The sequence below is a fragment of the Noviherbaspirillum sp. genome, from assembly GCF_035254685.1.
Lineage (GTDB): Bacteria > Pseudomonadota > Gammaproteobacteria > Burkholderiales > Burkholderiaceae_D > Noviherbaspirillum.
The window spans coordinates 114,429-172,099 of sequence record NZ_DATFAI010000017.1 but is presented as its reverse complement, the minus strand read 5'-3'; the positions used below and the strand labels follow the sequence as shown (position 1 = coordinate 172,099).

Below are 57,671 nucleotides of genomic sequence, written 5' to 3'. Positions count from 1 at the left end.
ACGGTGACCGGCTTGCTGGCGTCACGTATCACACCGCGCTCAATGCAATACAATGAGCCTGACGGATTATCTCGCGGGTCGTAGAGTGTTCCGACCCATAAGCGGCCGGCAGCGTCGCATCGTCCATCGTTGAAGCGGGTGCTTGCGCTATCGTAAGGAGCATCCGCGATATGAGTCAGCATGCCGCTGCGCGTATCCAGTATGCCCACGCCTGCGCGCATCGCCACAACAAGACCTCCGGTTGCACAAAGCGCGATGCAGCCGGGTTCAGAAGGCAGGCGCCATGAACGGTGTGATCGTGTCCGACACTCGAAACAATGCACCTCGAGGGCGGGAATGTCGATCCAGTACAAGGCCGATTCTTCCGGGTGCCATAGAGGGCATTCACCTAACAACATCGGCCTATCGAATAGCACATCTATCTTGCTCGTCGACATGGAAGTTGTTTTTTTGAGATGATGATGCACCATTATGCATTGATTTCGATTTTTATGAGGAGAGGACATTGAGTGTCTCCAAATCGCTGCCGACTATCGCTTTCCTGGGCATCGGCCTGATGGGAAAACCGATGGCTGGTCGCTTGCTGCAGGCGGGCTACAAGTTGACCGTTTGGAATCGCACGCCCACCAAGGCGCAGGCCCTTACGCCGCTCGGCGCACGCGTTGCGGACACGCCAGCCGAAGCGGTTGCAGGCGCAGACATCATTATCACAATGCTTGAGGCAGGTCCCGTGGTGAGACAGGTGATCGAGGCAGCATTACCTGGCTTGCGCCAAGGCGCCCTCGTTATCGATATGAGCTCGACGCGCCAATCCGAAGCGCAGGACCTGACCCGAATGCTGGCGAACCGCGGCGTCGGATTCGTGGACGCGCCGGTCTCGGGCGGTGTGGTGGGAGCAGAAGCGGGGACGCTTGCCATCATGGCAGGAGGAAGCGTAGCTGATTTTGCCAGAGCGGAACCGATCCTGGCCGTCATGGGGCGTCCGGTCCATGTTGGGCCGGCGGGGTGCGGGCAGGTGGCCAAGCTTTGTAATCAGATGATTGTCGGCGGCACGCTCAGCATCATCGCGGAAGCCTTGTTGCTGGCGCAGGCGGGTGGGGCGGATCCCGTTGCGGTTCGCATGGCGATTCGTGGCGGTTTTGCGGAAAGCCGTATTCTCGAAGTGCATGGACAGCGCATGCTGGATCGAAATTTTCTGCCGGGTGGACAGGTGAAGAGCCAGACCAAGGATCTGGAAAATGTCCTGATTGCCGCAAATGCCGCCGGTGTGCAGTTACCGGTGACCGAGCTCGTCACGCAGATCTATCGCAGCATTGTCGACATCGTGCCCAATGCTGACCAGTCCGCCGCATTGCTCGCCCTGGAACGGCTCAATTCTGGCAAACGCCTCGGCGACGCGCCGGACAAGCTGCCGTAGCAACGCAGGACAACAAATCCGCCCTCAAACATGATCTCGCCGGCAATTCACGCCGGCTTCTCATCATTCGCACTGTATCGCTGTAACTCCCTATGATCGTCAAGCAACCTGAACGCACCGATTGGCGCCTCGTCTGGAACCTGATCAAGCCCTATTGGGTTTCCGAGGAGCGATGGAAAGCGCGCGCACTGCTAGCCGCAGTCGTGGCGCTGGCGCTTGGGATGGTCTATCTCGACGTACAGTTCAACGCGTGGAATCGTGATTTCTACAATGCGTTGGAGAACAAGGACTTTCAGGTTTTCAGGGCGCAGCTCTGGCGGTTTTCCTATCTGGCGTTCATTTACATCACTGTAGCGATCTATCAGGTGTATCTCACGCAATCGCTGGAGATGCGGTGGCGGGCGTGGATGACCCGGCAATATCTCGATGAGTGGATGGACAACCAGGTGTATTACCGCATCGAACAGGCGCGCTCAGCGGACAACCCTGACCAGCGTATCGCCGAAGATCTCAGCTTCCTCACCAGCGGCTCTTTGTCGCTCTCGATCGGCTTGTTGTCGAGCGTAGTGAAGCTGGTGTCCTTCATCGGGATTCTGTGGGGCGTCAGCGGCCCGATTTCATTCATGCTTGGTGCGCAGTCCATCACAATCCCGGGTTATATGGTCTGGTTTGCCATTGCCTATGCGGGCATAGGTTCAGCGCTCGTATGGTGGATTGGCAAACCGCTGGTGGTGCAGAATTTTCTCCAGCAGCGGTACGAGGCGGATTTTCGTTTTGGCCTGGTGCGCATGCGTGAGCATGCCGAATCCGTGGCGCTGTATCGCGGCGAACAACAGGAGCGTTCGCAACTGGCCGGGCGGTTCGAATGGATCCGGCACAACTGGTGGTCCATCATGCGCACCACCAAACGGTTGAACATGGCGTCGAATTTCTATGCGCAATTTGCCATCATCTTTCCCTTTCTCGTCGGTGCGCCGCGCTACTTCAGCGGGGCAATTACGCTGGGTGGGTTGATGCAGATCAGCTCGGCGTTCGGCCAGGTCCAGGAGTCACTGTCGTGGTTCATCAACGCGTTTACTTCGCTCGCCAGTTGGAAGGCGAGCGTCAACCGGCTTGCCGGTTTTCACGCGGCAGTGACGGCTGCACGCGTGCAGCCGCGGGGCATCAGCGTGGAGCGCAATAACGTCGGGGCGATACTGCTGGACGATGTGGAACTGCGATTGCCGGCGGGATCGTCCCTCACTGCCCCGTTGTCGGCGAACATTTTTGCTGGTCAGCGCATCCTGATTGCCGGGCCGTCGGGCTGCGGAAAATCCACGCTGTTTCGCGCGATTGCCGGTATCTGGCCCCATGGCGCGGGAACCATCGAAATTCCGAGCGAGGCGAAACTGCTTTTCCTGCCGCAGAAGAGTTATCTGCCGATCGGCAGCCTGCGTGCAGCCATTGCATATCCGGCAGCTGAAGAGGCTTACAAGGACTTGGCTATCCGGCATTACCTTGCCTTGTGCAGCCTGTCCCATCTTTCAGACAAGCTCGACGAGTCTGACAACTGGAGCCAGCGTCTGTCGCCGGGTGAGCAGCAGCGTCTGGCGTTCGTCCGTGTGCTTCTGACGCGGCCGCAGATCCTTTTTCTCGACGAGGCAACCAGTGCGCTCGATCCCGAGACCGAAGCTCGCGTATACGACCTCGTGCTGCAAGAGTTGCCGGCCGCTGCAGTGATCAGCATTGCGCATCGCGAGGTTGTTGCAAAATATCATCAGGTCCGTTGGCAGTTTGTCCACGAAACGGCTGGGGAAAATCAAATTCACCCGGCGTCCGCCCCGGTACGCTATACAATCCAGTCAACTCACATCAACCGGTCGCAAACACCGCAGTTTTTAGAGTCCTAGTGCCCTTGTTCGTTGGTGGAATGACGGTGCGCAGGTGGCCGTGCGGGGTAGCATCGCAATCCATCTTTCTGCCATGACGCATCGCCTTGTCTCGCTTGTCCTCCCATTCCTGATTGCCGGATGCGCCTCCTATCAGGGCGACAATGGACAGGCTTCGATTGCAAGGCCGGTGACTCCCGATACCACGGTTCCACTTTTCTCCAGTCGCGCGCCTCACGGTCTGCCCGAAGGCTGGAAGCCACTGATCATTCTGCGCACCAAGAAACCCACGCAGTATCAGCTGGTGAGCAAGGAGGGCAAGACAGTGCTGCATGCGCGTGCCGACAGCGCGTCATCGGCACTGATGCATGATCTCGACGTGGATCCAGCCCGCCGCCCCTGGCTGCAATGGCAATGGCAGATTCCCGCGCTGCTGAAGACTGCTGACAACACGAAGCGTACGACGGAGGATTCACCGGTGCGCATCGTTCTCGGCTTCGACGGTGACAAGGATAGCCTGCCGTTCACGGACCAGGTGCTGTTCGAGACAGCGAAGGTGGTCACCGGACATGATTTTCCTTATGCCACGCTGATGTACATCTGGGAGAACAACCTGCCTGTCGGCACGATCATCAGGAGCACCTACAGCAGCCGCATCAAGATGATGGTCGCCGAGAGCGGTTCGACGGGCCTCGGCGAATGGCGGGTGTTTTCGCGCAATATCATCGAGGATTACGAAAAGGCGTTCGGAGAAAAACCGGGAAGGCTGATCGGAATCGGCGTGCTCACCGATACCGACAACACCGGCGAGTCGGCGGAAGCGTGGTATGGGGATATCCGCCTGTCGCGCACCCCGGTTCTCGCGACGGCCATCGACAGGCCGGTGAACGCCTCGCTGCCGCTGTTCCCCTCTCCGTAACGGCGCGAGCCCCGTCAGGTATTGGGCAGGTATGCCTCCACCAGGCGCACCCAGTAGGTCGCCCCGATGGGCAGTAACTGATCGTTGAAATCATAGCTCGGGTTGTGCAGATTGCACGGGCCAATGCCATGCCCGCAATCGCGATGGCCGCCTTCGCCATTTCCGAGGAAGACATAACACCCGGGCTTCTCCTGCAGCATAAATGCAAAATCCTCCGCGCCCATGGTCGGCTCGACATGCGTGTTCACCATGTTTTCGCCGACGATCGATTTCATCACCTCGATGGCGAACGCCGTTTCTTTCGCATGATTGACGAGAGGCGGATAGTTGCGCGTGAAGCGGAAATCGACCTGTGCATCGAACGCCTGCGCGGTATGCTCGGCGATCGTCCTCATGCGCTGTTCGACCAGGTCGAGTACATCGGTCGTGAACGTACGGACCGTGCCGATCAGGCAGGCTTCATCGGGAATGACATTGGTCGCACTGCCTGCGTGGATCTGGGTAATCGACAGGACTGCGGAATCAATCGGGCTCTTGCTGCGCGTCACGATGGTCTGCCAGCTCTGCGCTATCTGGATGGCAACCATGATCGGATCGATACCTTTGTGCGGCTGCGCGGCGTGGGCTCCCTTGCCGCGGACGACGACTTCGAATTCATTGGACGATGCCATCATCGGACCTGCAGTGGCGCCGAAGGTACCCGTCGCAATCCCGGGCCAGTTGTGCATGCCGAATACGGCATCCATCGGGCATTGCGAAAACAGGCCGTCGTCCATCATCTTTTTCGCGCCGCCGCCGCCTTCTTCCGCAGGCTGGAAGATCAGGTACACGGTACCATCGAAATTGCGATGCTTCGACAAGTAGCGCGCAGCACCGAGAAGCATGGCGACATGCCCGTCATGTCCGCAAGCATGCATCTTTCCGGCGTGTTTCGACGCGTGGGGGAAGCTGTTGATTTCCTGGACAGGCAGGGCATCCATGTCGGCGCGCAGGCCAATCCCGCGCGTGCCGGCGCCGTTGCTGATCATGCCGACAACACCGGTAATACCCATGCCTCGAATGATGGGAATTCCCCATTCGGTCAACTTTTGTGCGACAACATTTGCCGTGCGCTGCTCTTCAAAGCACAGTTCCGGATGGGCGTGGATGTCGCGACGGATCTGCTGCAGCTCGGATTGAAATTCGGTAATCGGGTCAAGCAACTTCATCGATCTCTCCAGATGGCCGCGCCATGTTGCCGGCGGGCATGCGGATGTTCCGCAATATCGGTATATTAAGCCCAGACGGGTATAGCATATTTTAACTACTGCAAACGCATGAAAGATGTTCCGCCGGATTGCCGGCCTACTTCGGAAAGATTTATGACCACGTCAATTGTTCGCGCCACCTGCCCCCACGATTGCCCTGACACCTGCGCGCTGCTCGTCACCGTGAAGGATGGCGTTGCCGTCGATGTGCGCGGCGATCCCGAACACCCGACCACCGCGGGCGTACTCTGCACCAAGGTGTCGCGCTACACCGACCGGACCTACCACAAGGACCGCCTGCTTTATCCGATGAAACGCATCGGAAAAAAGGGTGAAGGGAAGTTCGTTCGTATCAGCTGGGACGAAGCGCTCGACACCATTGCTGCGCGACTCAAGGAGATCGCCTCACACGATCCGCAAGCCATCCTGCCATACAGTTATTGCGGCACGATGGGCCTGGTTCAGGGCGAATCGATGGCGATGCGCTTCTTCCACAAGCTCAACGCGTCATTGCTCGAACGGACCATCTGCTCCACGGCGGGCGGCGCCGGCTACCGGTACACCATTGGGGCGCGCATTGGCACCGACGTGGAGCAGTTCCAGGACGCAAAGCTGATCCTGATCTGGGGCGGCAATCCGATCGCATCGAACCTGCATTTCTGGATGCGCGCGCAGGAAGCAAAGCGGCGCGGCGCGAAGCTGATTGCGATCGATCCCTATCGTTCATTGACCGCCGAGAAATGCCATCAGCATATCGCGCCGATGCCTGGTACGGACGGTGCGCTTGCACTAGGCATGATGCACGTACTGATCGCGGAAAACCTGATTGATGAAGACTACATTGCCCGGCATACGCTCGGCTTCGAGCAATTGAAGGAGCGCGTGCGCGAGTGGACGCCGCAACGCACGGCAGAGGCATGCGGTATCGCGGTGCATGAAGTTGAGCAATTGGCACGCGAATACGGAACGGCTGCGGCACGCGGTGAGCCGGTTGCGATCCGGGTCAACTACGGCGTGCAGCGCACACATGGCGGCGGCATGGCGGTGCGCAATATTGCCTGCCTGCCGGCGCTGGTCGGCGCCTGGCGTCACCCCGCCGGCGGCATCCAGCTCTCGACGTCGGACGCGTTCGCGAAGAACAGCCATGCGCTGCAGCGACCGGACCTTCTCACGCGGCAGCCGCGCACGATTAACATGGTGCAGATCGGAGATGCCTTGTTGCGTGACGCCTCGCCGACATTCGGCCCCAAGATCCAGGCGCTGGTTGTCTACAATTCAAATCCGGTCGCCGTCGCACCGGAATCGTCGAAAGTGGCGCAAGGGTTTGCGCGCGAGGATTTGTTCACGGTGGTGCTGGAACATTTTCAAACTGACACCGCCGACTATGCTGACATCCTGCTGCCGGCCACTACGCAGTTGGAGCATGTCGACATCCATACGACCTACGGTCACATGTACATGATGGCCAACAATCCCGCGATTGCTCCGCTCGGCAAGTCGAAGCCGAACACCGAGATTTTTCGACTGCTCGCTGCGCGCATGGGTTTCGATGATCCTTGCTTTCAGGAGAGCGATGAGCAGATCGCGGCGCAGGCGTTCAACAAGAATGACCCGCGCGCTGCGCACTTCGACTGGGAGTCCCTCAAGCGAAAGGGATGGCAAAAGGTGAACATGCCGGATGCACCTTTTGCCAACGGCGGTTTTCCGACGCCGTCGGGCAAGTGCGAGTTTTATTCCGAGCGCATGAGGGCCGACGGACTCGACCCCTTGCCCACCTATGTTCCGCCACATGAGTCGCTGACGAGCAGCCCGGAGTTGGGAAAAGACTATCCGCTCGCCATGATTTCTCCGCCCGCCCGGAACTTTCTCAACAGCACCTTCGTCAATGTGGAGAGCCTGCGCAATACGGAAGGCGAGCCGCATCTCGACATCCATCCGTCCGACGCCGCGCAGCGCGGCATTGAGAACGACGACCGGGTGCGTATCTTCAATGCGCGAGGCTCGTTTGTTGCGAAGGCGCGCGTGACCGACAAGGCACGGCAGGGTCTGGTTGTCGGTCTGTCGATCTGGTGGAAGAAGTTTGCTTCCGATGGCAAGAACGCCAATGAAGTCACCAGCCAGCGCCTGACCGATATTGGCAACGGGCCGACGTTCTATGACGTGCTGGTCCAGGTGGAGAAGGTGTAAGCAGGATATGAAGATGAAGTGGCGGGCGTTGGTTTTTTGCGGCATCGCGACTCTGGTCGGCGGTTGCGCACAGGTCGGGTATTTCGTGCAGGCGGCGCAGGGGCAGTTTGCCTTGCTGTCGGACGCACGGCCGATTGATGACTGGCTGGCCAATCCCGAGACAGGCGTCAAGCTGAAAGACAAGCTGACCCGCGTCAAGTCGATCCGCGCCTTCGCCGCCCGTGACCTCGGTCTGCCGGACAATGACACCTTCACCACGTATGCCGACCTGAAGCGTCCCTTCGTCATGTGGAACGTCGTGGCCACACCGGAGCTGTCGCTCAAGCCGCTGGAATGGTGTTTCCCAGTCGCGGGATGCGTGAATTACCGCGGTTATTACAGCAAGTCCGATGCGCAGGCTTATGCGTCCGAGTTGCGCGCCGAGAAATACGATGTTGAAGTGTCCGGCGTGCCCGCCTATTCGACGCTGGGCTGGTTCAAGGATCCGGTGCTGTCGACCTTCATCCGTTACCCCGATGGCGAGGTGGCGCGCATGGTCTTCCATGAATTGGCGCACCAGGTAGTGTATGTGCCAGGGGATTCGCGTTTCAATGAATCATTCGCGGTCTCTGTCGAAGAGGCCGGCGTGGAACGCTGGCTTGCGAAGTATGGCGATGACAAGACGCGCGCCGACTACGCCGCCTACGAAGCGCGCAAACAGGATTTCCTCAGCATGCTTCTCAAGTATCGCAAGGAGTTGCAGGCCAATTATGACCGTCCGGTGAGCGACAACGAAAAGCGGAAAGAAAAGGCAGCGATCTTCCAGGCGCTGAAAGATGAATATCAGGTCCTGAAGAAGAGCTGGGGGGGCTACACCGGCTACGATCGCTGGTTCGCCGAGCCGCTGTCGAACGCGCATCTGTCCGCCATCGCAACCTATCACGATTTCGTGCCGGGGTTCCGTGCGCTGATGGCGCAGACCGGGACCATGTCCAGGTTCTATGAGGCGGTGCGCGCCTTGGCAGCACTGGACAAGGAGGAGCGCCATCGCGAGCTTGCTGCCCTCGGCAATACACCTTTGAATGCCGGAAGCCTGCACGCCGCCGCAGAGCACTAGGCTCATCTGCAGGACAAACGCAAAGCGACCTTCGAGGTCGCTTTGTCATATCTGGGAGCAGATAATACTGCCCTGTTGTTGCGGTGCAGCATCGTGCCGTGCCTAGAAGAATTCTTCTTATCGTCTTTCCATTCCCTGAAAAGACTTGCATGCGGCTGCAGCCACCGATAGCATCTATGCTAGAAAAAAAGAACCGATCGTTCGATTATTTTGACGATCCAATACCTTCCCACCAAAATAAGATCAGAGGCAGACATGGAAAAAATTTGGCAGAAGTCGTACCCGCAGGGCGTACCGACGGAAATCGACGTCACCCAGTATCGTTCGCTGGTACACCTCCTGGAGGAGTCCTTCCGCAAATTTGCATCGCGCAATGCGTATGTATGCATGGACAAGTTCCTGACCTATGCGGAGGTCGACCAGCTGTCCAGGAATCTCGGCGCGTGGCTGCAGGGCCGCGGCCTGCAGAAGGGCGCACGCGTGGCCATCATGATGCCGAACGTGCTGCAGTACCCGATCGCCATCGCCGGCATACTGCGCGCGGGTTACACGGTGGTCAACGTCAATCCGCTGTACACGCCGCGCGAGCTGGAGCACCAGCTCAATGACTCCGGCGCCGAAGCCATCATTATCCTCGAGAACTTTGCCACCACGCTCGAGCATGTCCTTGCGAAGACCAAGGTCAAGCACATCCTGGTCGCCAGCATGGGCGAAATGCTGGGCGGGCTGAAGGGCATGATCGTCAACTTCGTCGTGCGCAATGTGAAGAAGATGGTGCCGGCGTTCTCCCTGCCGAATGCCACCCGCTTCAAGCAAGCCCTTTCCCAGGGCGCGCGCATGTCGCTCAAGCCGGTCAACCTCACGCAGGACGATGTCGCATTCCTGCAGTACACCGGCGGCACGACGGGTGTGTCGAAGGGGGCGACGCTACTGCATCGCAACATCATCGCCAACGTACTGCAGAACGATGCATGGGCGCAGCCGGCGCTTCAGCACGAACCCAAGATTGATCCCCTGACGATGGTCTGCGCACTGCCGCTGTACCATATCTTTGCGCTCACCGCCTGCTGTCTGATGGGCACCCGCTGGGGCGCGATGAACATCCTGATCCCGAACCCGCGCGACATTCCCGGCTTCGTGAAGGAGTTGTCGAAGTACAAGTTCAACCTGCTGCCCGCGGTGAATACCTTGTACAACGGCCTGCTGAACAACCCCGATTTCGCCAAGCTGGATTTTTCCGGGCTCAAGATCTGCAACGGCGGCGGCATGGCGGTGCAGAAGGCAGTCAACGACAAGTGGCTGAAGGTGACCGGTTGCCCGATCGTCGAAGGCTACGGACTGTCCGAGACTTCGCCGTCCGCCACCATCAATCCTGCCGATGCCACCGAATTCTCCGGCTCGATCGGCCTGCCGATTCCATCCACCGAGATCGCCATCCTGGACGACGACGGCAAGCCGGTGCCGCTCGGCCAGCCGGGCGAGATTGCCATTCGCGGTCCGCAGGTCATGGTCGGGTACTGGAACCGCCCGGACGAAACCGCCAAGGTCATGACGCCGGATGGATTCTTCAAGTCGGGAGATATCGGCGTGATGGATGAGCGCGGCTTCATTACGATCGTCGACCGCAAGAAGGACATGATCCTGGTGTCCGGATTCAACGTTTATCCCAACGAGGTCGAAGGCGTGGTCGCTGCCCATCCGGGTGTGCTGGAATGCGCCTGTATCGGCGTGCCGGATGCCAATTCCGGCGAGGCCGTAAAGCTGTTCGTGGTGCGCAAGGATCCTTCGCTGACGGTGGATGAACTGATGAACTACTGCAAGGAACAGCTCACCGGCTACAAGAAACCGAAATACATCGAGTTCCGCGACGAGTTGCCGAAGACGAACGTCGGCAAGATCCTGCGTCGTGAATTGCGCGATGAGAAGAAGGCCGCATAAGATAACAAGCCTGGGACGATGAGAAAAACCGCCTGCTGGTCAGGCGGTTTTTTATTGAACGCCAGCTGCCTTTGGCCGGGGAGGGATTCAGTCGTCCCGGACGATGCCTGGCCGCCCATCCTCGACGACAAATCGTGCGATGGTGGACACATCTGAATCCGCCTTGTGCACGTCCTCCAGCGCCTGGAACTTCACTTTGGCTCGGCCCGGCGTCACCTCCATCATCACATAGCCGCGGCGGTCGCTGCGCCCGAATTTGATATGCGGATTCTGCGCGACGTATTGATCGGTACACGACTGCGGCCGCGAACTGGAGGTGACTGAAGTTCCGCAGAACTCGGTGGCGATCACCGGGTTGGCGGGAGAAACGGGGTGATTGAACTCGCGCTTCAGGTCCGACGCGTAAAACGTATGAACGTCACCCGACAACACCATCGGATTGGCAGGGCGATGCCTGGTGATATTGTCGAACAGTCGCTGCCGTGCCGCAGGGTAGCCGTCCCAGCCGTCGGTCCAGAACCGGCCATCGTCCGCGTTCGAGACAGGTACTTGCGATGCCTGTGCCATCAGCGTCTGCTGGGCGACGAAATTCCATTGCGCGCGTGACGACGCGAAGCCGTTGTACAGCCAGCTTTCCTGTTCGAAGCCAAGCAGTGTGCGCGCCGGGTCGAGGCGTTCCGCGCAACGCGATGTGACCGATGTCGAGCCGCCGCGCCCTGGTTGCTGACAGGCGTGGTACGAGCGGTACTGCCGGTCATCGAGCATATTGAAGCGTGCAAGCCTGCCCCAGTCATAGCGATCGTAGATCTGCATGTGCGCAAAGCGTTGCGGTCCATCCGGCAGCGCCAGCAGGCGCACCGGCATGTGTTCATAGAACGCCTGGTAAGCGCCGGCGCGGCGCGCGAGGAAATTCGAGTCAAGCAGTTCGTCGCGGTCATTGCCATAATCGTTTGCAACTTCGTGATCGTCCCAGGTGACAATCCACGGTGCGGCGCGATGCGATGCCTGTAGATGCGGATCGGATTTGTATTGCGCGTAGCGGGCGCGGTAATCCGCGAGCGTCATGCAAACATTCATCCGGCGTCGCGGCGTCGCGGGATGGCTCAGATCGTACGGTCCCCACTCGTAGATGTAATCGCCGAGGAAGGCAACCAGATCTGGCGCTTCCACAGCGATATGCCGATGCGCGCCATACTCGCCGAATTCCCAATGCTGGCACGAGGCAAAGGCAAGGCGCAGCGATGCCGGCATCGCATCCTGCGCCGGGGCGGTGCGAGTACGCCCGACCGGGCTGACCGCATCGCCGAGCAGGAAGCGATACCAGTACCAGCGGTCCGGACGCAGGCCGGCCACGTCGACATGAACGCTGTGCGCCAGTTCCGGCAGGGCGGTCGCACTGCCTTTGGCGGCAATGCGCGTGAATGCTTCGTCCTCCGCCATTTCCCATTGCACGGCATAGGCTTGCGCTCCGGCGGAGAAGGCATCCAGCGGATCGGGGAGGATGCGCGTCCAGATGACAACGCGGTCGGCACGTGGCGAGCCGGAGGCAATACCCAGGCTGAACGGATAGGCAGCGGTCCGGCTCAATGCCCGACCGGGAAAAGCTGAGGAGAGCGCGGCCAGTGTCAGCAGTCGTGCCGACAAGGCAAGAAAATTTCTGCGGTGGTGTGACATGAGCGTTGTTGAATGCACAAGGCGTGCAATGGAGGGCGACTGCATCGTCGCCAATGCGAAATGGCAATACCCGCGACGGGTCGGCCTGTTACTCCATCAGTGGCGGCACCAGGCGCGGCTTGCGGTCCGCGCCGGTGGCAACATAGGTCAACGTGGCCTCCGTGACCTTGACTGTCTCCGTCTGAAGACGATTTCGTTCTGCGTAGACTTCGACATTGACGGTGATCGAAGTCTTGCCCACCTTGACGATGTCGGCATAGAAGGAAAGGAGATCGCCGACGAAGACCGGGTGCTTGAAAAGGAAGGAATTTACAGCGACGGTCGCCACGCGACCGTTGGCGCGCCGCACCGCCGGCAATGCGCCCGCGATGTCCACCTGCGACATGATCCAGCCGCCGAATACATCGCCATGCACGTTCGCATCGGCCGGCATTGGCATGACACGCAATTGCGGGACTTTCCCTTCGGGAAGCCTGGTATGGTGGTTCTCTTGCATTGTCATTCTCCTCAATGTGCGCGGATCCGGGCGGGCCTTCCGATGCATTATCCGGGCGTGGGCTACAATCATTCTGACCCGAAGCATAAACTATTCTGACTGCAATTTTCATGCGCCGCCATTCCGTTTCCTATCCCGAGCCTCCTGCCAACCAGGGCACCCGCAACGACTGGGCAACGCTCAAGACGCTGCTTCCGTACCTCTGGACCTACAAGTGGCGCATGCTGCTTGCACTGGCTTTCCTGGTCGGCGCCAAACTTGCCAATGTCGGCGTGCCGCTCGTGTTGAAGGCACTCATCGACCACATGACGATCAAGCCCGGGCAGCCGCAGGCGATGCTTGTCCTGCCGGTCGGCATCCTCATCGCGTATGGCGTCTTGCGCCTGTGCACGACCATGTTCACCGAGCTGCGCGAATTTGTGTTCGCCAAGGTGACGCAAAGCGCGGTGCGCACGATTGCATTGAAAGTGTTCCAGCATCTGCATTCACTGTCCTTGCGCTTCCATCTGAACCGGCAGACCGGCGGCATGACGCGCGACATCGAACGCGGCACGCGCGGCATTTCTTCGCTAGTGTCCTACACGCTCTACAGCATCCTGCCGACGCTGGTCGAGATCACGCTCGTGATCGGCTACCTGGTGCTGCATTACGACATCTGGTTTGCGGGGATCACCTTCGTCGCGCTCGTCGTCTATATCGGCTACACCGTCGCCGTCACCGAATGGCGCACCAACTTCCGGCGCACGATGAACGAGCTCGATTCGAAAGCCAACACGCGTGCAATCGACTCGCTCATTAATTACGAAACGGTGAAATATTTCGGCAACGAAGAATATGAAGCGCGTCGCTATGACAAGAGCATGCAGAAATGGGAGACGGCCGCGATCAAGTCGCAGACCTCGCTCTCCATTCTCAATACCGGCCAGTCGCTGATCATTGCCATCGCCGTGACCTTGATCCTGTGGCGCGCCACGCAAGGCGTAATCGACGGCAAGATGACGCTGGGCGACCTGGTGCTGGTGAACGCGTTCATGATCCAGCTCTACATTCCCCTCAACTTCCTCGGCGTGATTTACCGCGAGATCAAGCAGAGCATGGCGGACATGGAGCGACTGTTCACGCTGCTCGACCAGCACCGCGAGGTTGCCGACGCGCCGCATGCCAAACCCTTGGCCATTCGCGGTGCGGAGGTCAGCTTTTCGCACGTCAATTTCAGCTACGAAACGAAACGGCAGATCCTGTTCGATGTCGACTTCATGATTCCGGCGGGCACGACGACCGCTGTCGTCGGTCACAGCGGCTCGGGCAAGTCGACATTGTCGCGCCTGCTGTTCCGCTTTTACGACATCCAGTCGGGCAGCATCGCCATCGATGGCCAGGACCTGCGCGACGTAACGCAAACCTCGCTGCGCAAGGCGATCGGCATCGTGCCGCAGGACACCGTGCTGTTCAACGACACGATCGAATACAACATCGCCTACGGCAAGCCGGATGCGAGCAGGGAAGAGATCGTGGCCGCAGCCAAGGCAGCTTACATCCATGACTTCATCGAAAGCCTGCCGGATGGTTATGCCACCATGGTCGGCGAGCGCGGGCTGAAGCTGTCCGGCGGCGAAAAACAGCGCGTCGCGATCGCGCGCACGCTCCTGAAAGATCCCGCCATCCTTATTTTCGACGAGGCAACCTCCGCGCTGGATTCGAAGGCCGAACAGGCCATCCAGGCGCAATTGAAGGAAATCGCAAAAGACCGCACGACGCTGGTCATTGCACACCGCCTGTCGACCATCGCTGACGCCGCGCAGATCCTGGTACTGGACCATGGCCGCATCGTCGAACGCGGCACCCATGCGCAATTGCTGGCGAAAGACGGTGCCTATGCGCAGATGTGGGAGCGCCAGCAGGCGCGCCAGGCGGCAGGCGCGGCTCAGACGTCTTCGGACGAGATCGGGCCGGAATCGGCAGTGGCCTGAGAATCTTTGCGCAGGGTGCCGAACCGCACTACCATAGCGCCATGGAAACCAAATGGCTGGAAGACTTCATCTCCCTTGCTGAAACCCACAGTTTCAGCCGCTCCGCTGAGTTGCGCCATGTCACGCAGCCGGCATTCTCCCGGCGCATCCAGGCGCTCGAAGCCTGGCTCGGCGCCGACCTGATCGACCGCACTTCCTATCCGACCCGCCTCACGCCTGCCGGCGAGGTGTTCTACGAGCAGGCGCTGGAAATGCTCGGCCAGATCAACAATGCGCGCGCGCTTATGCGCGGCAAGCGTCCCACGGCGCACACCACCGTCGATTTTGCCGTACCGCACACGCTGTCCCTAACCTACATGCCGCAGCTCATCACTGAGCTCGATGCCGGCTTCGGGACTCTCCATACCAGGTTAATCGCGCTGAACGTGCACGATGCCGTGATGGCGATGGTCGAGGGCGGCTGCGATCTGCTGCTGTGCTATCACCATCCGCGCCAACCGGTGCAGCTTGATGCCAGCCATTACGACATGCTGACGCTGGGCAGCGAGGCCTTGCGCGCCTACTCGAAGAGCGACAAGAGCGGAACACCGGAATTCCAGTTGCCGGGTACCGCCAAATCGCCATTGCCCTTTCTTTCGTACACAAGCAATGCCTACCTGGGGCGAATGGTCGACCTGATCCTGTCTGACGCCAAACGTCCCTTGTACCTCGACAAGCGCTATGAAACCGATATGGCCGAGGGCCTGAAAATGATGGCGCTGGAAGGGCATGGCATGGCCTTCCTGCCGGAGTCGGCCGTCACGCGCGAAGTAAAGCAGAAGCAACTGGCGAGTGCCGACGGCGGACATGCCGAATGGGAAGTCAACATGGAGATCCGCTTGTACCGCGAGCGCCCATCCGTACAGCGCCCAGGCAAGCCGATCGTCTCGAGGCTCTGGGATTACCTGGTCCGGCGCAGCGAAAACAAAGCCAGGGTGCTGGAACGCAAACGCAAGGCTGCCGCAGTCAAAGGCGCCTGAGAGGTCTTTCCTTTAAAAAAAGCCATTTATGCATTTTCCGCATAGTTGCATGCGAACAAAGCATTGGCTTTGCTGCACTGCGTTGCCGTACGATTCATGCATGGAATCCGTCATCTACAAGATAACGGCAAATCTGAACCCACAAGGAGCAGCAGCATGTCAACCCAGCATGAAATTCCCTCTTATTTGACGCCCCGCGACATCGGACCCTGGGGCGTTTATCTGGAGCAGATCGATCGCGTCACACCGCATCTCGGTTCGCTGGCGCGATGGGTCGAAACACTGAAGCGGCCGAAGCGTATCCTGATCGTCGACGTGCCGATCGAGCGCGACGACGGTTCAATCGCTCACTACGAAGGCTATCGCGTCCAGCACAATACTTCACGCGGCCCAGGCAAGGGCGGTGTGCGTTTCCATCAGGACGTGACGCTGTCGGAAGTGATGGCGCTATCCGCCTGGATGACCGTCAAGAACGCAGCAGTCAACGTTCCTTATGGTGGCGCCAAGGGCGGCATTCGCGTTGATCCGAAGACCCTCTCGCAAGGCGAGCTGCAGCGCATGACCCGCCGTTACACCAGCGAAATCAACATCATCATCGGTCCGAACAAGGACATCCCGGCGCCGGACGTCAACACAAATGAAAAGGTGATGGCGTGGATGATGGACACCTATTCCATGAACATGGGCAGCACTGTGTCCGGCGTCGTCACCGGCAAGCCGATTTCCCTCGGCGGCAGCCTCGGACGCCAGGAGGCGACCGGCCGCGGTGTGTATGTGGTCGGCTGCGAGGCAGCGGCCAAGCGCGGCCTGGACATCAAGGGTGCGCGAGTGGCGGTGCAAGGCTTCGGTAATGTCGGCGGGGTTGCTGCGCGCCTGTTTGCCGAAGCAGGCGCCAAGGTCGTCGCCGTGCAGGACCATGTCGCGACCGTGATGCGCGACAGCGGCATCGACATTCCGGCATTGCAAAAGCATGTTGCCGAGCACGGCAGCGTGGACGGCTTCAAGGGCGCGGAGCTGGTGCGTGACCGCAGCCGTTTCTGGGAAGTCGACTGCGATATCCTGATCCCCGCCGCGCTGGAACAGCAGATCACCGAAGCGAACGCGAACAAGATCCGCGCCAGCATCATCCTCGAAGGCGCGAACGGCCCGACGACACCTGCCGCCGACGACATTCTCAATGACAAAGGTGTGCTCGTAGTGCCTGATGTGATCGCCAACGCTGGTGGCGTGACCGTCAGTTACTTCGAATGGGTGCAGGATTTTTCCAGCTTCTTCTGGACCGAAGACGAGATCAACCAGCGCCTCACACGCATCATGCGCGAGGCCTTTGCTGCGGTCTGGCAACTCGCTCAGGAGAAAGAAGTGTCACTGCGCACCGCAGCATTCATCGTCGCTTGTACCCGCGTGTTGCAGGCACGCGAGATGCGCGGCTTGTACCCCTGATTCCCGATTGAAGACCTGATACCGGATGCGGCTGGCTATATGCCAGCCGCATCCGGTTTTGATTCGCCCGGCGCCATCACGGAAATCGATACTGGCGGTTTGGCTCGAACAAGACCGGTTCCAGGAATGAACCGGCGTGAGACGGAGACAAAATGCATCCAACCATCCACATCATCCCCGTGGTTCGGGCGAGCGTCGTCGCGCTGTGCCTTGCCGCCGTGTCGGCGCATGCAGGCGATACCCTGTCGAGAATCCGCGATACACAGACTATCACCATCGCCTACCGGGAGGCGTCGGTACCATTTTCCTACCTCGACGCCAGCAAGAAGCCGATTGGCTACTCGGTCGATCTCTGTCTCAGAATCGCCGAGGCGGTCCGACGCGAGCTGAAGCTGAACCACATCAACATCACCTACCTTCCGGTCACGCCTGCGATGCGCATTCCCGCCATTGCTGAAGGCAAGGCCGATCTCGAGTGCGGATCGACCACCAATACGGCCGAACGGCGCAAGCAGGTTGCTTTTACCATCCCGCATTTCGTTGCAGCCGTGCGCATGGTGGTGCTGACAGGATCCGGAATCCGGAACTGGGCCGATCTGCGAGGCAAGCGAGTGGTGACAACCAAGGGTACGACTACCGTCAAGCTTCTGAATGAGCGCGACAAGGTTCGTTCGCTCGGACTGCAGTTGGTCGAGCGGGCCGATGATGTAGAAGCTTTCGGCATGGTCGACAAAGGCCAGGCTGAAGCATTTCCGATGGATGACGTGCTGCTGTTCGGCCTGCGCGCCGATTCACGGGACCCGAACCGTTTCACCGTTGTGGGAGATGCGCTCTCCGCGGAACCTTATGCCATCATGATGCGCAAGGACGATGCGCCTTTCAAGGCTGTAGTCGACCGCGAGATGGGGCGGATCATCCAGGATGGGGAAATCTACAAGCTGTACGACAAATGGTTCAGGAACCCGATTCCGCCGAAGGGCATAAACATGAATATGCCGATTGGCCACTTGCTTCGGGATACGCTGCGTTTTCCGACAGATAAGGTTGGGGATTAGCGTCAGGAACGCCTTAGAATAGCGTTTCAGCGCGTCGGATTCACGGCAGCCTTTTTGCAGTGCAGCGACGGTTCGAAGATCGGCCGGAAACACCTGCCCGGGCGGCACTCGAGCCGTAGCCCTTTTGGTACACTAAGAAACACAACTTTCTCAGGAGGCAACATGAAGACATCAAAGATCATTTCCGTCCTTATCGCCGCCGGCGCAATCGCCGGTACGGCTCAAGCGCAAGACCTGACCGGGACGCTCAAGAAGATCAAGGACACCGGCGCCATCACTGTTGGCTATCGCGAGTCTTCGGTACCCTTTTCCTATTTGGATGACAAGCAGCAGCCCATCGGCTATGCGATGGACCTGTGCATGAAGATCGTCGATGCGGCGAAGGCAGAACTCAAGATGCCGGGTTTGAAGGTAAACCTGCAGCCCGTGACATCCAGTAACCGCATCCCTCTGCTCCAGAACGGCACGATCGACCTCGAATGCGGCTCGACGACGAATTCCGTCGCGCGTCAGCAGCAAGTGTCATTCGGCCCGACTTACTTCGTCATCAACGTGACGGCAGCAGTCAAGAAGAGTTCGGGCATCAACTCCCTGGCTGACCTTGCAGGCAAGACCGTCTCCACGACTTCCGGCACCACCTCCGTGCCGCTGCTGAAGTCGTACGAGAAAACCAAGCACGCCGAAGTGAAGGAAATTTACGGCAAGGACCATGCCGAATCCTTCCTGCTGATGGCCGACGACCGCGCCGCCGCCTTTGTCATGGACGACATCCTGCTGGCCGGCCAGATCGCCAATTCACGCGACCCGAAAGCATTCAAGATCATCCCCGAGTCGCTGCGCCAGGAGCCATACAGCATGATGGTGCGCAAGGATGACCCGCAGTTCAAGGCGCTGGTCGACAAGACCATCGGCGGCGTGATGAAGTCCGGCGAAATCGAGAAGATCTACTTCAAGTGGTTCCAGAGCCCAATCCCGCCGAAGGGCATCAACATCAACTTCCCGATGACACCTGCGATCCGCGAAGCATTCAAGAACCCGAACGACAAGGGCGTATAAACGCACTGCTTCAGCTGAGAAGCCGGACGGCCTGGCCGTTCGGCTTTTTTTCAGGCCGGCGATGTTACATGGCCGGCGCGCTGGGAGACATTACATGAATTTGGGGATTTTTTTCGAGCAGATACCGGACGGTGACGGGACATGGGCGGATTCGCTCCTTTCCGGGCTGGAATGGACGCTGGCAACGGCAGCACTGGCATGGATCATGGCGTTCGTGCTGGGCTCGATCGTCGGCGTGGCACGCACGACCGAGAAGCGCTGGCTAATCAGGCTGGGCAATGCTTATGTGGAGCTGTTCCGCAACATACCGTTGATTGTCCAGTTTTTCGTCTGGTATTTCGTCGTGCCGGGCCTGAGCCATTCGGTCAAGGCGTGGGTCACGACGCTCGATCCGACCGAGCACCAGTTTGCGACCTCCGTGGTCTGCCTCGGCTTCTTCACATCGGCACGTATCGCCGAGCAGGTGCGCTCGGGCATCCAGGCGCTGCCGCGCGGCCAGCGCAACGCCGGTTACGCGCTCGGCCTGACGCAGATTCAGACCTACCGCTTCGTCCTGCTGCCGATGGCCTACCGCATCATCATTCCGCCACTGACCTCTGAGGTCATGAATCTCATCAAGAATACCGCTGTTGCCTATTCCATCGGCCTGGTTGAGCTGTTCTTCCGAACCCGTGAAATGGGCGAAATGACCTTCCGCTATTTCGAAGCATTTGGTGCGGCAACGCTCATCTATGTCGTGATCGCGATGACCGCAAACCGCATCATGGCCTTCATTGAGCGCAGGGTTGCGGTGCCTGGCTATATCGCAGGGGGCAAATGATGGGTGATCTCGATTTTGACGTTGTTGCCCGTACCTGGCCTTACCTGCTGGGCGGCTTGCAGTACACGCTGCAACTCACGGTGATCGCCGCCGTCGGCGGCACGGTTTTCGGCACGCTGCTGGCCATGGCACGCCTTTCGCACTTCAAGCCGCTGTCCATGTTTGCCGCAGGCTATGTGAACTTGATGCGTTCCATTCCGCTGCTGCTGGTGATCTTCTGGTTCTACTTCCTGGTGCCCGTGGTGCTGCAGGCGATCACCGGCGCGGAGCGTCCGATCCAGCTCGGAGCCGACCGTTCCGCCTACATCACCTTCATCATGTTTGAAGCAGCGTATTTCTGCGAAATCATGCGTGCCGGCATCCAGAGCATCCCGAGAGGGCAGGTCGGCGCCGCGTATGCGCTCGGGCTGACCTACCGCCAGGCGATGCAGCTGGTGATCCTGCCGCAGGCATTCCGCAACATGCTGCCTATCCTCCTGACGCAGACCATCGTGCTGTTCCAGGACGTATCGCTGGTTTCCTTGCTGAACGTAACCGACTTCGTCGGCGCTGCCGGGAAGATCGCACAACGCGACAGCCGCATCGTCGAGATGTACCTGTTCGTCGCCGTCATCTATTTCATGCTCTGCTTCGCGCTGTCGGTACTGGTCAAGCGCCTGCAGCAACGCATTGCCATCATTCGCTGAGGACAAGTCATGATCGATATTAACAACGTGAGCAAATGGTACGGCAGCTTCCAGGTGCTGACCGATTGCACAACCCATGTCAGCAAGGGCGACGTGATGGTCGTATGCGGCCCCTCCGGTTCCGGCAAGTCGACGCTGATCAAGACCGTCAATGGTCTGGAGCCGTTCCAGAAGGGCGAAATCCTGGTCAACGGCGTCTCGGTCGGCGATCCGAAGACCAACCTGCCGAAACTGCGTTCGCATATCGGCATGGTGTTCCAGAACTTCGAACTGTTCCCGCACCTGTCGATTCGCCGGAACCTCACGCTCGGCCAGGTCAAGGTGCTCGGTCGCAGCGAAGAAGAGGCGATGGAACGCGGCCTGAAGTATCTCGATCGCGTCGGTCTGCTGTCGCAGAAGGACAAGTTCCCCGGTCAGCTGTCCGGTGGTCAGCAGCAGCGTGTTGCCATTGCGCGGGCGCTGTCGATGGATCCGATCGCGATGCTGTTCGACGAGCCGACCTCGGCGCTGGATCCCGAGATGATCAACGAAGTGCTCGACGTCATGGTCGGTCTCGCGCAGGAAGGCATGACCATGATGGTGGTCACCCATGAAATGGGGTTCGCAAAGAAAGTGGCGAACCGCGTCGTCTTCATGGACAAGGGCTGCATCGTCGAGGACTGCACGAAGGAAGAATTTTTCGGCTCGCCGCGTTCCGACCGGGCACGCGACTTCCTCGCGAAAATTATTCATTAAGCAATTATTTTCATCCGCCGCACCGCGCCGGCATGCCCGCCCGCGCGGCGCTTTTGCCATCTGGGACGCCCCATCCGGCAGCGCCCGAGCAGGTAAAATAGCGGCACTTCAAAGAAAGAGCCGCCATGTCCCAGCCTTCCAGCATCACCCTCACTTGTCCTGACGATTGGCACTTGCACCTGCGCGACGGGGCAACGCTGGCCAGCGTCCTGCCACACAGCGCACGCCAGTTCAAACGTGCGATCGTCATGCCCAACCTCAAGCCGCCGGTCACGACGACCGCGCAGGCTGCGGCCTACCGCGAGCGCATTCTCGAAGCACTGCCGGCCGGCATGGCGTTCGAACCGCTCATGACCTTGTATCTGACCGACAATACGCCCGCCGATGAAATCCGGCGCGCAAAGGAGAGCGGTTTCGTCCACGCCGTGAAACTCTATCCGGCCGGTGCCACGACCAACTCCGACGCCGGCGTGACGGCACTGACGAAATGCTACAAGGCGCTGGAGGCGATGCAGGAAGCCGGCATGCCTTTGCTTGTCCACGGCGAAGTCACCGATCCGGCAGTGGATATCTTCGATCGCGAAGCCGTCTTTATCGATCGCGTGCTGCAACCGCTGCGCCGCGATCTGCCCGCGCTAAAGATCGTGTTTGAACACATCACGACCAAGGACGCCGCGCAATACGTGAGCGAAGCCAACGACAGGATCGGCGCCACGATCACGGCGCATCACCTGCTGTACAACCGTAACGAAATCTTCAAGGGCGGTATTCGCCCGCACTACTACTGCCTCCCTATCTTGAAGCGTGAGGACCACCGACAGGCACTGGTGCACGCCGCGACATCGGGCAGCGCTAAATTCTTCCTTGGCACTGATTCCGCACCCCATCCCAAGGGCTTGAAAGAGCATGCTTGCGGGTGCGCCGGTTGCTACACCGCGCTGCATGCGATGGAGCTCTATGCTCATGCCTTCGACCAGGCCGGAGCGCTCGACAAACTGGAAGCCTTCGCCAGCTTCAACGGCCCGGCATTCTATGGATTGCCGCGCAATGGCGGCACGATCACCCTCAAGCGGGAAGCGTGGACCATTCCAGCCGACCTGCCGATGGGCGACACCGTTGTCGTGCCATTGAACGGCGGCGAGACGATCGACTGGAAGCTGGCCTGAGCCGGCCGGGCGTGCTACTCCGGGCATGAGTGCCGCGTTCCTGCACGAGATCGACTGGCGTCGGCCTTGGCTGGCGCCTTATGCTGAAACAGGTGCACTGCTGACCCAAGTGGCGGACTGGCGCGTGCAGTTGAACGCGCTGGCTACTGTCCACAAATTGTGCAACCATCGCGGCTTGCCAATCCGGTTTGTGCCACAAGCTGAATTGCCATCCGGCGTCGCCTATGAAGCGTTCATCAGTGACACCGGCCGCGTGCCGACGCGCGAGAATCTTCACGATTTTTTCAACGCACTGGTCTGGCTCAGCTTGCCCGCCACGAAAATGCGGCTCAACGCCCTGCAGGCATCCATGCTTGCGAAAGCGGATGTAGGTCCTACTCGTGGCAAATTACGCGATTTTGCAACTATCTTCGATGAGAATGCAGCGATTTTCGTCACGCGTGATGCATCCTTGAATGATCTTTTGCGCAGGCATCGCTGGAAGGAATTGTTTCTCGGAAGGCGCGATACATTTTGGCGTGAATGCGAGGTCTGGCTATTCGGTCACGCATTAGTGGAAAAGCTTGTCTGTCCCTTCAAGGCAATCACGACGCACGCGTTTCCGTTGATTGCTGATGCATCCTATTTTTCATGGCATCCCGTGGACAAACGGCATTGGCTCGATCAGGCAGTTTCAAAGAGTTTATCCGACCAACTGACGACGGTTGATTTCACGCCATTGCCAGTCCTCGGTGTGCCGGGTTGGTGGGAAGGGCAAGATGCTGGATTCTATGCAGATTCGAATGTCTTTCGTCCGATGCGGAATTCGAGAGATGCGTCTGCGTGAATACTTCAACCGAGGTATTTCCACGGAGCACCCTGGCCAGATATTCTTCCTGTTCATCCTGTTTCTGACCATATAAACAGAAAAGGCATCCGAAGATGCCTTTTCGATACTGCATTCAAATCGTTACGGACTTACGTCCGCAAAAGATTAGAACTTGTGGCGAATACCAACGGCGAATGCGTTGGAGTTGTTGCCAGCAGCAACTGCGTTACCACCGCTCGATGCGTCGCCAACCACGAAGGCTGCGCCGGAATCATTCTTGATGTGCGCATACGACGTGTAAAGGTTGGTGCGCTTCGACAGAGCGTAGGTGTAGCCGAGAGCGTACTGCTTGGCGCCGCCAGTGTTGGCAGCGGAGCGGTCATCCTTGTTGATGAAGGAAGCCAGAACGGTGCCAGCGCCGATCGGAGCGGAAACGCCGACCATCCAGTCACGGTAGTCAACGCCTGCGTCGTTCTTCTCGCTCTCGTAGCCGAGGTGAGCGGTTGCCACGCCGAAGTTGTAGGTACCGCCGAGCAGCCATTCCTTGGTGGTGTTGGTGTTGGTGGCGTTGTTGTTGTTGCTGTAAGCCAGAACTGCAGTGACCGGGCCGTTGGCGTAGGTGCCGGACAGAGCGTAAGTGCGGTTCTTGGAGTTGTCGCCAGCGACTTCACCGAGGCCATACAGTGCGGTGGCGCTGAAGCCGCCGAAGTTGTTGGTGGTGTAGTTGATGGAGTTGTTGACGCGAACGTCACCAGATGCGCCAAAGCCCATCAGGTTGGTCGTGGCGCCGGACAGACCGGTGTCAAACGGATCGATGGTGTCCAGAGCGATAAACAGCGGGTCATACTGACGGCCGAAGCTGACGGAGCCGAAGCCACCGCTCAGGCCAACCCATGCTTGACGGCCGAACAGCGCGCCTTGGCGTTGCGTACCGTTGTCCAGGTTGAAGCCGTTTTCCAGTTGGAAGTTTGCCTTCAGGCCGCCACCGAGGTCTTCGGTGCCCTTGAAGCCCAGGCGGTTACCCGACTGCACACCGGTTGCCAGCTTCCAGACGGAGCCTGCAGCGCCGTTTTCACGTGCGATACCAGCGTCGACCAGACCGTAGACGGTCACGTTCGTTTGTGCAGAAGCGACGCCCGCAAATGCGCCGAGCACTGCCAGGGCGAGAAGCGATTTTTTCATTGAATAAATCCCCAAAAGGTTATCGAGCTAAGTTTTTTGTAGTACCTCATCTCTGGCAAGGCCACTAGCGGAAACGCCCCTGCCAGAAACTGACTCCTTAATCAGTAAAATCAGAAGTCCGTGGATATTTCATCAAATATCCGGCTCGACGACAAAGATTATTTGGGGTTTTGGCTATGGAGACGATAAGCCTGTGGTGTTCTTGCAACGAGTTTCCCACAAATAATTATCATTATGACAGGAGTTTGCGCCAGGTTTGTGCATATCCGTATTTTATGCGGGTAATTCTGATCCATTGAAGGATGACAAAAGGGGCGCCAAAAAAGAAAGCGGACTCACCATGAAGATGAGTCCGCTTGTTCAACATCGCTTCCAGATCGTGGCATTCAAGCCGCGATCAAGTTGCTTAGAACAGGTGGTTGATACCGACCGAGATACCGGTTTGGCGGGTTTGGCCAACGGTAACAGCGGTGCCGCTCAGCTTGGAGTTGTCGATGTCTGCGTAGAAGTTCGTACGCTTGGACATTGCATAGGTGCCGCCCAGGATGACCAGGTTACGACGGCCGGTGGTCGTCGCGGTATCGGTCGTGGTGCGATAGTATGCCAGGCTCAGTTGAGCTGCCGGGGTCACGTTGTAGCTGCCGCCCAACCATGCATCCTTCACGTTGGTTTCGGTCGTTGCGCTCGTGTCTTGCTTTGCTTTAGCGTAACCAACAGCGACACGGAACGGGCCGGTTGCATATGCGCCGCCAACGGTCCAGTTATCGAAGTCCATGTAGGTCGTGCCAACCAGGTTCTTGCGCTTGGTGTAGGCTGCACCGACAGTGACCGGGCCGCCAGCGTAGTTTGCGCCGATGGCTTCCGTTGCGCCGTTGCTGGTGCTGCCAGCAACTTCACCGAGAGCGTATTCAGCACTGACGCCAACCGGGCCGAACTTGCCGTTGTACTGGACGTCGTTGTCGAGACGGGTCAGACCGCCTTGCGCTGCCAGCGGGACGATCGCGGTGTACTTGTAGTTGAACGGATCGTACAGGCCGATCGTCTTGAAGTTCACGGAATATTGACGGCCGAGGTCAACGGAGCCCCAGGCGCCGCCCAAGCCGACAAACGCGGAACGATTGAACAGACGATTGGCTGCATTGTCTAGTGTGCCGGTGCCGGTGTTGAAGCCGGTTTCCAGAACGAAGTGAGCATTCAGGCCGCCACCGAGGTCTTCAGCGCCTTTGAAGCCGATGCGGTTGGAGTTGTACGTGCCGTTCGAGCCCATGGTCAGGCGATTGTCGCCAGCAGCGTTGACATTGGTCAGGTTGCGAACGCCGCCGTCAAAAGAACCATAGATGGTTACAGCGGATTGTGCTTGAGCAGCACCTGCAAAGGCACCCAGAACTGCCAGTGCGAGAAGCGATTTTTTCATTGAATAAATCTCCAAGGGTTGGCGTGCTAAATTTTTTTGAATTGCCTTGAATTTCGTCCAGCAAGTCCACTAGTGGTAACGTCCCTGCCGGAAACCTCCGATCACTGATCAAGAAGCTAATGGTGATTTCATCAAATATGGCCCGTTAGGGCAAAGAGAATTTGGTTTTCCTAGCGATGTGCCGGCATTTATGTGGCTTCTTAACAACAGGCTTCGCCGCATTGATACGGTCGCAGCAATAAATGTCGCTTTGAGACCGTAATTTATTGCAGCCACTGGCTTTGGCTTGGCGGATTGGCCCCGTTTGCAAATATAAAACAAAGATTTCTCGTTATTTTTTAAATAAAATTTGGTTTTGGAAGGCGAATATATTCCAAATATTCGTAAAGGATGTTGCCTTTGTGGCAGCAGTGTTCAGGAGCCCAGTAAAAATGCGAAGCGTCGACGAACTGATTTTTGGGATCGACAAAGCCTTGCGTGTTGTAGCCGGCGTGGCGTCTGCCTCGCGCCAGACTCCGGCAGCCAAGGTGGCCGAACTGTCCATGGATGACAAGGAGCGGCGTCATAGCGCCGGTTTGATGCGCGTGAATCATGTCGGCGAAGTGTGTGCGCAGGCACTCTACGACTCGCAGGGGCGGTTTGCGAAAGAGCTGGTGCTGCGTCAACAGTTTGATCAGGCCGGCCGCGAGGAAGAGGACCATCTGGCGTGGACTGCGCAGCGATTGCAGGAACTTGGTTCACACACCAGTCTTCTGAATCCATTGTGGTATGCCGGTGCGTATGCCATCGGCACCGTCGTTGCGCGTATGGGAGATGCCAGGAGTCTTGGCTTCGTCGTGGAGACTGAACGCCAGGTAGAGGCGCATCTTGTCAGTCATCTTGACCGCCTGCCGGGGCGGGATGAAAAATCACGCGCGATCGTCGAGCAGATGCGCGTCGACGAAGTGGCGCACGGCGCGAAAGCGCAAGAGCTCGGTGCGGCTGAGCTTCCCGCGCCGATCCGTCAAATGATGCGAGCGATGGCCAAGGTGATGACGACGGCGGCCTACTATATATAAGGCTGGAGGAGGGCGTCTGGCCGAGTCAGCGCCCATGCAGATCAGGACGTCGTTTCCGGCGCGTCCGCGAGATCGTCAATGATTTCGAAGGAGTGTGTGAGCTCCGCCGTTTTTTCCAGCATGATCGAGGCAGAGCAGTACTTTTCGTGCGACAGCTTGATGGCGCGTTCGACCAAGCTGGACTTGAGATTGCGGCCGCGGACCGTGAAATGAAAATGTACCTTGGTGAAGACCTTGGGATCCTTTTCCGCACGTTCCGATTTCAGGGTGACATCGCAGCCGCGCACATCCTGATGGCTCCTGCGCAGAATCAGCACGACATCGTAGGCCGTGCAGCCACCTGTTCCGGCTAGTACCACCTCCATCGGGCGCGGCGCCAGGTTACGCCCGCCACCGTCCGGGGCACCATCCATGGCAACTACATGACCGGATCCGGTTTCTGCCAAAAAAGTCATCCCGGACAAACCTGTCCAGCGTACAGTGCATTCCATTGTCGTCTCGCTTGCTTCTGAAGAGCTGTATTGTAGCGTGTTTGAAGTTAGCACATCGTCAAGGGGGCGGTGTCGGCAAGTCGAGATGCCCGGGAAGTTTTCTGCCATTACCGGCAATATAACTTCTCAACGCAAAACGATATAATTATTGCAATAATCGCCGAGTGAACCCGGCGTTAAAAACATTGTTGATTATGAAAATTCATAACGTGGTGACAAAAACCATATTGTGGCATTTAGGTAACTGTTTGAATTTAAAGAATAAATGTCTTGAAATTCCAGAAGGTGCGCTAAAAATCACGCGTTTTTCTTGCATTGCACAATAAAATTGAGTAGAATTTGATTGCTGGTTGTTAAGGCTGATTTGACAGCGACAACCGACCGATTGTCTCCTCCACCCTCCTCCTTTGGTGTGGATTGAACCCGAAGCTTAATCGCTTCGGGTTTTTTTTGTCTCCGGTTTCCAAGATCGGTGAATCGTGTTGCCAGACGCGGCAAGTGGGCATCCGGTTTTGATGCGTGCAATATTCCGCGCGATTAAATTTGACGCCAAGTCATTGAAAAGGCTATACTTTCAGGCTTTCCGTTCGCTCAGGAAAAGATAACAAGGAAGAGCTCGCCAGTTTCAAGCGGCGGGACCGCCAATTTGAGCGTTTATTCATTTAGGACATCATCATGAAAACCTTTTCCGCGAAACCCCAAGAGGTTCAGCGCGAGTGGTTCGTGATTGACGCAACGGACAAAGTCCTCGGTCGTGTCGCCAGCGAAGTGGCACGCCGTCTGCGCGGCAAGCACAAACCCGAGTTCACTCCGCACGTCGACACAGGCGACTTCATCGTCGTCATCAATGCAGGCAAGCTGCGCGTGACTGGCAACAAGGCAGTGGACAAGACTTACTACCGTCACTCGACCTACCCGGGCGGTATCTACGAAACCAGTTTCCAGAAAATGCAACAGCGTTTTCCGGGACGCGCACTGGAAAAGGCGGTCAAGGGCATGCTGCCCAAGGGGCCGCTCGGCTACGCAATGATCAAGAAGCTGAAAGTGTATGCCGATGGCACCCATCCGCACTCCGCTCAGCAACCCAAAGTACTGGAAATCTAAGGAGCGGACATGATCGGTAACTACAATTACGGAACTGGCCGCCGCAAGAGCGCAGTGGCTCGCGTTTTCATCAAATCGGGCAGCGGCAACATTGTCGTCAATGGCAAGCCGGCAGGGGAATATTTTTCCCGCGAAACTGGTCTGATGGTCATTCGTCAACCTCTGGAACTGACCGGCAACCTCGAGCGCTTCGACATCTTGGTTAACGTCCATGGTGGCGGCGAGTCCGGCCAGGCAGGTGCAGTTCGCCATGGCATCACCCGTGCCCTGATCGATTACGACGCAGGTCTGAAGGCTGAGCTGTCGAAGGCGGGCTTCGTCACGCGCGATGCACGTGAAGTCGAACGTAAGAAAGTCGGCCTGCGCAAGGCACGCCGCGCAAAGCAGTTCTCCAAGCGCTAATCTGCGTTTTCAGAACATCGAAAAGCCGCTGGGTTGGTGCCTGGCGGCTTTTTGCATTTATGGCGCAGCGCAGACGGGCGTGCTTCCCGGGTCTCTTCATCTGCGGTGTGTCGCGTCATCGAGGAAAGTGCCCGGCGTGCGTGGTCGCGCGGTCATGGCGAACCGGGCCAGCCTGATAAAATTCAGGCATCTGAGTCAATGTCTTCTGCAAGGAAAAAGAGATGATCAAAGTCGGTATCGTAGGCGGCACAGGTTATACGGGTGTGGAACTGCTGCGGCTGTTGGCGGCGCACCCGGATGTGCAATTGACGGCAATCACGTCGCGCAAGGAAGATGGTATGCCGGTTGCCGACATGTTTCCGTCGCTGCGTGGCCATGTATCACTCGCTTTTACCTCGCCGGAGAAGGCAAGGCTGACCGACTGCGATGTCGTGTTCTTTGCCACGCCGCACGGTGTCGCCATGGCGCAGGCACGCGACCTGCTGGCCGCGGGTGTGAAAGTCATCGATCTTGCTGCTGATTTTCGGTTGCGCGACACGGCAGAGTTTGAGAAATGGTATGACATGCCGCATTCATGTCCGGACATTCTTGACGAGGCGGTCTACGGGCTGCCGGAAGTGAATCGTGAAGCCATCAGAAAGGCGCGAGTGATTGGCTTGCCGGGGTGCTATCCGACTTCGATGCAACTCGGTTTCGCCCCGTTGCTTGCGCAAGGAAAGCCGCTGGTGAATGAGTCGACGTTGATTGCCGACTGCAAGTCCGGCGTATCGGGCGCCGGTCGCAAGGCCGAGGTGCATACGCTGATGGCGGAGGCATCTGACAACTTCAAGGCCTACGGAGTGAAAGGGCATCGCCACCTGCCGGAGACAGTTCAGGGATTGCAGGCGATTGCAGGGCGCAAAGTAGGGCTGACCTTCGTTCCGCACCTTGTGCCGATGATCCGCGGTATTCATTCCACCCTGTACGCAACGATCCTGCCGGACGCGCGTGAAGTCGATTTTCAGGCGTTGTATGAGCGCCACTTCGAAGGCGAAAAGTTCGTCGATGTGATGCCTTCCGGCAGCCATCCGGAAACACGTTCGGTGCGCGCTTCAAACAAGCTGCGGATTGCGGTGCATCGCCCGGGTGGCGGGGATCTGCTGGTTATCCTGGTCGTTGAAGACAACCTCGTCAAGGGGGCTGCGGGGCAGGGTGTGCAGTGTATGAACCTGATGTTCGGCCTTGATGAAAGTGCTGGATTGATGCACATTCCAGTATTGCCGTAGGCAATCCATTTCATCGCATGGCAACTCCATCATCACCTTTCAGTTCCATGAAGTTCAGGCTCTGGCGGAGCCGCATGTCGGTCTCCTCGCCAAAGGTGATGATCCGGTCACAGTTGCCATGGCCGATGCGCATCTTCCTTTTCCTTCTCAGCGGCGCTCTCGGCGCCACCTTGATGTGGTTCTATGATACAGGGCGTATGTTGCCCGGCAAGCACACCGAAAACGTGCAGGAACAGATTGAGCGATACAGGGCGCAGGTCGAGAAACTCACTATGGAGCGCGACCAGCTCTCAGCCACCGCGAATTCAGGGGAAAGCAAGCTCAACATGGAGCATGCTGCGCAGAAACAACTTGCGGCGCAAGTGAGGACGCTGGAGGCCGACAACATGCGTTTAAAGGAAGATCTTGCGTTTTTTGAAAGTTTGTTGCCGAACGCCACGGGTCCGCAAGGGGTAAGCATTCGCCGCCTTAAGATAGATCAGACCGCACCCAACCAGATCCGGTATCGTTTGCTCATCATGCAAGGTGGAAAGGGTGACCAGCAGTTTGTCGGCAGCCTGCAACTTGTTGTCAACACTCTCGTGGGCGGCAAAAATGCTATGATGAACTTTCCTGCTGCAAACTCTGCCGAGCAGGAAAAATTCAAACTCAGCTTCAAGCATTACCAGCGAGTCGAAGGGGTGCTCACCCTGCCTGAGGGCGCGACGACCAGACTGGTCCAGGCGCGCGTGCTCGAACGAGGTCTGATTCGGGCGCAAGTATCCGCGAATTTGTAAAGGAGGAGCCATCATGTTAGGCCGCAAAAACAAAGGCACAATTGACAGCCTGATCGGCATTTCCACCAGGATCGAGGGCAATGTACATTTTCAGGGCGGTTTGCGCATCGACGGACAGGTAAAGGGCAATGTCGTCGCGACCGGTGAAGAGCCGAGCATGCTGGTCATTTCCGAACATGCAAAGGTCGAGGGTGAGGTTCGCGTTGCCCACCTCGTTGTCAACGGCGAAATTGTCGGACCGGTACATTCGTCGGAACTGCTTGAATTACAGCCGAGAGCCCGCATAACTGGTGATGTGTACTACAAAGCGCTCGAAATGCACGGCGGCGCGCTGGTAGCTGGCAAGCTCACACATGACCAGGTCGGCGAGCCCGTACTGAAGCTGGCGCTATCAAATACGTGAAAGTCGCCAAGCGTCTATAATGATTCCACTGATTTCTGCAGGAGCCTGAAATGAATGCTGTTACCGAAATGCCTGAACCGATCGTCTTTACCGACAGTGCTGCAGCCAAGGTTGCGCAACTGATCGAGGAGGAGGGTAATCCCGACCTGAAATTGCGTGTTTTCGTACAGGGAGGGGGCTGCTCAGGCTTCCAGTACGGCTTCACCTTTGACGAAATGGTCAATGACGACGACACCACGATGACCAAGAACGGTGTCCATCTGTTGATTGATTCGATGAGCTACCAGTACCTGGTCGGCGCCGAAATCGACTACAAGGACGACCTCGATGGCGCACAGTTCGTGATCAAGAATCCGAATGCCACCACAACCTGCGGTTGTGGCTCTTCGTTCTCGTAATCCCGGTTTTCGTTTAGGCAAAAGCGCAGGCAAGTCCTGCGCTTTTTTTATGTCTTTGCGAATATCCTATGCAGGATAGTGGGCGCCGAGGATGCGCAATCCACATGCTCCTGTGACTGCCGGCAGATTCCCAGCTTTGTGCTCGATATGCTGTTGCGCCAGCCAGGCAAACGCCAGAGCCTCGACGTGGTTGGGCGACACGCCCAATGCATCGGTGGAGCCCACCCGCACCACAAGGCGGCGTTCAATCAGCGCCTGTTGCAGGATATGCATTAAATGGGCATTGTAGGCGCCGCCACCGCATACATAGACTGCACTCGCATTGCCTGCATGTGCAGCGATGGCATCCGCCACGGTTGCCGCCGTGTAGGCGACCAGGGTTGCCTGTACATCGCCTGGTTCAGCACCTTCAAATCCTTGCAGCTTGCTGTCCAGCCATGCCGCATGGAACAGGTCGCGACCGGTACTTTTCGGCGGAGGCAATGCAAGGAAAGGCTCGGCAAGAAGTGTGCGCAGCAGCTTCGGCAGGACAGTGCCCTTTGCCGCCCATTCGCCGCCCGCATCGTAGGTCTTTCCATGGTGACGTGCAATCCACAGATCCATCAGTACGTTGCCGGGGCCGGTATCGAATCCGATGACCTTGCCGCTTTCCAGCACGCTGATATTGCTGATCCCGCCAATGTTGACCACTACCCGCACTTCGCCTGCGTTGCCAAAAACAGCCTGATGGAAAGCTGGCACCAGCGGCGCACCCTGTCCGCCAGCCGCAATGTCTCGAGCGCGGAAGTCGGCGATGACGTCAATACCGCTCAATTCCGCCAGCCGCGCGGGATTGTTAGTCTGGCGCGTGTATCCAAACTCCGGGCGATGCCGGATCGTCTGACCATGCGCACCGATGGCTTTGACTTCCGACGGTTGTCTGCCCGCTTTCTCCAGCAATCGTGCTACACATTGTGCGTACAGGCTCGCAAGCGCGTTGGCTGCCAACGCCTCCCGATGTAATTCGTTCTCGCAGGGCGCCTGCAATGCCATCAATTCCTTACGCAACTCGGTGGGGAATGGCAGATAGGCCGTCGAAAGCGTTTCGATCTGCTGCGCACTACCGGATGAGGGAAACGCGGCGAGTGCGCCGTCGACGCCGTCCAGGCTGGTGCCGGACATGAGGCCGATGAAAAAGGAGGGTGATGTATCTGGCATAAAAAAACCGTTCAAGTGCCTTGATTCTACAGGCGCTTGAACGGTTTGTTCAGTTAGGCGGTGCCGATTTACCTTGCAGCCACCCTGACATTCTGTTCTTGCGGATTGAGCAATGCAAAGCGATGGAGCATTTCGCTTGCGACGCCGTGGAAGCGTTGCAATTCGGCACCTGCCAGCGGCTGTGCATTGGGCACATCAATTGACATTGGGTCGCGTGGATGGTTGTTCACCCGGAACTCGTAATGCAGGTGCGGGCCAGTTGACCAGCCAGTGGTGCCGACGTAGCCGATCACTTCGCCCTGATTAACCTTCATGCCGCGCTTCACGCCGCTGGCGAAACGGCTCATGTGTGCATAGGCCGTCGAGTAATTGTTCCAGTGCTTGAGAACCACCACGTTGCCATAGCCGTTCTGGGTTCCGACGAAGTCCACGGTACCGTCACCTGCAGCGCGGATCGGCGTGCCGACTGGCGCCGCAAAGTCGACGCCTTCATGCTTTTTCCACAAGCCGGAGATTGGATGCAGGCGCATCGCGAAGCCGGATGTCACGCGGCTGAATTCCAGAGGAGATTTCAGGAACGCCTTTTTCAGTGACTTGCCGTCGAAGGTGTAATAGCCTCCGCCCTGCCTGCTGCCCGGCTCGTCGAACCAGACCGACTGGTACCTGTTGCCGGCATTGTTGAATTCCGCTGCCAGCACGCGGCCTGAACGGACATATTCGCCGTTCTGCCAGAAGGTTTCGTAGACGACATTGAAATGGTCGCCGCGGCGCAGGTCGGACGCGAAGTCGATATTGGTCGAAAACATGTCAACGAGCTGAGTGGCGACACCATCCGGTATCTGCGCCGCATCGGTGGCGGCGAACAGGGATGACCGGATTTCCGCGGTCTGCATCTCGACACGCCGCTCCAGCGCGGCGGAGGATTCGGAGGACTTGAACTGGTCTCCGTCGCGGGTAATCGTGATGACTCGGGCCGGTTGGTTGTTGCCTTCGGTGGCCGTCGCCGTCAGGCGCAGCAGCTGACCGTCCTTGTCAGTTTGCGCCTGTACGTGGCGTCCGGACTTGATAGTCAGAACGGCATGGGCAATGCGGTCCGACTTGATGAAGGCCGCAGCCGCATCATCATGCACGCCGAGACGGAACAGCAGGGTTGCCAGCGTATCGCCAGAGCGGACTTTCTCTTCGCGGAAGTAAAACTGATTGTCCGTCTGCAGGTGTGCGATCTGCTCGGACAAGCTGGGAATGGCAAGCTCTTCGGTGATCGACTTGACCGGCAGGTTCGCAGGATCCGGCGCCATCGGCGCGACACCTGCTGCGCCGAACGCGCATGCAGCGAGGAACAGGGCGGACGCGGTCACGATGCGCGTCTTGCGCGAGGCGCCGAAAAAAAGCTTGCTGCTCGAGCCCAGTTTCAGGAATTTGTCTGTAGGGAGCATGCAATAAGTTAGAATTTGCTGTTTTACGGAAGCGCTTGTGATTGACGCCGTGGTGTGGCCGGTTACTGATCGGTGGCGTCTGCCGGGGCAGCCGCTTCGTCGCACTTGATGTCGCCCAGACCCGCAGATCGGCGTTCTGCTTCACAAGCCTCGATTTTCATCTTGCTGCTTTTGTTGTTGCATTGCAAGGTTGAAAATAAGCAGCGATTATACCAAGCGATGGTATTGATTTTTCACGGTAGGTTTTTAATTTTTCTCAGCTCATGGACGTCTCCCAGAACTTGCAAAATAACAATGCAGCGCCTGAGGCATTGCCCTTGACGGATTCCGTTCAGGAAGCCCTGGCAATCGCCAAGCGCGGCGTTGAAGAATTGTTGATCGAATCCGAGTTTGCGCAAAAACTGGCGCGCTCCGAAAAGACCGGAACGCCGTTGCGGATCAAGCTCGGTCTCGACCCGACAGCACCGGACCTGCACCTTGGGCACACCGTCGTGCTCAACAAGATGCGCCAATTGCAAAACCTGGGCCATACGGTGATTTTTCTCATCGGCGATTTCACGTCGATGATCGGCGACCCGTCCGGCCGCAATATCACCCGCCCGCCGCTGACCCGCGAGCAGATTGAAGAAAACGCGAAGACCTACTTTGCACAGGCGAGCCTGGTACTCGATCCGTCCCGCACGGAGATCCGCTACAACTCCGAATGGTCGGATCCGCTCGGCGCGCGCGGCATGATCCAGCTCGCTGCAAAATATACCGTGGCGCGTATTCTCGAACGTGAAGATTTTACAAAGCGTTTCAAGGCCGGCACGCCGATTTCCGTGCATGAATTGCTGTATCCCTTGATGCAGGGCTACGACTCGGTCGCGCTCAAGTCTGACCTCGAGCTCGGTGGTACCGATCAGAAATTCAATCTCCTCGTCGGTCGCGAATTGCAAAAGCATTACGGACAGGAACCGCAATGCATCCTGACCATGCCCTTGCTCGAAGGCCTCGATGGCGTCGAGAAAATGTCGAAGTCAAAGGGCAACTATGTCGGCATCACCGAACCGGCCAACACGATGTTCGCCAAGCTGATGAGCATTTCCGACACGATGATGTGGCGCTACTATGACCTGCTGTCCTTCCGTTCGCTGGCGGAAATCGCAAAGTTCAAGACGGAAGTCGAAGGCGGACGGAATCCGCGCGACATCAAGGTGCTGCTCGCGCAGGAAATTGTTGCGCGCTTCCATTCGCAAGGAGCGGCGGAAGATGCGCTCGCCGACTTCAACAACCGCGCGCGCGGCGGCATTCCGGACGACATTCCGGAAGTCGGCGTGTCCGGTGCGCCGCTGGGTATCGGACAGTTGCTCAAGCAGGCGAATCTTTGTTCGTCGACATCGGAAGCCTTGCGCATGGTGGAGCAGGGCGGTGTCCGGATTGATGGCGCGACCATCAGCGACAAGGCACTGAAGGTCGAGGCAGGCACGTTTGTGCTGCAGGTCGGAAAGCGCAAGTTTGCGCGCGTCACGCTGTCGTAGGGCCATATGATCGCACTGCTGCAGCGCGTGCTGGAAGCGCGCGTTACCGTGGAAGGCGAATCAATCGGTGCCATCGGCAAGGGTCTGATGGTGCTGGTTTGCGCCGAGCGCAATGACAGCGAAAGGGAGGCGGATGCGCTGCTTTCCAAGCTGCTGGGCTATCGGGTTTTCGCCGACGATGCCGGGAAGATGAATCGCAGCGTGGTCGACACGCAGGGCGGGTTGCTGCTGGTGCCGCAATTCACGCTGGCTGCCGACACGCAGTCTGGCACGCGTCCGTCATTTACGCCGGCAGCCGCGCCGGATGAAGGACGACGTCTGTTCGATTATTTCGTAGGCAGGGCGCGCGTGAAGCATCCATGCGTCGAGACCGGGCAGTTCGGCGCGCACATGCAGGTGTCCTTGACCAACGATGGACCGGTGACATTCTGGTTGCAGATCAAGCCGCAGGCAGCAACGTAACGGACAATAGGCGACAATACGAAAAACTCATCTCAACAATGAGTTCCAGCAGCATCAGAAGCTATCCGCCAACCAATAAACACAGGAGGTCAAGATGAAACTCTGGAGCGAATCATTCAAGGATGGCGCCGCGATCCCCGGCGAATTTGCGTTCGGGGTGATCGACCCGGCGACGCATGTTGGGCTGTCGTCCAACCGGAATCCGCATCTCGCGTGGAGCGATCTGCCGGCCGGCACCAAATCGTTGGCGGTGATCTGCCATGACTATGACGTGCCGTCGCGCGGCGACGATGTGAACCAGGAAGGAAAGACCGTGCCGGCCGACCTGCCGCGTGTCGATTTCTTCCATTGGGTGCTGAGCGATCTTCCTGTTAGCGTATCGTCCATCGCGGCCGGGCAGTACAGCAATGCGGTGACGCCGCGCGGCAAGCCGGGACCGGAGGCCGGTGAAGGCCGTCCGGGACGCCAGGGCATCAACGATTACACCGGCTGGTTCGCTGGCGACAAGGATATGTCCGGCGATTATTTCGGTTATGACGGCCCGTGCCCGCCGTGGAACGACTCGATCCTGCATCACTACGTTTTTACGGTGTACGCGCTGGACGTTGAACGCTTGCCGGTGGAGGGCAAGTTCACCGGGCAGCAGGCGCGCGATGCGATGCGAAGCCATATCCTTGGCGAAGCGAAAATCACGGGGATCTACACCCTGAACCCGAAGTTGGCGTCGGCCGGCTGAGGAAACACGGAGCCGTTGTGACAGAAATCTTGTTGATACGCCACGGGGAAACCGCGTGGAACGCCAGAAAGCGCCTGCAGGGCCATCTCGACATTCCACTTAATGCGGAAGGTGAAATGCAGGCCGCTGCACTGGGGCTGGCGTTGATGGACGAGCCGCTGGACGCCATTATTTCCAGCGACCTGCAGCGCGCGCGGCAGACCGCCAAAGCGATTGCTGCGCCGCGCGGGATGGAAGTCCAGGTCGATGCCGGCCTGCGCGAACGCTGCTATGGTGCATTCGAAGGCATGCTGTATGCGGAAATCGGTCAGCGTTACCCGGAAGCGTATGCGGCCTGGCAGTCGCGCGATATCGATGCGCGTTTCCCTCACGGTGTGCATGCCGCGGAGACCATGCGGGAGTTTTTCCAGCGCGCGGTCGGCACGATTACGCGCATTGCGTCCGAAGGCAAGTATCGCAAGGTGGCCTTGGTGGCGCACGGGGGCGTGCTCGAATGCGCGTACCGCGCAGCGCAAGGTGTGGGTTTCGAGCGGGCGCGCGACTTCGATATCTTCAACGCGAGCATCAATCGCTTTACATGGGATGGCGAGAAGCTGAACCTGATGCGCTGGGGTGACGTGAGTCATCTGGACACCGAGCAGGCACTTGACGAAATTGATCGGGAATAGCGGTTTTTTCGGTCAATTTCGTTGTGTCTATATGTTGCGCCGGCTCATTGGTTTTGCCAATTTGATGGAAACCCCGAAGACGCTAAAATAGCGGCTGTTCTCTGCACCCCTCCCTCCTGTCTCGTGAAGATCGGCCCTCATTTCCTTCGAAACAATGTCTTTGTCGCGCCCATGGCGGGGGTGACCGACAGACCTTTCCGCCAGTTGTGCAAGCAGCTGGGCGCGGGTTATGCCGTGTCGGAAATGGCCGCATCGGATCCGCGCCTGTGGGCCAGCGAGAAGACGGCGCGCCGCATCAATCATGACGGCGAGATGGAGCCGAAGGCCGTGCAGATCGCCGGCGCCGATCCCGCGATACTCGCAACCTGCGCGAAGTTCAATGTGGACCACGGCGCGCAGATCATCGACATCAACATGGGTTGCCCGGTCAAGAAAGTGTGCAACAGCTGGTGCGGATCGGCTCTCCTGCAAAATGAAAGGCTGGTCGGCGAAATCCTCGATGCAGTGGTTGCGGCGGTCGATGTGCCCGTCACGCTGAAATTCCGCACCGGCTGGAATCGCGAGAACAGGAACGCCTTGTCCATTGCACGCATGGCGCAGGAAAGCGGTATCGCGATGCTGACCTTGCATGGCCGTACGCGCGCGGACGGCTACGGCGGTGAAGCAGAATACGAAACGATTACGGCGGTGAAGGCGGCGGTGTCGATTCCGGTCGTCGCTAACGGCGACATCACCTCGCCGGAGAAAGCGAAGCATGTGCTGGATGTGACGAAGGCCGATGCGGTGATGATCGGGCGCGCCGCGCAGGGGCGGCCGTGGATCTTTCGCGAGATCGAACATTTCCTGCGCACCGGCACGCATCTGCCACCGCCCCTGGTGTCGGAAGTGCGTGCGCTGATGAACGAACATCTCCAGGCGCATTACGCCTTTTACGGCGAGTACATGGGCTTGCGTACTGCGCGCAAGCACATTGGCTGGTACGTGCGCGATCTGTCAGGCGGGGAGGTGTTCCGCCAGCGCATGAACCGCCTTGAAAGCTGCGAGGAACAACTCGCGGCGGTCGACGCTTACTTTGAATTACAGTCAACGCTCGGCGACCGGTTACAATACGGCCTTCCCGAGGAAAAGCTGGCTGCGTAAGCATATAAAAACTACAATACACAACTCCCATGAGCAAAGACAATATCCAGGACGTCGTCAAGAAAAGCCTTGAGAAATACTTCAAGGATTTGGGCGAGCAACAGCCGTCCAATGTCTATGAAATGGTGGTCTTTACCGTGGAAAAACCGGTTCTCGAAGTGGTAATGGCGCGTGCCGACGGAAACCAGTCGCTGGCGGCGGAAATGCTCGGGATTAATCGCAACACCTTGCGCAAGAAATTGCAGCAGCACGGGTTACTGTGATCCATAACGTAAGGGCAGTCAGCCGGTGCAGGCCGGCGGCACCGCTTTTACGTTATCAATCACTTCCTGCACTTCATCATGATCAAACAAGCACTCATTTCGGTCTCTGACAAGACCGGCGTTCTTGATTTCGCCAAGGCACTCTCCGCATTAGGCGTGAACATCCTGTCCACTGGAGGCACGGCCAAGCTGCTGGCCGACAACGGCGTGAAGGTGACTGAAGTCGCGGACTACACCGGCTTTCCGGAAATGCTCGACGGCCGCGTGAAAACGCTGCATCCGAAAGTGCATGGCGGCATCCTGGCCCGTCGCGACTTACCCGAGCATATGGCGGCATTGCAGCAGCACGGCATTCCGACGATCGACATGGTGGTAGTGAACCTGTACCCGTTCCAGCAGACCGTGGCCAAGGAGCAGTGCACCTTGGAAGATGCGATCGAAAACATCGACATTGGCGGCCCGACCATGCTGCGTTCCTCCGCGAAGAACCACAAGGACGTGGTCGTGATCTGTGATCCGGCCGACTATGGCCGCGTGCTGGACGAGATGAAGACGAACAAGGGCGACGTCAGCTACGACACCAAGTTCGGACTGGCGAAAAAAGTGTTCGCGCACACTGCGCAATACGATGGTGCGATCACCAACTACCTGACTGCGCTCGGCGAGGACAAGCAGCACGTGACGCGCAGCGCCTATCCGCAGACACTCAACCTGCATTTCGAAAAGGTGCAGGAGATGCGCTACGGCGAGAATCCGCACCAGTCTGCGGCGTTCTACCGCGACATTGCGCCCGTGGCCGGCGCACTCGCGAACTACAAGCAGTTGCAGGGCAAGGAACTGTCCTATAACAACATCGCCGATGCGGACGCGGCATGGGAATGCGTGAAGACCTTCGATGAATCCGGCAACAGCGCCGCCTGCGTGATCATCAAGCATGCCAACCCTTGCGGCGTGGCGGTCGGCGCGGATCCGCTGGAGGCTTATTCGAAGGCATTCCAGACCGATCCGACATCGGCTTTCGGCGGCATCATCGCATTCAATCGCGAAGTCGACGGCAAAGCCGCGGAAGCGGTGTCGAAGCAATTCGTCGAGGTGCTGATCGCGCCTTCTTTCACGGCGGAAGCGCGGCAGGTCTTTGCGCCGAAGCAGAATGTGCGACTGCTCGAAATTCCGCTGGCTCGCGTCGTCAATACCTATGACTGCAAGCGTGTCGGCGGCGGCCTGCTGATCCAGTCGCCGGATGCGAAGAACGTCGCATTGGCAGAACTGAAGGTGGTGACGAAGAAGCAGCCGACCCAGCAACAGTTGCAGGACCTGATGTTCGCATGGCGGGTCGCGAAGTTCGTCAAATCGAATGCAATTGTTTTCTGCGCCAATGGCATGACGCTGGGTGTCGGTGCGGGCCAGATGAGCCGCGTCGATTCCGCGCGTATCGCGTCGATCAAGGCGCAGAATGCCGGACTGTCGCTGGCGGGCTCGGCGGTGGCGTCGGATGCCTTCTTCCCGTTCCGCGACGGCCTCGATGTGGTGGTCGACGCGGGCGCGACCTGCGTGATCCATCCGGGTGGTTCGATGCGCGACCAGGAAGTGATCGATGCGGCGGACGAACGCGGCGTGGTCATGCTCTTTACCGGCACGCGGCACTTCCGTCATTGATATCCTGAGCGCCGTTCCCGTGCAAGCGGGAACGGCTGACGCATGAAAATCCTCGGCATCGACCCCGGCCTCCGCACCACCGGCTTCGGCGTGATCCTCAAGCAGGGCAACAAGCTCGGCTACGTCGCTTCCGGCACCATCAAGACTCCCGACGCAGACTTGCCGCAACGGCTGAAAACCATCCTCGGCGGCATTTCCGAAATCATCCGCACCTATGCGCCCGACTGCGCGGCGATTGAGAAGGTGTTCGTCAACGTCAATCCGCAATCGACGCTGTTGCTTGGGCAAGCGCGTGGCGCGGCGATTTGCGCGCTGGTGAGCGCGGATCTGGCGGTCGCGGAATACACCGCACTGCAGATCAAGCAGGCGGTTGTCGGCCACGGCAAGGCCCAGAAGCAGCAGGTGCAGGACATGGTACAGCGCCTGCTGATGTTGTCCGGTACGCCGAGCACCGATGCCGCCGATGCGCTGGGCGTAGCGATCTGCCACGCGCATAGCGGCGAAGCCTTGTCGACCTTGGGCGGATTGGCGCCGGCGCTCGCGAAGAAAGGATTGCGCGTGCGGCGCGGACGCCTGATTGGCTAGAAACGCTTTTCGGCCTTGCGCGCCGCGATTTCGAAGCGGTTATGCCAATAGGCGTCACGGCCGCGCATGAATGCCCAGATGCTGGATGCAAGATAGGCGAACGGGAACAGCGGTCCCCATCTTGCCGCCTGGCGGACATGTGCGAGTTCGTGGACGAGCACTCGCGACGAGAGACCTTCGCGCTCCGCGATCACGACATGGCCGAGCGCCATCGCGTTCATGGCGCCGAAAGGGTGATGCCTGAGCAGCCAGTCAGCGAACGGCCCGCGCGCCAGCAGGGCGGGAGTGTGGCCATGCACGACGTGCAGGTGCCCGCGGAACAAGGCAACCGGCAGTCCAACCAGCAGACCGAACAAGGTCACCGGCGATGCCCAGATCATGCCGAGCAGGGTCGCCGTCCAGAACAGCGGGCGCCGTACATATCTTTGTCGAAACATGCGTTGCATGCGCAAGCGCAATTGCCGTTTCAAGAATCCCCTCAATTCACCCGGCGTATCCGCCTCGCGTCTGAACGCGAAGGAAGACGTCGCAGGTTCTGCAAATTCGTTTGGAGCTTTTTCCATGGAAAAAAATCCTTGCTGGATCGGCAACTCAATCCACGGGCAAGATCCCCGATGCCATGGCCGGAGCGGCGCCATCACCTTGTTTTTTTATGGGGCCAAGCAGGAATGTCCTGTATGATTCCACTGAAAGACTGTGGAAAAAAACAGTAGTCAGGCCGTCTCCCTTTCTGGAGACATACCATGGTGCAACATGGCCTGCGCTTTCCAGCAACCTGGCAACCATTCAATACATTATTCGCCATGATAGGCCGCATCTCCGGAACTCTGCTTGAGAAAAATCCGCCCCAGTTGCTCGTCGACTGCAATGGCGTCGGCTATGAAATCGATGTGCCGATGAGCACCTTCTACAACCTCCCCGCCATGGGCGAGAAGGTCGTGCTGCTGACCCATCTTGCAGTGCGGGAGGATGCTCACCTGCTGTACGGCTTTGGTACTGCCGAGGAGCGCAATGTATTCAAGCAGCTGATCAAGATTTCCGGCATTGGCGCGCGCACGGCCTTGTCCATCTTGTCCGGCATGTCGGTTGCCGATCTGTCGCAAGCCATCACGCTGCAGGAGGCGGGACGACTGACCAGGATTCCTGGCATCGGCAAGAAGACCGCCGAACGCCTGCTGCTGGAACTCAAGGGCAAGCTGGGTGCGGATCTGGGTGCTGTCGGCGGCGTGGCGCAGAATGATGCGACCTCCGACATCCTGAATGCACTGATCGCGCTGGGCTATTCCGACAAGGAAGCGATGCTCGCGCTGAAGCAGGTGCCGGCGGGAACGGGTGTCTCGGAAGGCATCAAGCTGGCGCTCAAGGCCTTGTCCAAGGCGTAATGAAGGAGCAGTGTCATGAGTATCCAGACCGATAATTTCACGGAACAGCGGATCATCGCTGCAACACCGGCCTCCACCAACGAGGAGGCGGTCGAGCGCGCCTTGCGGCCGAAGCAGCTGGACGAATATGTCGGGCAGGAAAAGATCCACGGGCAACTGGAGATCTTCATTGCCGCCGCACGCCAGCGCCGAGAAGCGCTGGACCACACACTGCTGTTCGGGCCGCCGGGCCTGGGCAAGACGACGCTTGCGCACATCATTGCGCGCGAAATGGGCGTCAACCTGCGCCAGACTTCCGGTCCCGTGCTGGAGCGGGCGGGCGACCTTGCCGCCTTGCTGACCAACCTCGAGCCGAACGATGTGCTGTTCATTGATGAAATCCATCGTCTATCGCCCGTGGTTGAGGAAATCCTGTATCCGGCGCTGGAGGATTATCAGATCGACATCATGATCGGCGAAGGGCCGGCTGCGCGTTCGGTGCGGCTGGACCTGCAGCCCTTCACGCTGGTCGGCGCGACCACGCGCGCCGGTATGCTGACCAATCCCTTGCGCGACCGCTTCGGCATCGTGGCGCGTCTGGAGTTTTACACACCGGAGGAGCTGGCAAGGATTGTGACGCGCAGCGCGTCCTTGCTCAATGCAGCGATCGTGGACGAGGGCGCACTCGAAATCGCCCGGCGCAGTCGTGGCACGCCGCGTATCGCCAACCGCCTGCTGCGCCGTGTGCGCGACTATGCGGAGGTCAAGGGCACCGGCAAGATCACCAAGGCGATGGCTGACGCGGCGCTGAAGATGCTCGACGTCGATCCGGTCGGGTTTGATGTGATGGACCGCAAGCTGCTGGAAGCGGTGTTGTTCAAGTTCAACGGCGGGCCGGTCGGGCTCGACAACCTTGCCGCCGCTATCGGCGAAGAGCGCGACACCATTGAGGACGTGCTCGAACCCTATCTCATCCAGCAGGGCTATCTGCAGCGCACGCCGCGCGGCAGGATTGCGACACCAACCGCTTACACGCATTTCGGCGTGACAGCACCACGCAGCCAGAACGGTGACTTGTGGGAGCAGTCCTGAAAAGTCAGGAAGTCCTCACTTCTGCAAGCGTCATTACTACACGCGGTTTATCTGGGAACCTTTTCGCGGAGTTGTCTGCCTGACATCCGTAGAAATACGTGGGTTGGCCGACCTCTTAAGAAAACCGCAAACTTGCCCCTATAATGTTCCTTTTCGCACGGGTGCACTTTTTTGTCTGACGAAACGCAATCCTGCGCCATGGTGCCCGCGTAAAGTGTGCGGGTCAGCCCGGTAGCCGCAGACCAGGGCAAGTGCTCCCGCGCCACCCCTTTCCCGATCGAGTCCCGCCATGCTGATGTCTACTCAAGCCAACCGCTATGCGCATCAATTGCTTGATGCGCGCGCCAAGGGCGAACTGATACCACCGCTGTCGGCGAATGCGAGCCTGTCGCTGGCGGACAGTTACGATATCGTCAAGAGTCTGATCGATATCCGTACCGCCCAGGGCGAGACCATGATCGGCCGCAAGATCGGCTTTACCAACCGCAAGATCTGGTCGCGCTACGGCATCGTCGATCCGATCCGTACGCCAATCTGGACGCCGATCTTCGACGCGACCGTGCGGTACACCGAAGACAACCGTGGCATCCAGAGTCTGCAGGGCGCATTGCAGCCGCGCATCGGGCCGGAACTTGTTTTCCGGCTGGGCAAGACGCCGGCGGCCGAGGCGACGATCGACGAGCTGGCGGAATGCATCGAGTGGATGGCGCATGCCTTTGAGATCGTGGTGTGTCCGTTCCCGGACTGGAAGTTCGAAATGGTGGATTCGATTGCTGCCTTTGGCCTGCATGGATCGCTCATCATCGGCGAGCCGAAAGTGCTGTCGGCCGCCAGTCGGCGCAATCTCGGCAATGTTCTTGCGCATGCGAGCTTGTCGCTGTCCTGTGGCGACGAGTTGCGCTCCGCCGGTTTCGGCAGCGATGTGCTTGGCAGTCCGCTGCATGCGCTGTGGCATCTGTATGAGGTGCTCAAGACACAGCCACAGTTTCCGCCCCTGTCGGCCGGCGAGATCATTACGACCGGCACCTGGACGGATGTGTGCCCGATCAAGCCGGGCGAAACCTGGACCTCGGCCTTTTCGGGCGTCAGCCTGTCGGGCCTGACCGTGTCCTTCGTCTGACGCGGTTCGCGCGCGTCGCTACCAAGGGAGTCGGATTTGGCCTGGACAATGCTGTTTATCGCCGGTTTGCTCGAAATCGTCTGGGTGATCCTGTTCAAGCAGTCGGAGGGTTATACGCGCTGGGGCTATGCTGTTGCCGGCCTGGCTGTATCGCTGGTCAGTTTCGTGATGGTGGGCTGGACCCTGAAGACGCTGCCGGTCGGGACGGCCTACGCGGTGTGGACCGGGATGGGCGCGGCCGGCGCAGCGATCGTCGGCATCCTGCTGTTTAATGAGCCGGCAACGGGAACCAGGCTCGCCTGCGTTGCGCTGATCGTGATTGGCATCATCGGACTGAAGCTGACGCATTGAGCGGCCGCTGCGGTGTAAAAAAAGGCGCCACGGGCGCCTTTTTCATTGCATTGCGTCTTACTCCGCGCGGAGCCAAGTTTGCGTGCGGCCCAGCAGAGGCACGCCGATATAGCCGCGCACGTCCAGTTTCTTGCCACCGTCGGTCACGGACATCTTGCTCCGGTACACCTTGCCGTTCGCGGGATCGAGGATCTGGCCGCCGTTGTATTCGCTGCCATCTTTTTTCATGCCTGTGATGATGGTCATGCCGAGGATAGGCTGATCCTTCAGCGCGCCTTCACATTTGTCGCACTTGGGATTCTGGTCTTCGCTGGCGTCGCGGAACAGCTTTTCGATCTTGCCGCGAAGTTCGCCGTTGTTCTCGCTGATGCGCACCAGGGATTTAGGCTTGCCGGTCTCGTCATCAATGGTCTTCCATACGCCAACCGCCGATGCTTCCTGCGCCCATGCGCCGGAGGCGGCGAGGGTGGCCGCTGCCAGGCTGAATGTGACTAATCGTCGAATCATTTTGTCGTCTCCAAGGATATAAGTGTAAACAGCCCCACGGGTCGGGACTCTGTTGTCCGGTCCGGGAAATCGCTTCTGCTCTGTCCGCTCGACGGCGGACAGAGCAGAAGTTTGGGGCCTTCAATCCTTACTTCTTTTGCAATATATCAAACTGCTCGCGCAGTTTTTGGAGTGTGGCTCCGAAAGTCAAGAGACGGTCTTTTTCTTGGGCAACCACTTGGGCGGGGGCGCGCGCAACGAAGCTTTCGTTGCCGAGTTTGGCATTGGCTTTGGCGATCTCGCCTTCGAGGCGGCTGATTTCCTTGGAGAGACGTTCACGTTCGGCGGCGATGTCGATTTCGACCTTCAGCATCAGTTTTGCCGTGCCAACGATGGAAACCGGAGCGGGGGATTCCGGCAGGATGTCGACGATCTGCACGTCGGACAGCTTGGCAAGTGCCTGCAGGTAGGGCGCAAAGGATTTCAGTTGCTCCTGCTCGCCGGCCGCCGCTTCGATGACCAGCGGCACGCGTTGTGCGGGCGACAACTGCATCTCGCCGCGCAGGTTGCGACAGGCATCGGTCATCGACTTCAGCTGCGCCATCCATGCTTCGGCCTGCTCGTCGAGCTTGTCCATGTTCGGCTGCGGATATGGCTGGACCATGATCGAGTCGCCGGCCGGATCCGTCTTGCGGCCGGTGAGCGGGGCGACCGTCTGCCACAACTGCTCGGTGATGAAGGGGATGACCGGATGGGCGAGGCGCAGCACCGTCTCCAGTACGCGCAGCAGGGTGCGGCGGGTGGCGCGTTGCTGCGCTTCGGTGCCGTTCTGGATCTGCACCTTGGCGACTTCCAGGTACCAGTCACAGTATTCGTCCCAGACGAACTTGTAGATCGCCGAAGCGATGTTGTCGAAGCGGTAGTCGACGTAGCCTTTTTCAACCTCTGCTTCGGCGCGTTGCAGGAGTGATACGATCCAGCGGTCGGCCTGCGAGAAATCGCGGTCCGGTCCGCAGGTGGCGGGATCGAAACCGCAATCCTTGCCTTCGGTGTTCATCAGCACGAAGCGCGTCGCGTTCCACAGCTTGTTGCAGAAGTTGCGATAGCCTTCGCAGCGGTTCAAGTCGAAGTTGATGTTGCGGCCGAGCGAGGCATAGCTTGCCATCGTGAAGCGCAGCGCATCGGTACCGAAGGCTGGAATGCCGTTAGGGAATTCCTTGCGCGTGGACTTCGCAATGCTCTCGGCCTGCTTCGGATTCATCAGTCCGGTGGTGCGCTTGGCGACCAGCGATTCGACGTCGATACCGTCGATCAGGTCGATCGGGTCAAGCGTATTGCCCTTGGACTTGGACATCTTCTGCCCGCTGGCGTCGCGCACCAGGCCGTGCACATACACCTTCTCGAACGGCACCTTGCCGGTGAAGTGCGTGGTCATCATGACCATGCGCGCCACCCAGAAGAAGATGATGTCGAAGCCGGTCACAAGCACGGATGACGGCAGGAACATCTTGTAGTCCGGCGTTTCTTCCGGCCAGCCGAGCGAGGAGAAGGGCACCAGCGCGGAGGAAAACCAGGTGTCTAGCACGTCGCTTTCGCGGGTCAGTGCCTTGCCGCCGGCTTGTGCCTTGGCTTCTTCCTCGTTGCGCGCAACGTAGATCTTGCCGTCTTCGTCGTACCATGCCGGGATCTGATGGCCCCACCAGAGTTGACGCGAGATGCACCAGTCCTGGATATTGTTGAGCCACTGGTTGTAGGTGGTGGTCCAGTTCTCCGGAATGAACTTGATCGAGCCGTCTGCGACTTTTTCGAGTGCGACTTCAGCGATCGACTTGCCGGGGAAGTGTGCGCCTTCCGGTGCCGGTTTGCTCATCGCGACGAACCATTGGTCGGTCAGCATCGGTTCGATCACCACGCCGGTGCGGTCGCCGCGCGGCACCATCAGCTTGTGCGGCTTGACCGATTCGAGCAGGCCGAGCGCTTCGAGGTCGGCGACGATCTGCTTGCGCGCGTCGTAACGGTCCATGCCTCGGTACTTCTCGGGTGCGTTCTCGTTGATCTTCGCATCCAGCGTCATGATGTTGATCTGCGCGAGATGGTGGCGCTGGCCGATCGCGTAGTCGTTGAAGTCATGCGCCGGGGTGATCTTCACGCAGCCGGTACCGAATTCCTTGTCCACGTAGTCGTCCGTGATGATCGGGATTTCGCGGTCCGTCAGCGGCAGCTTCAGCAGCTTGCCGACGAGGTGGGTGTAGCGTTCGTCGGTCGGATCGACGGCGACGGCCACGTCGCCCAGCATCGTTTCCGGACGGGTGGTGGCGACCGTGATGTGGCCGCTGCCGTCGGCGAGCGGATAGCGGATGTGCCACATATTGCCGTCTTCTTCCTCGGAGACCACTTCGAGGTCGGAGACGGCCGTGTGCAGTTTCGGATCCCAATTGACGAGGCGCTTGCCGCGATAGATCAGGCCCTGCTCGTACAGACGGACGAACACTTCGGTGACGGCCTTGGACATCTTCTCGTCCATGGTGAAGTATTCACGCGTCCAGTCTGTGGAGGCGCCGAGGCGGCGCATCTGGCCGGTGATGGTGGAGCCGGATTTCTCCTTCCACTCCCACACTTTCTCCAGGAATTTTTCGCGGCCGAGGTCATGGCGCGAAATCTTTTGCGCGTCGAGCTGGCGTTCCACCACGATCTGGGTCGCGATGCCGGCGTGGTCGGTGCCGGGAATCCAGGCAGTGTTGTGGCCGCGCATGCGGTAATAGCGGGTCAGGCCGTCCATCACGGTCTGGTTGAACGCGTGGCCCATGTGCAGCGTGCCGGTGACGTTGGGGGGCGGCAACTGGATGCTGAAGGACTGCTTGTCCGGATCGGTGCTTGCGGTGTAGTAACCGCGCTGCTCCCATTCGGTACGCCAGTGTTTTTCAATGTCGGCGGGCTCGAACGACTTGGCTAATTCCATGATTTTATTGAATGCTTTGCGAAAAGCTAGATTATAAGGGAGCCATCGCGAATGAGCCCTGGAACTCTGAGTGTGCCATTTGCATTCACCAAAAAACCACTGTGCAGCAATGATGGTGAACAGACGAGCGCTCTTCCATCAAGATGCTCTTTTGTCACCATTCCCTGGAGATCTTCCTGCCTCTGAAACAGCGCAGCCGTCTTCGTGGGGATGACGATTTTTTTCACGAAAGGAGCAGCGACACCAATGTTCGCGGAGGATGGCTATGTCGATTCGGGAGTCAGTGCCCGTTGTTGTTCCTGTGTCAGTCGGGCCAACAAGTCGTTCAACTTCTGCTGGACGCCAGGCGAGGGAGAGCGCCGCAACTTGTTGACAAAATCCTTTTGCTCGTTTGAAGCAAGGATGTTGAACGCTTCCAGGTTGATGTCATGGTCGAGTACCCCGTTGGCAGGATCGTAGTTTTGATAGCGATTGGCCTCCATCAGGTACAGGCCGGCCGCCTTGAAGGAGATGGGCTCCTTGGGCAGGTCTTTAATCAATTTTTCCGATGACCTGAAGTTCACGACTGTGCCCAACAAGGCCATCCTGAGATATTCAGTGAACGCCCTGACGCCAGCAACGTCTTTGGCGGCAGACAGACTGGTTCCGATACGCGTAAATAACGTGCTCCGCTGTTCGAAATTGAGCTCCAGGTCTTTGGCAACTCTTTGGGCCGCTGAGCAATAAGCTTCGATCGCCGCCAACATGGAAGTGATGTCGGCTTCTGTGCGAGGCAAGAGCCTTGCCATGCGTTCCTCGTGTGGCAGCTTCGCAAGAAAAGCGCCAGCAGCACTCGTCACGACGCCACTTTTTTTCTCCAGTGCAGCGAATAGTAGCGAATCGGGGATAAGCCCGGTACGCTGCTGTTCCTCCACTGCGTCGATATCCTTCAATACAAGATCGATAATGGAACGATAAACATTCGGCGATTCCAGCAAACCTGCAGTACTCTCTTTTGTCTGCGGTACAAGTCTTTCGATGCGCGCAGAGAGCGAGCGCTTTGCCAAAAAATCACCTAGGGTATCTTCCAAAAGCGCCGTCAGAAAACCGCCCAGAGCGTCTGCCAAGCCGTTGCCGCGCGTTTTCTGTACCGCATTCCAATAGCCGCCCACGAATCCCCGGACTTGGTTGGTGTCCCCATTACGGAGCAGCTGCATCAGCGCGACTGAAAAGCGATCGTAGGCTTCCTTCAATGCGGTGATCCTGAGCTCATGGTCGGATTCCGACTGCGCCTTTTCGATTAAGGCATACCCCAGATGAAAATTGGCATAAGAGACAGCAAACGGGGCCTGCGTGACGCCAAGCGGCCTCTTGTCCGCCCACACCTTCAAGACCGCAATCCAGGATTCCCTGTCCGGGGTATGGCCGAGCGTAGCGAGCGTCGCCATGATGGTCGGATTCAGTATTCCAGGATGAGTGGGACTTAACCATCTGATCGCCCGCATCGGATCGACACGGGGATCGTTTAACAGCGCCTGGGCGATTGTGCTCAGGTCATTTCTTTTTTTGGGATCTCTCTGCTGAGCAAACGTCAATGCGAAGGCCAATTCTGATTCCAGCACTTCCCCTGACCGAAGACGGACCCACAAATCGTTCGGATTGATCGACATTGAGGTGAGGCGCCCTTCGTCATCCACTGAGTACGGAAGGTCAAGCATCGCCCGCACCATCGCGACATTGTTCTCTTTCACCGCCACGCTGAATGCGCTAAGACCGTTGTACGCTTTCGCGTTGATGTCGTAGTTCGGAAGGTTCTGGGCGATGTGCTTGTGCAAGCGCGCAAGCAAAGCGAATACGTCGTCTTGCGTGGAATCGGGCAGATTGCCTGCCGGTCGAGTGACCATCGCGTACAGTGCCTCGGTCACATCCGGCGTGCTTAGGTCTATGCTCTTCCCATCTGCATCCGTCCATTCCAGGAGCATCTTCGCGATGGAGGCACTGCAGCCGCACGCGACGACAAACGCAGAGCGTCCTTGGCTATCGCGCACGTTCGCGACATCCGCGCCACCAACCTCCAGCAGGACCTTGGCGGCCAGAGCATTGGCCGACATTGCTGCGGCATGAAGCAGTTGGCCCGCTTTTTCAGTGAAATCCGGCTCATCCAGCCCCATCTCGAGCAACTCCTGGAAATGCTCCATATTCCTTGCCGTTGCGGGGATACCGCCGGCTTCCCGCAGCTGCGCGGCAATGGGCGATGCAGGATCGATGTCGCAGGCCAAATCCAGCGGCGTATTACCGTTGTTGTCCTTGACATGGACATTCGCGCCTTTTTCCAGCAAGGTCGCCACTGCCGGGGAATTGCCTTGGGCAACTGCCAGATGAAGTGGTGTGAAGCCCTCGCTGTTTCGTTTATTGACTTCGATACCGTCCACGGCGAGCACCTCCTCGAGAATGACATGGTCGAAGTTGGAGCTGTTGTCGGCGTCGTGGTCAGGAGTGGGGGCGTTGCAGGCGTAGTGAAGACGGTTCATCCCCTTGCTGTTCAGCGCATTAACATCCCTTAGCAGCCGCCGAAGTCGGGTCTGGCGTTCTACTGGTAATTTTCCCAACAGATGCTCGCAGCCGCCAACGGCTTTCTCATTCGGACTCGCGGGCCGGAACTTCGGCATTTCATCGAGCAGCGTTTCAATTTCGTCCGTACCCAGCAAGTTCGCGAATGCGATAAACCGGCCGTCACCGGAGGCAGGCGCGTTGAGCAGCATGCCCAGCGGCGTAAAATCCTGGGCATTTTTTGCTTGCAGCACCCGAAGGCGATATCCCGCGGGAAGCCGCGCCAGAACTGGAGCAAGGGCGGCAATCTTCTCGCTTTTCTTCTCCATTATGGCAAGGTGAATGGCAAGGTGAAGCAGCGTGTTCCCATCACTATTCTCGTCCAACATCCTGTCGGCCGCACAATTCGGCGGAAGCGCACGTGCCAAGGTCGCAAGGGTGTTGGAAAAATTCTTTGCTAGTAGTGCGTTATGAAGCGCGGTACAGCCCTCGTCATCTCGAAGTTCCAGCAGTTTCCCCACGCTCGCAGGTACGAGGTTCTTCGCAAGATAGAGGCAGGCATCAATAATGTCATGCGCTCCGAGGGCGGATGGCGCCGTGATACCCGGGAGCATCCTGTTGCGGCCGTCGGGATGCGCCTCGCATTTGAGCACTTCAACAATTTCCTCGGGTGTCAGATTTTGGCGTAATGCGTCCTCCAGGGCATAAATATTTCCAGGAAATCCGTAGTGCACGAAGTACTGCATCGCGGCCTTGAAATCATCGACGCTTTGCAGGGATGCGCAGCTTGTCAACATGCGGTTCTTGATAGGAGGGGTCCCGATGCCGAGATCCTCATCTCGGCGTCGAAACAACATGGAAAAATCGAGCGTGTTGTTATTGAAATAAACGTTCCACTTCTCGTCGTCTTTCACCCACGATCTGAGACCCTCGAGCGCAAGCCCGGTCCATTCCGTCGAATCAAGCCGTGCATGGTCATCCGAGATATTCGGGTCGTACAGGCGGACAAGGTAATGGATCGTTCCGTCTTGATCCTTCTTGATAATGAGGTCGAGATTCATGGCGTGAGCGAACGATTGAAGGAGAAACGGTGTGCCGGCTGAATTCCTCCCTGCAGCCAACATTTCAGACTGCATCTGCTCGAATTTCTCGACCGCAAAAATCCCCAGGTCGCCGTTGCGCACGAGATGCGTTTCCGTTGACTTGGCGACCACGCGCATCCATTTTTCGTCCAGTCCGCTTTCCCCCGCCATGTGCGTTTTCAGGACTTCCTTGTTTTGATATAAGGCCCAATTCGGTTTGATCCGCCCATGCGGACCGGCGGGCTTTATGGACTGATCCGCAAAATCGAGGGACATATGCACGCATACTGCAAGCATTCCACCAAGCATCTCCAATTCCCCGTTCCAGTTGTCGCCCGTACTGCTTCCAGGCTTCCTGCTATGCACGGAAGCGCCAATGAGTTTGGCCATGCCGGGGTCAGCGATACGCGGTGGCTCCGCTTTCACGGCGAGGCGCAACGAGGTGGCCTCGGATTGTGAGATGGGCGTGAGCAATAGCGCCACACGCAGCAGGTCCAGCGTTTCAGTCGACAGCGCCTGGCCACCCTCGACCTCCGCCATCACCGCGCTACGCTGCTCATTGGTCAGGTGTCTATTACGGAACGTAGCATCAAAGTCGCAATGGCATTCGCGCATCTGCTTGTACAGAGGCGTTTCTTGCCTGTTTCCCTGGCTGGGATAGAGCATCTGTTGACGGCGATAAAACTTCATTACCTCCCGCATCTCACCGCTTATTGTTGACACGAAACTCCAATCGATCTGCGAGATATCGACGTCGGGACCGTGGACGAGCTTTTTAATGTCCGCGAAACGTTTTTCGGTAAACGCCGCTTTTAGCTCCTGCAAGCGCGTGGTCTGCGACGAACTGGTCAGCGCCGATAGATCGGTCTGGGAACCGATGTGAAAATGAGTAGTGATGGTCATATCTTTCTTTACCTCTGCTTGTTATTGTGCCGGGCAAGTGTGTTGCAACTGCCAATCGGAATCGTGCTGGGGCGGCCGCGCTTGCGATCATTCCTCATCAGGGTGAGGCGTGAGCGCTCGATGCAGAAGGGCAGGTTTATTCACGCAATGAAAAAGGTGATGCCGAGTTGCCGTGCTCGTTTCGCCGGTAGTCGAGAGTTGCGCCGATGTGCGGATGCTGTGAATCATTGGAGTGGGTCTTGGGTTCTGATTTGGGAGACTTCGTCGCCGAGGGTGTCAGGAATCAGGAGGGGGTGCCCTTCCAAGGTTCGCAATATCTGCGAGACAAAGGCTTCGGGGATGAGTGGCAAGCCGGTTGCGTTAGTTCCATTCGGCATGCTTTGACGGGACGCGTTGGCTCATGCAAGCTGGCTTTGTTTGCGGAAGACCGCAATCGTGTCCGTGGTTATCAAAATGCCACCAAAATCGTGGCTGACTTGGCTGGACCTGACCGGTATAATGCGATTCGCTACATGCGGGACGCTAGGGGTCCTGGCCTACGATGATTCAGTTGGCCGGGTGAGAAATACCCTCGAACCTGATCTGGGTAATGCCAGCGAAGGGAAGCAATCGGAAACACCCCCATTCCGAGGTTCCTTTCGCTATTTGTCTGAGCAAAGGAACTTTATGAACGCCAATCCGCAATTCCTCGCCGCCACCGCCAAGGTGGACGAAGCCGCGATCCAACCGCTGCCGAATTCCCGCAAGATTTACGTCGAAGGTTCGCGCCCCGACATCCGCGTGCCGATGCGCGAAATCAGCCAGTCCGACACGCCCGCTTCCATGGGGGCGGAAAAGAATCCGCCAATTTATGTGTACGACACCTCCGGTCTGTACACCGACCCAGACGCCAGGATCGACATCCGCTCCGGCTTGCCGGCCTTGCGCGCGGGCTGGATCGCCGAACGCAGCGACACCGAAGAGCTGTCCGGCCCTTCCTCTCAATACGGCGTTGAGCGCCTGAACGACCCGAAACTGGCGGAGCTGCGCTTCGACCTGCATCGCAAGCCGCGCCGCGCGCTGACCGGCAAGAACGTGACGCAGATGCACTATGCGCGCCAGGGCATCATCACGCCGGAAATGGAATACATCGCGATCCGCGAAAATCTGCGCCGCAAGGAATACCTCGAAGGACTGAAGGCATCCGGGCCGATGGGACAAAAGCTGGCCGATCTGATGGGCCGCCAGCATCCGGGCCAATCGTTTGGCGCTGCGATTCCCGCCGAGATCACACCGGAATTCGTGCGCTCCGAAGTCGCGTGCGGCCGCGCGATCATTCCCGCCAATATCAACCATCCGGAAAGCGAGCCGATGATCATCGGTCGCAATTTCCTGGTGAAGATCAATGCCAACATCGGCAACTCCGCAGTGACCTCCTCCATCGGCGAGGAAGTCGAAAAGATGACCTGGGCGATCCGCTGGGGCGGCGACACGGTGATGGATCTGTCGACCGGCAAGCACATCCATGAAACGCGCGAATGGATCATCCGCAATTCGCCGGTGCCGATCGGTACCGTGCCGATCTACCAGGCGCTGGAAAAGGTGAACGGCAAGGCTGAGGATCTGACCTGGGAAATCTTCCGCGACACGCTGATCGAGCAGGCCGAGCAGGGCGTGGACTACTTCACCATCCACGCCGGCGTGCGCCTGCAATACGTCCCGCTGACCGCCAAGCGCCTGACCGGCATCGTCTCGCGCGGCGGCTCCATCATGGCCAAGTGGTGCCTCGCGCATCACAAGGAATCCTTCCTGTACACGCACTTCGAAGACATCTGCGAAATCATGAAGGCCTACGACGTCGCGTTCTCGCTCGGCGACGGCCTGCGTCCCGGCTCGATCTTCGACGCCAACGACGAAGCGCAGCTGGGCGAACTGAAGACGCTGGGCGAGCTGACGCAGATCGCATGGAAGCATGACGTGCAGGTGATGATTGAAGGCCCCGGCCACGTGCCGATGCAGCTGATCAAGGAGAACATGGAGCTGGAGCTGAAGGATTGCCACGAAGCGCCGTTCTACACCCTCGGGCCGTTGACGACCGACATCGCGCCCGGCTACGACCACATCACCTCCGGCATCGGCGCAGCCATGATCGGCTGGTTCGGCACCGCGATGCTGTGCTACGTGACACCGAAGGAGCACCTCGGCCTGCCGAACAAGGCCGACGTGAAGGAAGGCATCATCACCTACAAGCTGGCCGCGCATGCCGCCGACCTTGCCAAGGGCCATCCGGGCGCGCAGATTCGCGACAACGCGCTATCCAAGGCACGCTTCGAGTTCCGCTGGGAAGACCAGTTCAACCTCGGCCTCGATCCGGACAAGGCACGCGAATTTCACGACGAGACCTTGCCGAAGGATTCCGCCAAGGTGGCGCACTTCTGCTCGATGTGCGGCCCGCATTTCTGCTCGATGAAGATCACGCAGGATGTGCGCGACTTCGCTGCTTCGCAGGGCGTCTCCGATGAGGAGGCCTTGAAGAAGGGCATGGAGGAGAAGGCTGTGGAGTTCGTCAAGTCCGGCGCGGAAATCTATCGCAAGCAATGATGGGCCAACTGCGTATGGAAATCGAACTGAACGGCGCGCCGCATCCGGTTTCGGAAAACCTGAGCGTGCAGGAGTTGATCGCATCGCTGGATCTGGCAAACAAGTCGCTGGCGGTGGCGATCAATCGTGAAGTCGTGCCGCGGCATCTGTGGCAGCAGCGAGTGCTGCAGCCGAGTGATCGTGTCGATATTGTGAAAGCGATCGGCGGCGGTTGAATCGTCGCCATAAAGTTCCCTCCTCCTTGCAGGAGGAGGGCTAGGGTGGGGGGTAGAGTATTTGCGTAATCGCATGCACTGGTTTGAGCGCTTTACCCCCATCCCAACCTTCCCCCTAAGAGGGGGAAGGAGCCCTTCGTAGAATTGTTAAAGGGATCTCATGAGCCAACTACAAGACACGCAAGACCAACCCCTCACCATCGCTGGCAAGACCTATCGCTCCCGCCTGCTGGTCGGCAGCGGCAAGTACCGCGATCTCGAGGAAACCCGCACCGCGACGGAAGCGTCCGGTGCCGAAATCATCACCGTGGCGATCCGCCGCGTAAACATCGGTCAGGACCCGAATGCGCCCAACCTGCTCGACGTGGTCCCGCCGTCGAAGTACACCATCCTGCCGAATACCGCAGGCTGCTACACCGCGAAGGATGCCGTCTACACCTTGCAGCTGGCGCGCGAACTGTTGAACGGTCACAAGCTGGTCAAGCTCGAGGTACTTGGCGACCAGAAGACTCTCTTCCCCAACATGCCGGAAACTCTGAAGGCGGCGGAAGCGCTGGTGAAGGATGGTTTCGACGTAATGGTGTACTGCAGCGACGATCCGATCCAGGCGAAGATGCTCGAGGAAATCGGCTGCGTGGCGGTGATGCCGCTGGCTTCGCTGATCGGTTCCGGCATGGGCATCCTGAATCCGTGGAACCTGTCGCTGATCATTGAACAGTCGAAAGTGCCGGTGCTGGTGGACGCCGGCGTGGGCACCGCCTCGGATGCGGCCATTGCGATGGAACTCGGCTGCGACGGCGTGCTGATGAATACCGCGATCGCCGGCGCGCGCGATCCAATCCGCATGGCGCGCGCCATGAAGCTCGCGGTCGAAGCCGGTCGCGATGCCTATCTCGCGGGCCGCATTCCGAAGAAGTTCGCCGCTTCGCCATCGTCACCGATGGAAGGGCGCGCAACATGATTCGCCCCAGCGTCCTGGTTTTTGCCGGCTCCGACCCGAGCGGCGGCGCGGGACTGCAGGCGGACATCCAGGCCATCTCCGCGCTAGGAGCGCATCCCTTGTCTGCGATCACGGCGTTGACGGTCCAGGACAATGACCACGTGTTCAACGTGCATCCGGTGCCCGCCGGTCTCGTGCAGCAGCAGGCACATGCCTTGATTGCCAAGATGGACATCGGCGTGGTCAAGATCGGCATCGTCGGCAACCGCGCCAATGCCGACGCGATCGCGGACATCA

At 58.6% G+C, this 57,671-nt stretch carries 52 protein-coding genes and 1 riboswitch (2 of these 53 cut by a window edge); of the genes, 39 read left to right on the top strand and 13 right to left on the bottom strand.

The genetic code is table 11. The features are described 5' to 3' along the window. A protein-coding gene (locus tag VJ698_RS05260; protein WP_324101670.1) for an SMP-30/gluconolactonase/LRE family protein crosses the window boundary here: on the bottom strand, positions 1–437 show its beginning. The gene continues 457 nt to the left of window position 1, outside the view; the window shows 437 of its 894 coding nt (coding positions 1–437); its start codon is at positions 435–437; its stop codon lies beyond the left edge, outside the window. A 68-nt stretch (positions 438–505) separates the two neighbouring features. Between VJ698_RS05260 and VJ698_RS05255 the strand changes: the two genes are divergently transcribed. The 3 genes from VJ698_RS05255 to VJ698_RS05245 all read left to right on the top strand — a co-directional run bounded on the left by VJ698_RS05255 (position 506) and on the right by VJ698_RS05245 (position 4,204). Further along, positions 506–1,417, top strand: a complete 912-nt coding sequence (locus VJ698_RS05255; protein WP_324101656.1) for an NAD(P)-dependent oxidoreductase — start codon at positions 506–508, stop codon at positions 1,415–1,417. 92 nt (positions 1,418–1,509) lie between these two features. Beyond that, positions 1,510–3,306 (top strand): ABC transporter ATP-binding protein/permease, encoded by a 1,797-nt coding sequence (locus tag VJ698_RS05250; RefSeq protein WP_324101655.1) that lies wholly within the window; start codon positions 1,510–1,512, stop codon positions 3,304–3,306. Positions 3,307–3,379: 73 nt separating this feature from the next. Further along, a complete protein-coding gene (locus VJ698_RS05245; protein ID WP_324101654.1) occupies positions 3,380–4,204 on the top strand; it encodes a DUF3047 domain-containing protein in 825 nt (274 codons plus the stop codon). 14 nt (positions 4,205–4,218) lie between these two features. Here VJ698_RS05245 and VJ698_RS05240 read toward each other — a convergent pair whose 3' ends face one another. Continuing rightward, entirely contained in the window at positions 4,219–5,412 is a 1,194-nt protein-coding gene (locus tag VJ698_RS05240; protein WP_324101653.1) for a M20 aminoacylase family protein, read from the bottom strand. 153 nt (positions 5,413–5,565) lie between these two features. Between VJ698_RS05240 and VJ698_RS05235 the strand changes: the two genes are divergently transcribed. The 3 genes from VJ698_RS05235 (at position 5,566) to VJ698_RS05225 (ending at position 10,672) form a co-directional block, all read left to right on the top strand. Next, entirely contained in the window at positions 5,566–7,638 is a 2,073-nt protein-coding gene (locus tag VJ698_RS05235) for a molybdopterin oxidoreductase family protein (protein ID WP_324101652.1), read from the top strand. A gap of 13 nt (positions 7,639–7,651) precedes the next feature. Further along, positions 7,652–8,734, top strand: coding sequence for an aminopeptidase (locus VJ698_RS05230; RefSeq protein WP_324101651.1), 1,083 nt, complete (start codon positions 7,652–7,654; stop codon positions 8,732–8,734). A 255-nt stretch (positions 8,735–8,989) separates the two neighbouring features. Then, complete coding sequence (locus tag VJ698_RS05225) at positions 8,990–10,672, top strand: long-chain fatty acid--CoA ligase (protein WP_324101650.1); 1,683 nt, start codon at positions 8,990–8,992, stop codon at positions 10,670–10,672. An 87-nt stretch (positions 10,673–10,759) separates the two neighbouring features. On the opposite strand, the gene VJ698_RS05220 is transcribed toward VJ698_RS05225, so the two are convergent. Together VJ698_RS05220 and VJ698_RS05215 are read right to left on the bottom strand one after the other, a co-directional pair. Beyond that, complete coding sequence (locus VJ698_RS05220; protein ID WP_324101649.1) at positions 10,760–12,346, bottom strand: alkaline phosphatase D family protein; 1,587 nt, start codon at positions 12,344–12,346, stop codon at positions 10,760–10,762. 88 nt (positions 12,347–12,434) lie between these two features. Beyond that, positions 12,435–12,842: an acyl-CoA thioesterase gene (locus VJ698_RS05215; protein WP_324101648.1), complete on the bottom strand. Its 408-nt coding sequence runs from the start codon at positions 12,840–12,842 to the stop codon at positions 12,435–12,437. A 110-nt stretch (positions 12,843–12,952) separates the two neighbouring features. Between VJ698_RS05215 and VJ698_RS05210 the strand changes: the two genes are divergently transcribed. The 10 genes from VJ698_RS05210 to VJ698_RS05165 all read left to right on the top strand — a co-directional run bounded on the left by VJ698_RS05210 (position 12,953) and on the right by VJ698_RS05165 (position 23,618). Beyond that, entirely contained in the window at positions 12,953–14,812 is a 1,860-nt protein-coding gene (locus VJ698_RS05210) for an ABC transporter ATP-binding protein/permease (RefSeq protein WP_324101647.1), read from the top strand. A gap of 41 nt (positions 14,813–14,853) precedes the next feature. Continuing rightward, positions 14,854–15,831 (top strand): LysR family transcriptional regulator, encoded by a 978-nt coding sequence (locus VJ698_RS05205; RefSeq protein ID WP_324101646.1) that lies wholly within the window; start codon positions 14,854–14,856, stop codon positions 15,829–15,831. Between the two features lie 156 nt (positions 15,832–15,987). Beyond that, positions 15,988–17,274, top strand: a complete 1,287-nt coding sequence (locus tag VJ698_RS05200; RefSeq protein ID WP_324101645.1) for a Glu/Leu/Phe/Val dehydrogenase — start codon at positions 15,988–15,990, stop codon at positions 17,272–17,274. 152 nt (positions 17,275–17,426) lie between these two features. Further along, the gene (locus VJ698_RS05195; protein WP_324101644.1) at positions 17,427–18,329 is read left to right on the top strand and encodes an amino acid ABC transporter substrate-binding protein; all 903 of its coding nucleotides are present in this window, start codon (positions 17,427–17,429) and stop codon (positions 18,327–18,329) included. A gap of 162 nt (positions 18,330–18,491) precedes the next feature. After that, on the top strand, positions 18,492–19,385 hold the full coding sequence (locus VJ698_RS05190) for a transporter substrate-binding domain-containing protein (protein WP_324101643.1): 894 nt from the start codon (positions 18,492–18,494) through the stop codon (positions 19,383–19,385). Positions 19,386–19,479: 94 nt separating this feature from the next. After that, entirely contained in the window at positions 19,480–20,205 is a 726-nt protein-coding gene (locus VJ698_RS05185; RefSeq protein WP_324101642.1) for an amino acid ABC transporter permease, read from the top strand. Then, positions 20,205–20,891: an amino acid ABC transporter permease gene (locus VJ698_RS05180; RefSeq protein ID WP_324101669.1), complete on the top strand. Its 687-nt coding sequence runs from the start codon at positions 20,205–20,207 to the stop codon at positions 20,889–20,891. The genes VJ698_RS05185 and VJ698_RS05180 overlap by 1 nt, the downstream gene beginning before the upstream one ends. A gap of 9 nt (positions 20,892–20,900) precedes the next feature. Next, positions 20,901–21,626 carry an amino acid ABC transporter ATP-binding protein gene (locus VJ698_RS05175; protein WP_324101641.1) on the top strand — a complete coding sequence of 242 codons (726 nt, stop codon included), beginning with the start codon at positions 20,901–20,903 and terminating at the stop codon, positions 21,624–21,626. Positions 21,627–21,751: 125 nt separating this feature from the next. Beyond that, entirely contained in the window at positions 21,752–22,792 is a 1,041-nt protein-coding gene (gene pyrC, locus VJ698_RS05170; protein ID WP_324101640.1) for a dihydroorotase, read from the top strand. A 25-nt stretch (positions 22,793–22,817) separates the two neighbouring features. Next, on the top strand, positions 22,818–23,618 hold the full coding sequence (locus VJ698_RS05165) for a DUF3025 domain-containing protein (protein ID WP_324101639.1): 801 nt from the start codon (positions 22,818–22,820) through the stop codon (positions 23,616–23,618). Between the two features lie 147 nt (positions 23,619–23,765). On the opposite strand, the gene VJ698_RS05160 is transcribed toward VJ698_RS05165, so the two are convergent. Both VJ698_RS05160 and VJ698_RS05155 read right to left on the bottom strand, forming a co-directional pair. Then, the gene (locus tag VJ698_RS05160) at positions 23,766–24,782 is read right to left on the bottom strand and encodes a porin (protein ID WP_324101638.1); all 1,017 of its coding nucleotides are present in this window, start codon (positions 24,780–24,782) and stop codon (positions 23,766–23,768) included. A gap of 406 nt (positions 24,783–25,188) precedes the next feature. Further along, on the bottom strand, positions 25,189–26,196 hold the full coding sequence (locus VJ698_RS05155; RefSeq protein WP_324101637.1) for a porin: 1,008 nt from the start codon (positions 26,194–26,196) through the stop codon (positions 25,189–25,191). A gap of 431 nt (positions 26,197–26,627) precedes the next feature. Here VJ698_RS05155 and coq7 point away from each other — a divergent pair, with 431 nt between their 5' ends. Continuing rightward, entirely contained in the window at positions 26,628–27,254 is a 627-nt protein-coding gene (gene coq7 / locus VJ698_RS05150; RefSeq protein ID WP_324101668.1) for a 2-polyprenyl-3-methyl-6-methoxy-1,4-benzoquinone monooxygenase, read from the top strand. Positions 27,255–27,295: 41 nt separating this feature from the next. On the opposite strand, the gene VJ698_RS05145 is transcribed toward coq7, so the two are convergent. Beyond that, positions 27,296–27,745, bottom strand: a complete 450-nt coding sequence (locus VJ698_RS05145) for an OsmC family protein (protein WP_324101667.1) — start codon at positions 27,743–27,745, stop codon at positions 27,296–27,298. A gap of 675 nt (positions 27,746–28,420) precedes the next feature. On the opposite strand from VJ698_RS05145, the gene rplM reads away from it, so the two are divergent. The 6 genes from rplM to erpA all read left to right on the top strand — a co-directional run bounded on the left by rplM (position 28,421) and on the right by erpA (position 32,093). Further along, positions 28,421–28,849: a 50S ribosomal protein L13 gene (gene rplM, locus VJ698_RS05140; protein ID WP_324101636.1), complete on the top strand. Its 429-nt coding sequence runs from the start codon at positions 28,421–28,423 to the stop codon at positions 28,847–28,849. Between the two features lie 9 nt (positions 28,850–28,858). After that, on the top strand, positions 28,859–29,251 hold the full coding sequence (gene rpsI / locus VJ698_RS05135) for a 30S ribosomal protein S9 (protein WP_324101635.1): 393 nt from the start codon (positions 28,859–28,861) through the stop codon (positions 29,249–29,251). Positions 29,252–29,472: 221 nt separating this feature from the next. After that, entirely contained in the window at positions 29,473–30,516 is a 1,044-nt protein-coding gene (argC, locus tag VJ698_RS05130; protein WP_324101634.1) for an N-acetyl-gamma-glutamyl-phosphate reductase, read from the top strand. A 74-nt stretch (positions 30,517–30,590) separates the two neighbouring features. After that, positions 30,591–31,292: a DUF6776 family protein gene (locus VJ698_RS05125; protein ID WP_324101633.1), complete on the top strand. Its 702-nt coding sequence runs from the start codon at positions 30,591–30,593 to the stop codon at positions 31,290–31,292. A 13-nt stretch (positions 31,293–31,305) separates the two neighbouring features. After that, positions 31,306–31,695 (top strand): polymer-forming cytoskeletal protein, encoded by a 390-nt coding sequence (locus tag VJ698_RS05120; protein ID WP_324101632.1) that lies wholly within the window; start codon positions 31,306–31,308, stop codon positions 31,693–31,695. A gap of 50 nt (positions 31,696–31,745) precedes the next feature. Continuing rightward, on the top strand, positions 31,746–32,093 hold the full coding sequence (gene erpA, locus VJ698_RS05115) for an iron-sulfur cluster insertion protein ErpA (protein ID WP_324101631.1): 348 nt from the start codon (positions 31,746–31,748) through the stop codon (positions 32,091–32,093). Between the two features lie 66 nt (positions 32,094–32,159). Here the strand turns inward: erpA and VJ698_RS05110 are convergent, their stop codons facing one another. Continuing rightward, positions 32,160–33,290, bottom strand: coding sequence for an anhydro-N-acetylmuramic acid kinase (locus VJ698_RS05110; RefSeq protein ID WP_324101630.1), 1,131 nt, complete (start codon positions 33,288–33,290; stop codon positions 32,160–32,162). 68 nt (positions 33,291–33,358) lie between these two features. Next, entirely contained in the window at positions 33,359–34,726 is a 1,368-nt protein-coding gene (locus tag VJ698_RS05105) for a M23 family metallopeptidase (protein ID WP_324101629.1), read from the bottom strand. 263 nt (positions 34,727–34,989) lie between these two features. Between VJ698_RS05105 and tyrS the strand changes: the two genes are divergently transcribed. From tyrS to ruvC, 8 genes are all read left to right on the top strand, one after another. Then, the gene (tyrS, locus tag VJ698_RS05100) at positions 34,990–36,246 is read left to right on the top strand and encodes a tyrosine--tRNA ligase (protein WP_324101628.1); all 1,257 of its coding nucleotides are present in this window, start codon (positions 34,990–34,992) and stop codon (positions 36,244–36,246) included. A 6-nt stretch (positions 36,247–36,252) separates the two neighbouring features. Then, entirely contained in the window at positions 36,253–36,708 is a 456-nt protein-coding gene (gene dtd, locus VJ698_RS05095) for a D-aminoacyl-tRNA deacylase (protein ID WP_324101627.1), read from the top strand. 94 nt (positions 36,709–36,802) lie between these two features. Continuing rightward, on the top strand, positions 36,803–37,444 hold the full coding sequence (locus VJ698_RS05090; RefSeq protein ID WP_324101626.1) for a YbhB/YbcL family Raf kinase inhibitor-like protein: 642 nt from the start codon (positions 36,803–36,805) through the stop codon (positions 37,442–37,444). Positions 37,445–37,461: 17 nt separating this feature from the next. Beyond that, positions 37,462–38,112, top strand: a complete 651-nt coding sequence (locus VJ698_RS05085; RefSeq protein WP_324101625.1) for a histidine phosphatase family protein — start codon at positions 37,462–37,464, stop codon at positions 38,110–38,112. A gap of 123 nt (positions 38,113–38,235) precedes the next feature. Then, the gene (dusB, locus tag VJ698_RS05080; RefSeq protein WP_324101624.1) at positions 38,236–39,252 is read left to right on the top strand and encodes a tRNA dihydrouridine synthase DusB; all 1,017 of its coding nucleotides are present in this window, start codon (positions 38,236–38,238) and stop codon (positions 39,250–39,252) included. A 29-nt stretch (positions 39,253–39,281) separates the two neighbouring features. Next, a complete protein-coding gene (locus VJ698_RS05075) occupies positions 39,282–39,515 on the top strand; it encodes a Fis family transcriptional regulator (RefSeq protein WP_324101623.1) in 234 nt (77 codons plus the stop codon). 78 nt (positions 39,516–39,593) lie between these two features. Then, positions 39,594–41,171 carry a bifunctional phosphoribosylaminoimidazolecarboxamide formyltransferase/IMP cyclohydrolase gene (gene purH / locus VJ698_RS05070; RefSeq protein ID WP_324101622.1) on the top strand — a complete coding sequence of 526 codons (1,578 nt, stop codon included), beginning with the start codon at positions 39,594–39,596 and terminating at the stop codon, positions 41,169–41,171. 42 nt (positions 41,172–41,213) lie between these two features. Continuing rightward, on the top strand, positions 41,214–41,756 hold the full coding sequence (gene ruvC, locus VJ698_RS05065) for a crossover junction endodeoxyribonuclease RuvC (RefSeq protein WP_324101621.1): 543 nt from the start codon (positions 41,214–41,216) through the stop codon (positions 41,754–41,756). Here the strand turns inward: ruvC and VJ698_RS05060 are convergent. Beyond that, a complete protein-coding gene (locus tag VJ698_RS05060) occupies positions 41,753–42,193 on the bottom strand; it encodes a signal peptide prediction (protein ID WP_324101620.1) in 441 nt (146 codons plus the stop codon). The two genes, ruvC and VJ698_RS05060, sit on opposite strands and share 4 nt — an antisense overlap. 366 nt (positions 42,194–42,559) lie before the next feature. On the opposite strand from VJ698_RS05060, the gene ruvA reads away from it, so the two are divergent. The 4 genes from ruvA (at position 42,560) to VJ698_RS05040 (ending at position 45,680) form a co-directional block, all read left to right on the top strand. Continuing rightward, the gene (ruvA, locus tag VJ698_RS05055; protein WP_324101666.1) at positions 42,560–43,138 is read left to right on the top strand and encodes a Holliday junction branch migration protein RuvA; all 579 of its coding nucleotides are present in this window, start codon (positions 42,560–42,562) and stop codon (positions 43,136–43,138) included. A 15-nt stretch (positions 43,139–43,153) separates the two neighbouring features. Next, the gene (ruvB, locus tag VJ698_RS05050) at positions 43,154–44,209 is read left to right on the top strand and encodes a Holliday junction branch migration DNA helicase RuvB (protein ID WP_324101619.1); all 1,056 of its coding nucleotides are present in this window, start codon (positions 43,154–43,156) and stop codon (positions 44,207–44,209) included. Positions 44,210–44,498: 289 nt separating this feature from the next. Further along, the gene (locus VJ698_RS05045) at positions 44,499–45,329 is read left to right on the top strand and encodes a 2-keto-4-pentenoate hydratase (RefSeq protein ID WP_324101618.1); all 831 of its coding nucleotides are present in this window, start codon (positions 44,499–44,501) and stop codon (positions 45,327–45,329) included. Positions 45,330–45,365: 36 nt separating this feature from the next. Beyond that, positions 45,366–45,680 (top strand): multidrug efflux SMR transporter, encoded by a 315-nt coding sequence (locus VJ698_RS05040; protein ID WP_324101617.1) that lies wholly within the window; start codon positions 45,366–45,368, stop codon positions 45,678–45,680. A 57-nt stretch (positions 45,681–45,737) separates the two neighbouring features. Here the strand turns inward: VJ698_RS05040 and VJ698_RS05035 are convergent, their stop codons facing one another. The 3 genes from VJ698_RS05035 to VJ698_RS05025 all read right to left on the bottom strand — a co-directional run bounded on the left by VJ698_RS05035 (position 45,738) and on the right by VJ698_RS05025 (position 53,639). Further along, the gene (locus VJ698_RS05035; protein ID WP_324101616.1) at positions 45,738–46,187 is read right to left on the bottom strand and encodes a DUF2147 domain-containing protein; all 450 of its coding nucleotides are present in this window, start codon (positions 46,185–46,187) and stop codon (positions 45,738–45,740) included. 127 nt (positions 46,188–46,314) lie between these two features. Beyond that, the gene (locus VJ698_RS05030; RefSeq protein WP_324101615.1) at positions 46,315–49,125 is read right to left on the bottom strand and encodes a valine--tRNA ligase; all 2,811 of its coding nucleotides are present in this window, start codon (positions 49,123–49,125) and stop codon (positions 46,315–46,317) included. A 263-nt stretch (positions 49,126–49,388) separates the two neighbouring features. After that, positions 49,389–53,639 (bottom strand): ankyrin repeat domain-containing protein, encoded by a 4,251-nt coding sequence (locus VJ698_RS05025; protein ID WP_324101614.1) that lies wholly within the window; start codon positions 53,637–53,639, stop codon positions 49,389–49,391. 514 nt (positions 53,640–54,153) lie between these two features. Beyond that, positions 54,154–54,260: riboswitch (TPP riboswitch) on the top strand. 45 nt (positions 54,261–54,305) lie between these two features. On the opposite strand from VJ698_RS05025, the gene thiC reads away from it, so the two are divergent. The 4 genes from thiC to VJ698_RS05005 form a co-directional block, all read left to right on the top strand. Then, positions 54,306–56,219, top strand: a complete 1,914-nt coding sequence (gene thiC, locus VJ698_RS05020) for a phosphomethylpyrimidine synthase ThiC (protein ID WP_324101613.1) — start codon at positions 54,306–54,308, stop codon at positions 56,217–56,219. Further along, positions 56,216–56,434 (top strand): sulfur carrier protein ThiS, encoded by a 219-nt coding sequence (thiS, locus tag VJ698_RS05015; RefSeq protein ID WP_324101611.1) that lies wholly within the window; start codon positions 56,216–56,218, stop codon positions 56,432–56,434. The genes thiC and thiS overlap by 4 nt, the downstream gene beginning before the upstream one ends. Positions 56,435–56,594: 160 nt before the next feature. Beyond that, the gene (locus VJ698_RS05010; RefSeq protein WP_324101610.1) at positions 56,595–57,395 is read left to right on the top strand and encodes a thiazole synthase; all 801 of its coding nucleotides are present in this window, start codon (positions 56,595–56,597) and stop codon (positions 57,393–57,395) included. Beyond that, positions 57,392–57,671, top strand: the 5' portion of a protein-coding gene (locus tag VJ698_RS05005; RefSeq protein WP_324101609.1) for a hydroxymethylpyrimidine/phosphomethylpyrimidine kinase. It continues 512 nt past the right edge of the window; the window shows 280 of its 792 coding nt (coding positions 1–280); its start codon is at positions 57,392–57,394; the stop codon falls past the right edge of the window. Before VJ698_RS05010 ends, VJ698_RS05005 begins: the two co-directional genes overlap by 4 nt.

Excerpts from the sequence above, each read along its gene's own strand:
- VJ698_RS05030 (WP_324101615.1), bottom strand. The coding sequence starts at position 49,125 with ATGGAATTAGCCAAGTCGTTCGAGCCCGCCGACATTGAAAAACACTGG.
- VJ698_RS05075 (WP_324101623.1), top strand. The coding sequence starts at position 39,282 with ATGAGCAAAGACAATATCCAGGACGTCGTCAAGAAAAGCCTTGAGAAA.
- VJ698_RS05240 (WP_324101653.1), bottom strand. The coding sequence starts at position 5,412 with ATGAAGTTGCTTGACCCGATTACCGAATTTCAATCCGAGCTGCAGCAG.
- coq7 (WP_324101668.1), top strand. The coding sequence starts at position 26,628 with ATGCGAAGCGTCGACGAACTGATTTTTGGGATCGACAAAGCCTTGCGT.
- VJ698_RS05220 (WP_324101649.1), bottom strand. The coding sequence starts at position 12,346 with ATGTCACACCACCGCAGAAATTTTCTTGCCTTGTCGGCACGACTGCTG.
- pyrC (WP_324101640.1), top strand. The coding sequence starts at position 21,752 with ATGTCCCAGCCTTCCAGCATCACCCTCACTTGTCCTGACGATTGGCAC.
- VJ698_RS05035 (WP_324101616.1), bottom strand. The coding sequence starts at position 46,187 with ATGATTCGACGATTAGTCACATTCAGCCTGGCAGCGGCCACCCTCGCC.
- VJ698_RS05060 (WP_324101620.1), bottom strand. The coding sequence starts at position 42,193 with ATGTTTCGACAAAGATATGTACGGCGCCCGCTGTTCTGGACGGCGACC.
- VJ698_RS05190 (WP_324101643.1), top strand. The coding sequence starts at position 18,492 with ATGAAGACATCAAAGATCATTTCCGTCCTTATCGCCGCCGGCGCAATC.
- ruvC (WP_324101621.1), top strand. The coding sequence starts at position 41,214 with ATGAAAATCCTCGGCATCGACCCCGGCCTCCGCACCACCGGCTTCGGC.
- VJ698_RS05110 (WP_324101630.1), bottom strand. The coding sequence starts at position 33,290 with ATGCCAGATACATCACCCTCCTTTTTCATCGGCCTCATGTCCGGCACC.
- thiS (WP_324101611.1), top strand. The coding sequence starts at position 56,216 with ATGATGGGCCAACTGCGTATGGAAATCGAACTGAACGGCGCGCCGCAT.
- VJ698_RS05145 (WP_324101667.1), bottom strand. The coding sequence starts at position 27,745 with ATGGAATGCACTGTACGCTGGACAGGTTTGTCCGGGATGACTTTTTTG.
- erpA (WP_324101631.1), top strand. The coding sequence starts at position 31,746 with ATGAATGCTGTTACCGAAATGCCTGAACCGATCGTCTTTACCGACAGT.
- thiC (WP_324101613.1), top strand. The coding sequence starts at position 54,306 with ATGAACGCCAATCCGCAATTCCTCGCCGCCACCGCCAAGGTGGACGAA.
- VJ698_RS05185 (WP_324101642.1), top strand. The coding sequence starts at position 19,480 with ATGAATTTGGGGATTTTTTTCGAGCAGATACCGGACGGTGACGGGACA.
- rpsI (WP_324101635.1), top strand. The coding sequence starts at position 28,859 with ATGATCGGTAACTACAATTACGGAACTGGCCGCCGCAAGAGCGCAGTG.
- ruvA (WP_324101666.1), top strand. The coding sequence starts at position 42,560 with ATGATAGGCCGCATCTCCGGAACTCTGCTTGAGAAAAATCCGCCCCAG.
- VJ698_RS05105 (WP_324101629.1), bottom strand. The coding sequence starts at position 34,726 with ATGCTCCCTACAGACAAATTCCTGAAACTGGGCTCGAGCAGCAAGCTT.
- dtd (WP_324101627.1), top strand. The coding sequence starts at position 36,253 with ATGATCGCACTGCTGCAGCGCGTGCTGGAAGCGCGCGTTACCGTGGAA.
- VJ698_RS05025 (WP_324101614.1), bottom strand. The coding sequence starts at position 53,639 with ATGACCATCACTACTCATTTTCACATCGGTTCCCAGACCGATCTATCG.
- VJ698_RS05225 (WP_324101650.1), top strand. The coding sequence starts at position 8,990 with ATGGAAAAAATTTGGCAGAAGTCGTACCCGCAGGGCGTACCGACGGAA.
- VJ698_RS05230 (WP_324101651.1), top strand. The coding sequence starts at position 7,652 with ATGAAGTGGCGGGCGTTGGTTTTTTGCGGCATCGCGACTCTGGTCGGC.
- VJ698_RS05120 (WP_324101632.1), top strand. The coding sequence starts at position 31,306 with ATGTTAGGCCGCAAAAACAAAGGCACAATTGACAGCCTGATCGGCATT.
- VJ698_RS05235 (WP_324101652.1), top strand. The coding sequence starts at position 5,566 with ATGACCACGTCAATTGTTCGCGCCACCTGCCCCCACGATTGCCCTGAC.
- VJ698_RS05210 (WP_324101647.1), top strand. The coding sequence starts at position 12,953 with ATGCGCCGCCATTCCGTTTCCTATCCCGAGCCTCCTGCCAACCAGGGC.
- VJ698_RS05125 (WP_324101633.1), top strand. The coding sequence starts at position 30,591 with ATGTCGGTCTCCTCGCCAAAGGTGATGATCCGGTCACAGTTGCCATGG.
- VJ698_RS05165 (WP_324101639.1), top strand. The coding sequence starts at position 22,818 with ATGAGTGCCGCGTTCCTGCACGAGATCGACTGGCGTCGGCCTTGGCTG.
- VJ698_RS05090 (WP_324101626.1), top strand. The coding sequence starts at position 36,803 with ATGAAACTCTGGAGCGAATCATTCAAGGATGGCGCCGCGATCCCCGGC.
- argC (WP_324101634.1), top strand. The coding sequence starts at position 29,473 with ATGATCAAAGTCGGTATCGTAGGCGGCACAGGTTATACGGGTGTGGAA.
- VJ698_RS05160 (WP_324101638.1), bottom strand. The coding sequence starts at position 24,782 with ATGAAAAAATCGCTTCTCGCCCTGGCAGTGCTCGGCGCATTTGCGGGC.
- VJ698_RS05010 (WP_324101610.1), top strand. The coding sequence starts at position 56,595 with ATGAGCCAACTACAAGACACGCAAGACCAACCCCTCACCATCGCTGGC.
- tyrS (WP_324101628.1), top strand. The coding sequence starts at position 34,990 with ATGGACGTCTCCCAGAACTTGCAAAATAACAATGCAGCGCCTGAGGCA.
- VJ698_RS05155 (WP_324101637.1), bottom strand. The coding sequence starts at position 26,196 with ATGAAAAAATCGCTTCTCGCACTGGCAGTTCTGGGTGCCTTTGCAGGT.
- VJ698_RS05205 (WP_324101646.1), top strand. The coding sequence starts at position 14,854 with ATGGAAACCAAATGGCTGGAAGACTTCATCTCCCTTGCTGAAACCCAC.
- VJ698_RS05180 (WP_324101669.1), top strand. The coding sequence starts at position 20,205 with ATGGGTGATCTCGATTTTGACGTTGTTGCCCGTACCTGGCCTTACCTG.
- VJ698_RS05200 (WP_324101645.1), top strand. The coding sequence starts at position 15,988 with ATGTCAACCCAGCATGAAATTCCCTCTTATTTGACGCCCCGCGACATC.
- VJ698_RS05245 (WP_324101654.1), top strand. The coding sequence starts at position 3,380 with ATGACGCATCGCCTTGTCTCGCTTGTCCTCCCATTCCTGATTGCCGGA.
- VJ698_RS05250 (WP_324101655.1), top strand. The coding sequence starts at position 1,510 with ATGATCGTCAAGCAACCTGAACGCACCGATTGGCGCCTCGTCTGGAAC.
- purH (WP_324101622.1), top strand. The coding sequence starts at position 39,594 with ATGATCAAACAAGCACTCATTTCGGTCTCTGACAAGACCGGCGTTCTT.
- VJ698_RS05045 (WP_324101618.1), top strand. The coding sequence starts at position 44,499 with ATGCTGATGTCTACTCAAGCCAACCGCTATGCGCATCAATTGCTTGAT.
- VJ698_RS05215 (WP_324101648.1), bottom strand. The coding sequence starts at position 12,842 with ATGCAAGAGAACCACCATACCAGGCTTCCCGAAGGGAAAGTCCCGCAA.
- ruvB (WP_324101619.1), top strand. The coding sequence starts at position 43,154 with ATGAGTATCCAGACCGATAATTTCACGGAACAGCGGATCATCGCTGCA.
- VJ698_RS05195 (WP_324101644.1), top strand. The coding sequence starts at position 17,427 with ATGCATCCAACCATCCACATCATCCCCGTGGTTCGGGCGAGCGTCGTC.
- VJ698_RS05175 (WP_324101641.1), top strand. The coding sequence starts at position 20,901 with ATGATCGATATTAACAACGTGAGCAAATGGTACGGCAGCTTCCAGGTG.
- rplM (WP_324101636.1), top strand. The coding sequence starts at position 28,421 with ATGAAAACCTTTTCCGCGAAACCCCAAGAGGTTCAGCGCGAGTGGTTC.